The 57,671-nt window shown below is 44.7% G+C and carries 32 protein-coding genes and 2 tRNA genes (1 of these 34 running past the window's edge); 4 read left to right on the top strand and 30 right to left on the bottom strand.

Features of this window, described 5'->3' with window-relative positions:
• The 26 genes from ABZD21_RS03310 to htpG all read right to left on the bottom strand — a co-directional run.
• Positions 1 to 2,402 carry the 5' portion of a TIM-barrel domain-containing protein gene (locus ABZD21_RS03310; protein WP_372772894.1) on the bottom strand. The gene continues 232 nt to the left of window position 1, outside the view, so the window shows 2,402 of its 2,634 coding nt (coding positions 1-2,402); its start codon is at positions 2,400 to 2,402; its stop codon lies beyond the left edge, outside the window.
• Positions 2,403 to 2,505: 103 nt separating this feature from the next.
• Positions 2,506 to 3,462 (bottom strand): family 43 glycosylhydrolase, encoded by a 957-nt coding sequence (locus tag ABZD21_RS03305; RefSeq protein ID WP_372772892.1) that lies wholly within the window; start codon positions 3,460 to 3,462, stop codon positions 2,506 to 2,508.
• A 256-nt stretch (positions 3,463 to 3,718) separates the two neighbouring features.
• Complete coding sequence (locus ABZD21_RS03300) at positions 3,719 to 4,816, bottom strand: glycoside hydrolase family protein (protein ID WP_372772891.1); 1,098 nt, start codon at positions 4,814 to 4,816, stop codon at positions 3,719 to 3,721.
• 42 nt (positions 4,817 to 4,858) lie between these two features.
• Positions 4,859 to 4,990 carry a hypothetical protein gene (locus ABZD21_RS03295; protein ID WP_372772889.1) on the bottom strand — a complete coding sequence of 44 codons (132 nt, stop codon included), beginning with the start codon at positions 4,988 to 4,990 and terminating at the stop codon, positions 4,859 to 4,861.
• 51 nt (positions 4,991 to 5,041) lie between these two features.
• Positions 5,042 to 8,533 (bottom strand): hypothetical protein, encoded by a 3,492-nt coding sequence (locus ABZD21_RS03290; RefSeq protein ID WP_372772887.1) that lies wholly within the window; start codon positions 8,531 to 8,533, stop codon positions 5,042 to 5,044.
• An 18-nt stretch (positions 8,534 to 8,551) separates the two neighbouring features.
• Positions 8,552 to 11,191, bottom strand: a complete 2,640-nt coding sequence (locus ABZD21_RS03285) for a TIM-barrel domain-containing protein (protein WP_372772885.1) — start codon at positions 11,189 to 11,191, stop codon at positions 8,552 to 8,554.
• Positions 11,192 to 11,243: 52 nt separating this feature from the next.
• Positions 11,244 to 12,956 (bottom strand): arylsulfatase, encoded by a 1,713-nt coding sequence (locus ABZD21_RS03280; RefSeq protein WP_372772883.1) that lies wholly within the window; start codon positions 12,954 to 12,956, stop codon positions 11,244 to 11,246.
• Between the two features lie 17 nt (positions 12,957 to 12,973).
• On the bottom strand, positions 12,974 to 15,466 hold the full coding sequence (locus ABZD21_RS03275; RefSeq protein WP_372772882.1) for a glycoside hydrolase N-terminal domain-containing protein: 2,493 nt from the start codon (positions 15,464 to 15,466) through the stop codon (positions 12,974 to 12,976).
• 12 nt (positions 15,467 to 15,478) lie between these two features.
• Entirely contained in the window at positions 15,479 to 17,710 is a 2,232-nt protein-coding gene (locus ABZD21_RS03270) for a sialate O-acetylesterase (RefSeq protein WP_372772880.1), read from the bottom strand.
• Between the two features lie 125 nt (positions 17,711 to 17,835).
• The gene (locus ABZD21_RS03265; protein WP_372772879.1) at positions 17,836 to 18,630 is read right to left on the bottom strand and encodes a DUF1961 family protein; all 795 of its coding nucleotides are present in this window, start codon (positions 18,628 to 18,630) and stop codon (positions 17,836 to 17,838) included.
• 138 nt (positions 18,631 to 18,768) lie between these two features.
• The gene (locus ABZD21_RS03260; protein WP_372772878.1) at positions 18,769 to 21,078 is read right to left on the bottom strand and encodes a glycoside hydrolase family 95-like protein; all 2,310 of its coding nucleotides are present in this window, start codon (positions 21,076 to 21,078) and stop codon (positions 18,769 to 18,771) included.
• A 95-nt stretch (positions 21,079 to 21,173) separates the two neighbouring features.
• On the bottom strand, positions 21,174 to 22,832 hold the full coding sequence (locus tag ABZD21_RS03255; RefSeq protein ID WP_372772877.1) for an FAD-dependent oxidoreductase: 1,659 nt from the start codon (positions 22,830 to 22,832) through the stop codon (positions 21,174 to 21,176).
• 6 nt (positions 22,833 to 22,838) lie between these two features.
• A complete protein-coding gene (locus ABZD21_RS03250) occupies positions 22,839 to 24,572 on the bottom strand; it encodes an alpha-L-fucosidase (RefSeq protein ID WP_372772876.1) in 1,734 nt (577 codons plus the stop codon).
• Positions 24,573 to 24,651: 79 nt separating this feature from the next.
• Positions 24,652 to 27,366, bottom strand: a complete 2,715-nt coding sequence (locus tag ABZD21_RS03245; protein WP_372772874.1) for a glycoside hydrolase family 3 C-terminal domain-containing protein — start codon at positions 27,364 to 27,366, stop codon at positions 24,652 to 24,654.
• 49 nt (positions 27,367 to 27,415) lie between these two features.
• Positions 27,416 to 29,059 (bottom strand): hypothetical protein, encoded by a 1,644-nt coding sequence (locus ABZD21_RS03240; RefSeq protein ID WP_372772873.1) that lies wholly within the window; start codon positions 29,057 to 29,059, stop codon positions 27,416 to 27,418.
• Between the two features lie 147 nt (positions 29,060 to 29,206).
• Positions 29,207 to 30,610 (bottom strand): alpha-L-fucosidase, encoded by a 1,404-nt coding sequence (locus tag ABZD21_RS03235; protein WP_372772871.1) that lies wholly within the window; start codon positions 30,608 to 30,610, stop codon positions 29,207 to 29,209.
• A gap of 2 nt (positions 30,611 to 30,612) precedes the next feature.
• Positions 30,613 to 32,334, bottom strand: coding sequence for an FAD-dependent oxidoreductase (locus tag ABZD21_RS03230; protein ID WP_372772869.1), 1,722 nt, complete (start codon positions 32,332 to 32,334; stop codon positions 30,613 to 30,615).
• A gap of 106 nt (positions 32,335 to 32,440) precedes the next feature.
• Entirely contained in the window at positions 32,441 to 34,795 is a 2,355-nt protein-coding gene (locus ABZD21_RS03225; RefSeq protein WP_372772867.1) for a right-handed parallel beta-helix repeat-containing protein, read from the bottom strand.
• 41 nt (positions 34,796 to 34,836) lie between these two features.
• Positions 34,837 to 36,009: a sugar MFS transporter gene (locus ABZD21_RS03220; protein ID WP_372772866.1), complete on the bottom strand. Its 1,173-nt coding sequence runs from the start codon at positions 36,007 to 36,009 to the stop codon at positions 34,837 to 34,839.
• A 49-nt stretch (positions 36,010 to 36,058) separates the two neighbouring features.
• Entirely contained in the window at positions 36,059 to 37,273 is a 1,215-nt protein-coding gene (locus ABZD21_RS03215; protein ID WP_372772865.1) for a glycoside hydrolase family 88 protein, read from the bottom strand.
• Positions 37,274 to 37,721: 448 nt separating this feature from the next.
• On the bottom strand, positions 37,722 to 39,662 hold the full coding sequence (locus ABZD21_RS03210) for a RagB/SusD family nutrient uptake outer membrane protein (RefSeq protein ID WP_372772864.1): 1,941 nt from the start codon (positions 39,660 to 39,662) through the stop codon (positions 37,722 to 37,724).
• Positions 39,663 to 39,687: 25 nt separating this feature from the next.
• Positions 39,688 to 43,197 carry a SusC/RagA family TonB-linked outer membrane protein gene (locus ABZD21_RS03205; RefSeq protein WP_372772863.1) on the bottom strand — a complete coding sequence of 1,170 codons (3,510 nt, stop codon included), beginning with the start codon at positions 43,195 to 43,197 and terminating at the stop codon, positions 39,688 to 39,690.
• Positions 43,198 to 43,302: 105 nt separating this feature from the next.
• Complete coding sequence (locus ABZD21_RS03200; RefSeq protein WP_372772862.1) at positions 43,303 to 44,274, bottom strand: FecR family protein; 972 nt, start codon at positions 44,272 to 44,274, stop codon at positions 43,303 to 43,305.
• 66 nt (positions 44,275 to 44,340) lie between these two features.
• Positions 44,341 to 44,892 carry an RNA polymerase sigma-70 factor gene (locus tag ABZD21_RS03195; RefSeq protein WP_372772861.1) on the bottom strand — a complete coding sequence of 184 codons (552 nt, stop codon included), beginning with the start codon at positions 44,890 to 44,892 and terminating at the stop codon, positions 44,341 to 44,343.
• Between the two features lie 306 nt (positions 44,893 to 45,198).
• The gene (locus ABZD21_RS03190; protein WP_372772860.1) at positions 45,199 to 46,095 is read right to left on the bottom strand and encodes a tetratricopeptide repeat protein; all 897 of its coding nucleotides are present in this window, start codon (positions 46,093 to 46,095) and stop codon (positions 45,199 to 45,201) included.
• Between the two features lie 425 nt (positions 46,096 to 46,520).
• Entirely contained in the window at positions 46,521 to 48,578 is a 2,058-nt protein-coding gene (htpG, locus tag ABZD21_RS03185; RefSeq protein ID WP_372772859.1) for a molecular chaperone HtpG, read from the bottom strand.
• 207 nt (positions 48,579 to 48,785) lie between these two features.
• Between htpG and ABZD21_RS03180 the strand changes: the two genes are divergently transcribed.
• The gene (locus tag ABZD21_RS03180; RefSeq protein WP_372772857.1) at positions 48,786 to 50,297 is read left to right on the top strand and encodes an aminotransferase class V-fold PLP-dependent enzyme; all 1,512 of its coding nucleotides are present in this window, start codon (positions 48,786 to 48,788) and stop codon (positions 50,295 to 50,297) included.
• A gap of 1 nt (position 50,298) precedes the next feature.
• Here ABZD21_RS03180 and ABZD21_RS03175 read toward each other — a convergent pair whose 3' ends face one another.
• Positions 50,299 to 50,913, bottom strand: coding sequence for a hypothetical protein (locus ABZD21_RS03175; RefSeq protein ID WP_372772856.1), 615 nt, complete (start codon positions 50,911 to 50,913; stop codon positions 50,299 to 50,301).
• A 619-nt stretch (positions 50,914 to 51,532) separates the two neighbouring features.
• On the opposite strand from ABZD21_RS03175, the gene ABZD21_RS03170 reads away from it, so the two are divergent.
• Entirely contained in the window at positions 51,533 to 53,629 is a 2,097-nt protein-coding gene (locus tag ABZD21_RS03170; protein WP_372772854.1) for an ATP-binding protein, read from the top strand.
• A 207-nt stretch (positions 53,630 to 53,836) separates the two neighbouring features.
• On the opposite strand, the gene ABZD21_RS03165 is transcribed toward ABZD21_RS03170, so the two are convergent.
• The 3 genes from ABZD21_RS03165 to ABZD21_RS03155 all read right to left on the bottom strand — a co-directional run bounded on the left by ABZD21_RS03165 (position 53,837) and on the right by ABZD21_RS03155 (position 56,907).
• Positions 53,837 to 55,780, bottom strand: a complete 1,944-nt coding sequence (locus tag ABZD21_RS03165; protein ID WP_372772853.1) for a dihydrofolate reductase — start codon at positions 55,778 to 55,780, stop codon at positions 53,837 to 53,839.
• 77 nt (positions 55,781 to 55,857) lie between these two features.
• Positions 55,858 to 56,550: a TrmH family RNA methyltransferase gene (locus tag ABZD21_RS03160; protein ID WP_372772852.1), complete on the bottom strand. Its 693-nt coding sequence runs from the start codon at positions 56,548 to 56,550 to the stop codon at positions 55,858 to 55,860.
• A gap of 87 nt (positions 56,551 to 56,637) precedes the next feature.
• Positions 56,638 to 56,907 (bottom strand): HU family DNA-binding protein, encoded by a 270-nt coding sequence (locus ABZD21_RS03155; protein ID WP_372772850.1) that lies wholly within the window; start codon positions 56,905 to 56,907, stop codon positions 56,638 to 56,640.
• A 274-nt stretch (positions 56,908 to 57,181) separates the two neighbouring features.
• Between ABZD21_RS03155 and ABZD21_RS03150 the strand changes: the two genes are divergently transcribed.
• A tRNA-Ser gene (locus ABZD21_RS03150) sits at positions 57,182 to 57,266 on the top strand.
• Between the two features lie 320 nt (positions 57,267 to 57,586).
• Positions 57,587 to 57,659, top strand: a tRNA-Trp gene (locus tag ABZD21_RS03145).
• The last annotated feature ends 12 nt before the right edge of the window (positions 57,660 to 57,671 follow it).

Below are 57,671 nucleotides of genomic sequence, written 5' to 3'. Positions count from 1 at the left end.
GCATCTTTTCCCGGATATATTTTAATATGAACTGGCTCGTCGGTTGTTTGCGTGGCGTACTGAACCTTAGGCCCCATCGGAATGATTGCCCCTGCTTTCACAAAAATTGGCGTGCTATCGAACGATGCCTCTACGGTCGTTTTTTTATTTCCCGACACTTTTTCATTCGTCCAGAAATTGAACCAGTCACCCTCGGGAAGATAAACCTCTTTGTTGCGTTGCTGGTACTCAGTCACAAAAGCCACCATCATCGACTCGCCAAAGAAAAGCTGGTCTTTGATCGCCCAGGTATTTTTGTCGTTAGGAAAATAGTAGGCCAGCGGGCTCATCAACAAGTGGCTGTCGTTGGTTACTTTCCAGGCTTCGGAGTAAATGTATGGCATTAGCTGGTAACGCAGGTCGATGAATTTGCGCGCCATATCTTCGAACTCCTGACCGTAGCGCCAGATTTCGGTTTCGGACACATAGCCGTGAATACGGAAAATGGGGCTGAACGTACCAAACTGAAACCAGCGTGTAAGCAGTTCAATAAATTCGGGGTTGGTGTACTGGCTGTCGAACTGCGGATTTATTGATTTAGAATCGCGGAAGAAACCGCCAATATCGTGCGTCCAGTAAGGAACTCCGGCCATTGTAAAATTCAGACCTGCAGCAATTTGCTCCGAAAATTGCTCCCAGGAAGCCTCCACATCGCCCGACCACGAAGTAGCTCCGTAGCGTTGCTGTCCGGCATAGGCCGAACGTGTCAGGTTAAATACGCGCTCATTCGGAAATTCGGCTCTTCGTCCCTCGTAAACAGCTCTTGTTACTTCCAGTGAATATGGGAGTTGCACCTCCTCATAAGGCCCTACCGCGGTGGTTACTTTTGTGTTGTTGACCCCTTCCGGCTCTGTTCCATCGAGCCAAATGGAGGCGACTCCCAATTGGAACATCGAATCGCTCAACATGCGGTAAAAACTCGCTCTGATTTCGGGATCGTAAATATCGATATAGTTGCTGCTTTCAATTTTTCGAAGACCATACTGCTGCTCCAAAGCTTCGTTTTTCACTTCGGGCCAAACCGACACCATCAATTTCAGGTTGAGCTCTTTCAACTCATCAGCCATGGCTTTCGCGTTCGGATATTTCGCGCGGTCCCACTCCGGCCCCTTGGTTCCTTCGGGCCAGTAAAACCAATCCTGCACAATATTGTCGAACGGAATTTCGCGTTTTCTCATTTCGCGCGCGTTCTCCAACAATTCATCCTGGTTGTGGTAACGCTCGCGACATTGCCAAAAGCCATAGGCGCTTTTTGGGAACATGGGCGCTTTTCCAGTGAGGTTTTGATAGTTTGCTACAACCTCTGCTGGATTCCCCCCCTGCACGAAATAATAGTCCACCGAATTTCCTTTTTTACTGCTGAAAACCGTTTTATTGAAATCCGGTTCGTTGTAAAACAACCTTCCGGGAATTTTAGCACCGGTATTCTGAAATACCACTTTGTAAGCTTTTCCGGCTTCCAGATGTTTTTTACCCGAATAGCGTCGGGGCATCCAGATGGTTGAGTAATTGATGATTTCATCGCCGTCGATCGACACGATGATTTCACCCCGCATACGGCCATTAGTGTCGCTGAGTGCCATAAACGCGTACTCGCCTGTTTTTTCCGGAGTGAAGGTTGTTTCGCGAAGGTTTTTCTCCATCGCCTCTTTTGAAGCGTAGGCTGCTACGTTTTCTTTTTCGCCGGCAACCGGAACATGATTTTCGTTCTTCTTGGTATCAACGGCAACAGTCTGCTCAAACTCAATCTCGTATTGCGCCTTGTTAATATCCGTGAGGCTGTAGTTGTGCCAGTATATTCCATAACCGTTGGTCGACACCAAAAACGGAATAGCAATTTCCTGATTGTATTGCTGAAGGCGGATCGGCACATTTTTCCAGTTCATAATACCACTTTGAAACTGCCCCAAACCATACAAAGCCTCATCGCCCGCCACAAAGGCTTGCGAAATAATATTTTCATCAACGAGTTCCGACTTAATATAGCTTTGCTCTTTGGTTTCGGCCAGCAGATGCTTTCCGTTTGCATCTTCATATGCGATTGCACCGTCGCTTTTAACCAAAACATGAACCATAGCAGTGCTGATGATTAACTGGTCAGTGCTCTCTTCAATCTCCCAGGCTACTTCCTGCGGCTCCAAAACAGTAACATAGTCCGGCAGTTCACGGGGCTCTGTCCCCACTAAATGTTTCTGAACGTGGATAATGGATTCATCGATGATTTCGATATTCACCACCACACTATCCAGTTGAATGTTGACGCCATGCGCTGTTTTTTCAACCTGGTACGTAAACTTCGATTGGCAGGCGCCCAGCATAAACACCAGCCCCAGTAGCCCCAGTAACGATTTTCTTAATTTCATTGTTGATATAGGTTTGTTCATTCTACTTTATTTTTCATTAATTGATCAGTTCACTGGCTGCAACACATTCCATGTTCGAACGCCGGTTTAATTATCCAGGCGCTCATTTGATAGGTGTTACCGGCTTATTCACCACAACTCCTTCACCTAGTGTATATTCAATTGGCTTGATCGTGCCATCGTCATTAAATTCCATTTTTTCGAAACAGGACGAACGACGGTGAAATGTTCCATCGTTCACATCGCCACGCTGGTAGAAAAAGTACCACTGCTTGTTAAACTCAATGGCCGACATGTGTGCAGGCGCGTCTTTTTGTTCTTTGGTGATGTAGCCTTTAAACTCGGCATATTTTTCGGCAGGTAGCGGCGAGTCGGCCATCCAGTAACCGGTACGCCAACCCTTTCGGCCCATGAAATAGTATTTGCCATCGCGTTTGAAGCAATGCACCGCTTCGGCGACTTCTTCCTCGCTCAACCGAAGCCAGGGGCCATCCAGTTCAATCATGTTATCCTTCAATTTCGCCCCCATCACATGGCGGCCTTTGTCGCCAATATCAAACTTGGTGTCGTTTCCGTAAATGTATGCCTGCCCATCGTCGTCGATAAATACAGTCGGGTCGAAAATAGTCGTGATTTTATCGGTCACCGCTTCCTCCCATGGTCCCTCCGGATTTCGGCTTTTCGCTACACCAATATGAGTTTTGTCGAAGGGAAAATAAAAGTAGTACCAGCCATCTTTGTAAGCTACATCCGGCGCATTCATTTGTCCGTGCGCCCATGAATATTCGCGGGGCTTCAATACAACTCCATGATTCGTCCAGGTTTTCAAATCTGACGATTCAAGCACTACATAGTCCTGCATAGGGCTATAGTTAAGAGCGGTATCCTGATCGTGCGAGCAGTACACATACACTTTTCCGTTGTACACCTCTGCCGCCGGGTCGGCCACATACAAAAAGCCGGGTTCACCTTTCTTCAGAATCGGGTTATCCTGAGCATTCAATTCCAGCACTGAAAATAAGACCAATAACAAGGTTAGTCGACCAGTAATTCTTATCATTTTCATCATTTTTCGTTTAACATCATTCATTCAAATCCACAAAAAGCGACTTCAGAACTTGGCTTAATTCCCTCAATCTGTTGTTTGAAAAAGTTCCCGTCAGGATCGTCGGGCTTTTTTATGGCACGTTTAATAATCGCAAATAATCAGTCCCGAAAAAATGGCCAATACCATTGCGTTTGTGTCTGTTTTAAACATGAACTATTTTTCAAACTCACTCTTGAATGCGGAAAACATTCGGACTTAGCCATCCATATCACTCCATTTCAGTCAGTTTTATTACCATATTCCAGGTTTTTGTTCCATTACCAAATCCTCCCGGACCATCCATTGTAGCGAAGAAAATATGCGTAGGTTTCCCGTTTTCGATCAATACAAAAGGTCGTTCCAGTTGACCCTGTTTGATGGTTTGTCCGTTGTCCCATTTTACGTTGCGGGTATAGGCCAGCGGATTTTTGTCCAGTTCCCAGTGAATGCCATCGTTCGAGTGCGCCAATACCCCACCGTGATGGCTTCCGTTTATCTTCCCGGTCATGTCCTTAGCAATCATGTGATAACCATTATCATCGCTCCACAAATGCGGGTCTTCCACCTCGCCAAACTTAGCTGCAGAAAACAGCGGCTCATCGCCCATGACCGTGTAAGGTCCAACGTACGACGGCGCAGTTGCCACACCAATAAACTGGTCGGTTTGTTTGATCCCGTCATCGCGATAACTGCGGCCTTTGAACAAGAGCACCACCGAGCCATCTTCCTTTATTAAAGGTGATGGATTGGACGTGAGAAAACTATAAAAGCTGTTCGGCTTCACATCCAGAATCGGTGCATCTAGCCTTTTCCATGGGCCATCGGGACTTTTTGAAGTCGCAATACCAACCCGTTTGCTCCAACGACCGGCAATGCACCATTTGCTGGATAAAGTCAATTCACCGACATTATCTTTGGTAATGTCCTCAAACGGGTGAGTAGAACCCATGTAGTACAGAATGTATTCATCGTTATACTTTACAATTTTCGGGTTGTGGCACGAACGTCCGTCCCAAAACTGAGCACCACGGGCACCCAACGCTACGTCCTTAAATTTGTACGGGCCTTCGGGAGTATCGGAAACCGCGTGAACGATTTCGGAAGCAATCATCCAGCCCGGATGAAAAGGCAGGTACTTTGGCCAGCGAGAGGCAAACATATGATAGTTACCGTCGTCGCCCTTAACAACCGAGCTGCCCCAAACCCAGTAGTCGTCCATTTCGAGTCCGCCACCGATGGGAGCTTCACCCAGCCGGCTGTATATTTCATTTTGAGCACTTACGGATAATGCGAGAACGACAAAAAGAATGCTGATTACTAATTTCATATTTTTTTCAATTTAACTCTTCATCTGCGATTTACACTATAATTACATCACGCACAACACGTTGCCGCCAACTAAATCCAATTCCAATACGTTATTCCGATACCTGATTTTCACTTTTTGGCTATTTAAAGCAACAAGTTTTAGTTGCACGAATTCTCCCTCTTTCCACTCCATTCCGACTGTAATTGTTCTTGACGAATTAATTTCTTCAGGACATGCAAACCACTAATTATTTGCCTGTTCTTCTCTTATAATTTCCCCGTTCAACAACTCTTTAACCGAGACTTCAATACGATTCCCATCTCCTTCCAGGCCATTAAATGATATCACCTGCACCCTTCCGTCGAGCAGCTCAACGATCAGGTGGTTAGCACTTTTTGCTGTTACCGATTTAATCACCGATTCACTTTCGTAGGGTTCAATAACCGACAAGTAGCGGGTTTCCTTCCCTTTTGTTCTGGCAGCCAGTGTTTTTCTCCTCGAGGCTTCATCACCCAGCGGAAAATCGCCCCCGATTTTGGCTTTGAATAAGAGGGCGTCGATCCCGGACAAATCGATTGTAGCGGTGGCCTTTACGTTCCTGTTTTCAGGCATTCCCGGGGTGGAGTAGTCCATTCGTTCTCCCTGAATCTTAACCGGACCGCCATAGTAATCCAGTCCGACAGCAGCTGGTTGCAACATATTGTTGTATCTGACAGGCAGTGACGACAAAAACACCTCTGATCCATCTTTCAACACCACTTTGGCATTTCCCCAGAAAATGGTGTTGTTTTCAGAATTTCCGACTTCGGTGGTCAGCACCAATTCGTTTTTGCCAGCTACATCCACCTCAACATCTTTAGCGCCCAACACCCAGGCTCCGGTGCTGTCGTTCACCAGAATCTGCTGATCGGCAGCCACACTGTACCAAACTCGTTTATTGACGCCAAAAGCTTCGGGTGTAGTCCCCAGCATAATTTCATTTTGTCGGGGCCAGGCATTAAACACATCGATTTTGAGCGGGCCGTCTTCACAATTTCGCATGCGGGCACCTTCGTTGTCGCACCCCGGGCCGAAACACATTTCAAATTTGGAGCGAGCTGTTCCGTCGGTTTTGTACCAGTCGCAATCGGTCGTAAACTGAGCAGCTCCCAACGGATCGGTATTCCACTGGTTATCGTGACGCAGATTCTCTTTTTTATCGGCACTAAGCTCTTTGAATCCTTTAATCTGCATCAACCAGTCGTAGGTTCGAACCGAGTCAGATTGAAGGTAATCGGCCAGCACAATATAATCGTCCATCATCACCATTAATCGGCGTTGGGTAATTGAGTCGGTGTATCCGGTGACCTCGCCATATCCAGGATGTTCCTCTGGAATAAACAGGCTTCGGTTTTCTGACCACGCTTTCTCCTGAACGGTAACCGGTTTGCCTCCGTAAACCATCCCCATATAGGGAGGATTCATCCAACGTGCTTTCGACTCAACAGCAGTAGCTTGCATTAGGTCGCCGGTATAAAACAACTTTCGGAAACTCTCCGAAGGCTCCTGCATTTTTTGATCGACCACCACCATATTTTTGTTGATTGAAGCCTGAACCAAAAACTTGTACAAGTACGACGAATAGCCATACCAATACATCTCCGGATTGTAGAAACTGCGTCCATAGCGCATCATGCTAATCAATTGGGTACGGTCGTAATGTCCGTGTCCTCCTCCGTGAGTTCCATAGTGCAGTACCGCTTGAATTTGTTCGCGCTGCTCCCTATTTTGCTTTTGCGAGCGTAATTGCACAATGCCCATATTGTCGGCATAGGCCGATTTACCGGTTTTTTCTGAGGATGCTTCGGGCAACTCCGGCACACCATAAAGCAAATCTCGTTTTTGGCCTCGACGAACAATGGCGGCATATTCCGGATCGCGATACAGGTAATAAGCCAATTCGTAATCAGCGCCGGTAACCAAAGCCTCGGTGGCGTCATTCACGGCAAACATCACACCTCGATAGTCGAGAAAGTCAAGCGGTGCATCCCACATGTCTTTTATGCTGATTGCGTTGTTATTAAGCGTACCCCATTTCATAAAATTCATGCCCCACAAGCCCGGTCGGTTTCTGCGTGGCAACAGCGAATGATTGGGAGTGGTTCCCAGGGGCAGTAATTTATCGGTGAAGTTGATTCCCCAAGGTTTAAGCGCAATGGCAATCTGTGAAAACATTCTGGAACACCAGAGATTGTAGCCAACAGCACATTCGTGCCACCAACCATCGTTCAGCACACCCTGGGCCAACTGCTGATAAATACCGGTGGGCATATTTAAGATGTATTCTGCCAGATGTAAATCCTGAATGGAAAGCGCACAGTAAAAGGCGCCTGACAATTCGCTTAAATCCCAGTTTCCAATAGCTCCGGCGCTATTCTGTGTAATGGCCACATCAATATACAAACGGAAGGTATTTTCGATTAGCTGTTCATCTTCAGCTGTTAACAAACCGGCGTCTACAATCATATCATATCCCCGTGCTACATTTTGAAAAAATCCTCCCTCTTTTACAAAGTTCGCTCCACCTGCACGCAAGGTTGTCGGATAGCCATTTTCGGCATTTGACAGCCGCTGCAAAAACAGTACACATTTTTGGGCATACTCTTTATTACCCGTTAGCTGCCAGGCAATCGCGCAATGGAACATCTCTTCGGCATCTTGCTCACGATACAGATGTTGACCAAACTGATGGTCGCGCGTTGGAGGAGAGGCGGACACCTGGGGCACCAGCCAACGCTGAGCTCTTTGGTCGTATTCCAACGCCTGTTCTTTTGCCCACTTATATTTCTCGATTTTATCCCTTACTTTTTGCCATTCATCGGGTGTAAAAAAGATATTCGGGAAAGGGACTTTTACTGCTGTTGTAAATTGAAGTGTTGCTGCAGCCGAACCTTTTCCGTTAGGAATAGCCTTTAAAACCTGTTTTTCGCGAACCCCCTCGGGCAACTTTGCAGGCACGTCGACTATAACTTTGCATTTTTTGATCTGATTGGGCATCAGTTCAACACCTACCGGCTCAACCACTGCCTCCATCGATTCCCATCCATACTTTGAAAACGAGAATTGTACGTATTGTTCTTCCGAGCTGGTATTCCCAACCTCAACTTCATACTCCACTTTTCCGCCACCACCAACTGATTTCCCTTTGATCGGGGCATCCACATAAATTAACTCACCTTTTGTAACCTGAACGTTTCGGATCGGGATCGTTGGGTTTTGTGGTGAATCGACCGTTATAACCAGCTTTTTTACAGCTTGCAGGGTTTCCCCTTTCTGCCCTTCGGTTAAATCAAACAAGTCCCAGGGAATATAGACCGATTGCCATCCGGATCCTGCGATCTGAACTTTTGCGGTGCTCACCGGATTCAACACATCCGCATCCTGTTCGGCTACTTCAAATGCAAGATCAATAGCCGCATTCCCTTCGTTCACCAGGTACACTTCAAAAGCTACTCCGGCATATTTGCTCCAGTCTGAGGCATGTCCGTAAACGGCCTTGAATCCCCGATATTGGTGTTCCCCATCAGGATAGCTGAAGCTTATTGGAGCTCCTGATTCAATTAATGCAGCATCATTCTCTCCTTTTGAAATTCCGGTCCAGTCAGAAAAATCGGGTTGCCCCACAAAAGCTACCGGTTGCGCCTGAACCAAGCTTACAAAGCTTATCGCTATTAATATCAGTCGTAGTCTCATCATTCTAATTCCTTCGCCATGTTAAAAGTTAAATACAGATTCATCTCCGTTAAAGGATAAGTCACTGGTTTTTCCGGTTCCTACCAGCTCGAATGTAAAGTCCATTGGGGCTTCGGTAAAGTTTAGATAGGTCCCGTTTCCTTTGGTCACCGTTACTTTTTGATCGGTCTCGGTATACTTGAACCGTACTTCCGAGAATTCACCCTTTTCATAATCACGGGTTTCATTATCGTCGAAATAAAGGGTGTACTCGGCATCTTTTCCAGGGTAAATTTTTATGCGTAACGGCTCGGCGGATGCTTGAGTCGCATACTGAATTTTAGGTCCCGTTGGAATAATTGATCCCGCTTTCACGAAAACTGGGGTGCTATCGAAAGGAGCTTCAACCGTAACGGTCGTGCCGCCACTTGCTTTCTGTTCGGTCCAGAAATTGAACCACTCACCCTGGGGTAAATAAATTTCTTTTTCCCGTTGTTGGTATTCGGTCACCAACCCGACCATTATGGACTCGCCAAAGAAGAGCTGGTCTTTAATTTCCCAGGTATTTTTATCGGTGGGATAATAGTAGGCCAGAGGACTCATTAAGACATGCCCCTGTTGATTAATTTTCCAGGCTTCGGAATAGATGTAGGGCATCAGTTTGTAGCGTAAATCGATAAACTTGCGAGCCATATCTTCGAACGCCTGGCCATAGCGCCAAATTTCTGTTTCTGACACATAACCATGAATACGGAAAACAGGACTAAACGCGCCAAACTGGAACCAACGTGCCAACAATTCAACAAATTCGTTATTGGTGTATTGATTGTCGAAAACCGGATTCATGGAGTTTGAGTCGCGGAAGAAACCGCCAATATCATGCGACCAGTATGGCAAACCAGCCATGGTGAAGTTTAATCCGGCAGAAATTTGCTCGGCAAACTGCTCCCAGGTTGAAGCCACATCGCCCGACCAGGTAACGGAACCATAACGTTGTTGTCCGGTAAAAGCCGACCGGTTTAGGTTTAATATGCGCTCGTTAGGGTACTCTTTTTCTTTTCCCTCGTACATGGCTTTGGTTACCACCAGCGAGTAAATATTGTTTACTGCCCTGAATGAGCCAACTGCAGTAGCCTGGTCCAGATTTGGCCGACCTGCCGGCTCAGTTCCGTCTAACCAAATTGAATTGACGCCAAACTGAAACATGCTATCGCTTAGCATTTTGTAGTAGCGCTCGCGAACACCTTCGTTAAAGAAGTCGAGATTATGGTTTTTCTCGCCAAGTTTATATTGAAGCAGGTCGTATTTTTTCAGCAGCGGATCGTTGTTTACCTGTGGCCACACCGACACCATCAGCAACATGTTCAGGTCGTGCAGTTCGTCAGCCATCGCTTTCGGATCGGGGTATTTTGCCCGGTCCCATTCGGGCCCTTTGGTTCCTTCGGGCCAGTAAAACCAATCCTGTATGATGTAGTCAACCGGGATGTTTCGTTTTCGCATCTCCCGGGCATTTTCCAACAACTCAGCCTGGGTATGGTAGCGTTCGCGACACTGCCAAAAGCCATAAGCTTTCTTATTAAACAGAGGCGTTTGTCCGGTTAATTTGTGGTTTAGCGCAAGCACTTCGGCCGGCGTACTGCCGTGCATAAAATAATAATCGATGACACTACCGACCTCGCTGCTAAATACGGTTTTATTAAAATCGGGCTCATTGTAATGCAAACTGCCGGCCATGGCTGCGCCTGTATTTTGAAATACCACCTTGTATTCTTTCCCTGCCTCAAGCTCTTTGCGACCCGAAAAACAGGTTGGCACCCAAATGGTCGAGTAATCGATAATGGTATCTCGATCAATGGTCACACGAATTTCGCCCTTCATCCGGTTCAACTTATCACTTTCTACAAAAAAGGTGTACATGCCCGTTTTTTCGGGGATGAAAGTGGTTTCGCGGATGTTCTTTTCCTGGTTCGCTGTGGTTTTGTGCTTAATCACATTTTCCACATCCATGTCCACTTTTTCAACCACACCACTTTGGGTTTCAGTGGTCGATTCGGGAAAAGCGATTTCATGTTGTGCGGGGTTAAAGTCGGTGATACTGTAATTATTCCAGTAAATTCCATAATTTTTGGTGGATACCAAAAAAGGAATCGCCACTTCCTGGTTAAATTGCTCCAGGCGAACGGGCACATTCTTCCAGTTCATGATACCACTTTGATATTGCCCCAATCCATACAACGCCTCATCTTGGGCGACAAACGCCTGCGACACCATATTCCTTCCTTCCGGTTTCGAAGTAATGTAGGTAAGTTCGTTGGTTTCGGAAAGCAGACTCTCTCCGTCGATGTTCTTGTATTCAATGGTTCCATCGCTATTCACAACTACATTCAACTTAGCGGTACTAATGACAAGCTGCTCGTTGCTCTGTTTCAACTCCCAGGCTACATTCTGCGGTTCCAAAACAGTTACATAGTTGGGCAGCCCCTCGGCACGATCACCCTTCAGGCTTTTTTGAACATGGATGATGGACTCGTCAATAATTTCGAGTTTTATCGTTACGCTGTCACCAAGGATCGTTACTGAGTTGTCGTTTTTTTGAATTTCATGAATAAATTTTGATTGACATCCTGTTATCATTGAGTGTAACAGAACCAATCCGATGATTATTCGCATAGTAGTTGGCATGCTATAAAGTTTTGTATTTCGTTTTTTTGGTTCGTTTAAAATTTGTGCCTGATTATTCAATCGGCTGAAAAGATTTCCACGTTAATACGCCAGTGTCTCTGGCCCATTCTTTCCACCGTTTTTCCATCTCGCTCGCCTTCTCCGGCATATTCTCGATTAGGTTGTGCATTTCGCTTCTGTCTGTTTCCATATCATACAATTCCCAGTTATATTCCGAGCCTTTTTCCCATCTCGACACCAGCTTATAATTTCCAACACGTATGGCTTTATTACCTTCGTGCTCCCAGCAAATAATCCGTGGTTCCAACTCCTTGTTATCAAATGCAGGAGTAAGGCTCACACCGGCCATTGGGACAATCGGATTTCCATTCAACCACTCCGGGTAAACTGCACCTGATACATCGACACAGGTTGCCATAATGTCGATGATATGGGAAGGTTGATTCCGAAACTCGTTTTTCGCCTTAATTCCAGCCGGCCAGTAAACAATCAGCGGGGTTGATATTCCCCCTTCGTGAACGTAGTGTTTATACATTCGGAATGGCGTATTGCTGGCATTAGCCCATGGCCTGTCGTAAGCCACGTAGGTGTCATCAGCTCCGGGGGTTAAGCCTTTTCCGCCCATTACCGGTCGACCGTCACGTGTATATCTGGGCACCATTTCTTTCTGCCGTTCATCTTTACCCATTGGTTTTATATCGTCGGCGTTAACATCTTTGTAGTAAGGCCTGATTTCATTAAAAAGTCCAAACTGCTCGGCACAGCCACCATTGTCCTGCAAAAAGAACACAAGCGTATTGTCTTTCATTCCGTTCTTGTCGAGCGAGCTCATTACCTTTCCAATGCCCTGATCCATGCAGTCAACCATGGCTGCATATACCTCCATCAACGAACTGTACCAGGCTTTCCGGTCTTCAGTCTCCCAGTCTTTAATGTTGTCTTTTTCAGACAGTTCCCACTCCGGGTTTATTAAGCCCATCTCCTTCATGCGCTCATATTTCTTTTGGCGAAGTGCATCCCATCCATCGTCGAACCTACCTTTGTATTTGGCAATATCCTCCGGTTTTGCATGCATTGGCCAATGAGCTGCGGTGTACGCCAGATACATAAAGAAGGGCTGGTCGCCGTTATGATTATTAATGAAATCGACCGCATTTTCAGTGATCGCATCGGTGTAGTAAAAACCGTCCGAAGGAACAATGTATTCATTCGCGCGGGCAAGCGATGGCGGGTCGTAAAAACTTCCGGCTCCGAGAATAGAACCAAAAAATTTATCGAAGCCGCGTTGTAGTGGCCAATTATGCTTTGTAGGATTCTCATCTTCCGGATCGTATGGAGTTACATGCCATTTACCAGACATATAAGTAGCGTAGCCGGCCTGCTTTAAGACCTGAGCAATGGTAACAGCGTTTTCACTTAAGTCGCCCCGGTAACTATCATGCCCTTTGTTCTCCATCATGTGGCCTACCCCCGACTGGTGCGGATAGAGACCGGTTATAAGCGATGCCCTTGTGGGGCAACAACGCGCCCCGTTGTAAAATTGAGTAAAACGCAATCCATTTTGTGCCAGTCCGTCGAGTATGGGTGTATTTATTTCGCCTCCGTAGCAGCCAATATCCGAATACCCCATATCATCCGACATGATCAGAATAATGTTAGGCCTGGAGTTTTGTGGTTTTTCCGTATCGCATGCCGACACGAAAAGCATGAACGCGACACCGCAAAGTGCCGTCTTTAAAATTATTAGTAGTTTGATTCGTTTCATCGCCTGCTATATTTCATTTACATCTGTACCAAAACAAGTTGCTGTCCCGGATTTGTGGCAATATCATACAAATGGGTGGCAGGCAAATTCAATCCTTTCAATTTTGCTTCGTCCGAAATAATTGGTTTCTGAATAGCTGGTGATCGATAAAAAGGATTTTGATTCTCGCCTGCCGCGTCAATTAGTTCGCCCGTATTTTCCAATTTCAGTCGGGTGTAGGAACGAATTCGACAATTACCACCGAGCGTTGATTTAATAATCACTTTTTCAATTCCGCCGTTTTTCCATTCCATCGATTCAATTTCGAAGCCTCCCCTGGCACGCAAACCGGTTACACGACCTGCAGCCCACACATTGGGCAATGCCGGCAAAAGCTGAATCGCACCATCATGACTTTGCACCAACATTTCTGAAAGGCCGGAGGTGAAGCCAAAATTCCCATCAATTTGAAAAGGCGGATGCGCATCGAACATATTGGCGTAGGTTCCTCCTCTTTTCATCGGGTCGTTGCTATCCACCAACTTAATTTGGTCGCCCATCAGCTTATAGGCGTGGTTTCCATCGAGCAGACGCGCCCAAAGGTTTATTTTCCAGTTCATGGACCAGCCGGTTGACGGATCACCGCGCTGAACAAGCGTATTTCGTGCCGCTTCAAAAAGCTCCGGATATTGTTTGGGTGAAATTTGATTGGAAGGATACAAGCCATACAAATGAGACACATGACGGTGCTTGTCGTCCGGATCATCCCAATCTTGCAGCCATTCCTGCAACTGACTGTACTGCCCCACCTGCATGGGTGGCAGCTGAGAAATTGTTTCTTCAATTTTATGAATCAGTTCAGCATCGGTGTTCAGCAATCGCGCAGCCTCCGCGGTTTTACTCAACAAGTCGAAAACCAGCTGATTATCCAAAGTTGTGCCAGCCGACAAGGTCACTTTATTATGATTTTGCGGCGCATTCTCGGGCGACATGGAAGGCGACATAACCAACCAGCCATGCTCGGGTTCAGGAGATAGAAAACTCAGGCAGAATTCGGTCGCCCCTTTCATTGCCGGATAAACTGAACGCAAATAATCGACATCCCCGCTGAAAGCATATTTTTCCCATAAGTGCTGACTCAACCATACTCCGCCGGTGGGCCACACCCCCCACGAACCGTCAACCGGCCCACAAATTCGCCAAATGTCAGTATTGTGATGAGCCACCCAACCATCGGCACCATACATGTCGGCAGCTGTTTTACGCCCGGTAACCGATAAATCTTTCACCATGTCGATAAGCGGCTGGTGCATTTCGGCGAGGTTTGTCACCTCGGCAGGCCAATAGTTCATTTCGGTGTTTATGTTGATGGTATAGGCACTTTTCCAGGGCGGATCGAGTTGATTGCACCAAATACCCTGCAAATTACCAGGCTGTCCGCCGGGTTGCGAAGAGGAAATCAACAAATACCGGCCAAACTGAAAATATAAAGCCGCCAGCGCCGGATCGTTCCCGTTACTAAATTGTTCAATCCGTACATCGGTTGGGTTTTTAATTGAATCGGTTTGCCCCAAATCTAAAGCAACCCGGTTGAAATAACTTTGATAGAACGCTGAATGGTCGTTTACTAACTGCTCGTAGCTTTTTCGCTCTGCTTTTGCAATATATTCGCTCGCCAGTTGATGTGGATCGGCACTGATATCGTGATAGTTCACAAAATTAGTCGCGATAGAAACAAATAGCGTTGCGCTGTTCGCATTGGTCACCATCAATGTGCTGTCGTTCGAAGTCAGGCTTCCACCATCGGTCACAATCTTCAGGCGCGACTGAAACTCGACCTGCCCCTTTATGCCAGGCCCATTTTTAATTCGTTTGCCTTTTCGGTCGTTACTAAACCCGGTCATTTTTAGCACATCATTTCCTTCGGTTGACACACTGACAACGGCAGGCGCCGGACGATCCATATTGGCTGAGAACGAGATTTTGTCGTTTTCGCTGGCCGTTAGCCGAACAACAATCACCTGGTCGGTAAATGACGTAAAGACTTCGCGTTTGAATTCAACCCCGTCGACGGTATACTTGGTTGTGTTTACCGCGTTTTCCAGATTCAATTCGCGATAATAATTGGTGAACTTTTCATGATCAGGAAAATTGAGCCGCAAGTTTCCAACCGTTTCGTAAGGCATGCCGTGCGAAATTTGCGACACAAATTTCTCGTTGGCCAAATTTCTGGCCTCATCGTATTTTTCGTTAAAAAGAAGTTTCCGAATCCCGGATAAAGCAGCTTTGGCATCGGGGTTGTCGTTTTGGTGAGGGCCACCAGACCATAACGTTGCTTCGTTCAACTGAATATTTTCATTGGAAGGTATTCCGAACACCATGGCTCCCAATCGCCCGTTGCCCAAAGGCAAGGCCTCATTCCAGCCGGCTGCCGGAGCATTGTACCAAAGTAGCAGGTTCGATTGCTTGGTTTGCGTGCAGGCGCCCATAATCAAAGCAATCAATATAACGAGATTTAAAACATTCTTCATTTCAGTCTCTTTTTAGATTCCTTCTGTATTTTTTAGGATAAAATCGACAATCGGTTTTGGGTCTTTTAGCGAATGCGGATGATGCCCAACGCCAGGTTTGTGGATGATATTGAGCTCCCAGCCCAGCGCATTCAATCTGTTTTCGAGCAAAGCGGTATTCTCAGAAAAGGGAACAACCGTGTCAGCATCGCCAATAACACATAAGATCGGAACTTTCAAACCTGCAACATGTTCCATGTGATCAATCGGGTTGCCATGGTAGAGCAAAGCCACCTGTTCGGTAAAACCATACTGAGTCAGGCAGGATTGCCAGGCCTGCGAATTACCATCACCGGAACCTTTTCCGCCCGGCCAGCTCTTGAAATCGCACACCGGAGCATCGGCATAAATACAGGCAACTTTTTCGGCATTGCGGTTGGCCCAGTTGAAAACAATCAACCCGCCACGGCTCATTCCTTCCAGCACAACTTTCGGGTTCAACTGGTAGTTGGCGACCATCATATCGTAAAATTCATCCCAGATTTTCACCGCTTTTTCGCAGCCAAACAAACCTGCAACATCAATATAGGCCACATGAAAACCTGCTTCGAGAAGAGCCAAATCTGTTTGAGGTTCAGTTCCCCAAAAGCGGGCACGCCAAATCCAATTTCGCTGCTGATTAGCTTTGTGGGGAAACACGACTTTAAACGGAATTCCGTTCAACGTTGAATCAAGCATTTTATAGCCGTGCCAGTCGGGCCGTATTTTGTCCGATGAAGTTGAAGGCTGCACGATTGGCTTTTGGGTGAAACTTAGAGCCCCCAGATTATTTTCAGCCCCTCTAATCCACGGACCATTGTAGACATCGTTGGTGTTCAAATAGCATCGGCCGGGCAGGTACGTAACCGACTGGTAAGTTGCCTGATCTTTTAGATGAAGTGTTAGATATTGGCCGTCGACTTCAAGCTGAGCCACCACATCCGACAGCAGCGTGTCGCTTGTTCCGTTATAAAAGAAGAACTGGTCTTTCAGCTCATGAACAAGTCCGTTCACCTCGTTGGGTTCGTCCAAACGAATGGGTTGATCAAACTCCAGAGTAATTTCGTTCGCGCCTGTGAACCTTGCTTCGAGCAGTGCAGGTGGAGTAATGGTTCGGTCGGTTTTTTCGCCGTAAAAGTCACGGGCAAGCAGCGGAAAAATACGCTGTGCAAACTCGCAATATCCTTCGTAGGAAAAATGGCATCCATCGTGCCCGTCCACACCGGTTGTCGACATAATTTCTATCCGATCCGACTGAAGAGCCAGCTGATGCTGAGTTTCCCTCAACTCAGATTGGTAGTCGCCACCACAGCCCGGATGAAGCTGAAAAAGATAAATTTTCTCAACGCCAGTGTAAACCCGATCCCAATCGGCCAATAGCTGCTGAAAGTTTTGCGGATACGACCGCCAAGCATCTGCCGTTTTAGTATTCGCTTCGCCCTGATGCCATAAAATTGCCTTAATATGGTCTTTCAATCCGGACTGGGCAACCCGGTAAGCCAACCGTCCAAAACTGGTTTCCAACGAAGGCTGCTCGGGATACAGCATGTTTTGTTCAATCGATGAAGAACCGCTACCTCCGTTGATAATGCACACCGGAATCTGGTATTCTTCAACAATCAATTTCATCAGTTGCATGCCCCATACGCCAACACCAAACTTGTTTTTCCGGAACCAACCTCCAACACCCTTCAGGTCCGGACAGTTGCCCGTTGCCCTTCCCCAGCGAACAAGTTTATCGTCTTCGTCGTAGGGTTCATAGCCGGTTTTAACACCAAAGCTCCGGCAGTACGGACTGCTATAGGTTGACTTGCTGCTACTGGCGTGAGAATTTGATTGACCTGAAATGATGTAGGCATCGCCACACACAACGCTGTCGGCTGCAAAACAAAGGTTCTCGCGACCATCTACGCTGCTGTATAACTCAAATTTAAATTGATGCAAACCCGCATGAATTGTTTCGGAGCAGTAAAAACGCTTATTTTTTACGCCCACATTCTGCTGGTTGTATAGAACGCCATCTTTAAACACTTTTAGCGAAAACCCGTCAACATTTTGTTCCCCTTTAAACTCACCTGCGATAACCACCTCTGCACTATCAACCTGATTACGTGCATACAACTGATAATCTTCGGGAGCTGCAGAAAATTTTATCGATTGCGAGAAACTGGCAAGCTGAACAAAACTAAAAATGAAAAATGTAAGCAGAATTTTATACTGATTCATTGGTTAGGGTTTTCAAATTGACTATTGTACCGGTTTTCAAATTCGTATCTCATCATCCGTTTGTGCCCGAAGTTTCTCCGGTTTCCTTCCCGAAAAAAGAAAGGAATTGATGCCTGTTCTGCGACTTATTTTGTCCAAACTTTAAAGTCGCTGTATTGCGCCGACCGGGTAAACATGTGCCGCAGGCCAATTCGACCTTCTTCCGGTGATTGTCCTTCTTTCAGATCCCAGGAGAAAAGCTTCTTCCCGTTTTCGCCTTCGACCTGAAAAAAGAGTTTCGATTTTGATTTAATTACTGTTACCCGATAGGTTACTCCGGGTAGGAACAAGCCTGTCCGCTCGTATGCGGGAGGCACTTCCGTTTCACCAAAACGGCCTTCTTCGGCCGGATATTTGCGTACGCGGATGTAGTCGTTATCAGGATCTTCATTCACCATTGGAAACGCTGCGTACGAAATATGAAGCGGATTCATATTGTAATAATATTTGCTCATGGTAGGTACATCACGATACTCGTTCCACTCGGTAATATCCTTTCCTCTGCCCTCTTTGCCAATCCCTTCGGCCTGAATATACAGGATATTAACATTGACGATTTGGCTATCAGTTCGAGTGAAGTTGTACTCCATTTTCAAATCGCCCGTAAACGATTGTTTGGTCCAAAGCACGGTGTGATGGGCATCGTTTCGATTTTCGGGGCCGGCAATTAGGTTCATACCGTTTTCACTTTGTTCAACCACCGAAATCAGGCCGTCTTTAAACCAGTTTTCCTGCCAATTGGCTGTACAGGGATCGGATAATTCGAGTTTCCATTTGGAAGATGAATTCAAGCTTTCAAAGTCGGTTGGTTCTGTGGCTTTACAAGCCCCTACCGACAGTAGTACAATAACTAATCCTAACAACAAATCTGATCTTACCATAACTTCAAATTCTACGAATAAATTAAATTTCTTACAAAACGGGCACTTGCTGCCCCTCACCGACCACCACAAGATTGATTGAAACTATCTAAGTAACGACATTGACGGGCATTATCTTCTTCTTCCGTTATAAATCGGTTAATACTCAAACTCAGGAACCGTATAGACCATTTCTTCTTTAAAATTCATTCCCTTCTTCACCCCGTATAAGTTAAGCTCAGTTGGCTTATGTCCGGCGGCGTTCAATTCAGGTTGAATTTCTTCATTTAAAGAAGAAAGAATGACCTCCTGCCCTTTTTTTAGGGCAAGTTCAAATTCGCCCTCAGCTATTTTGGTAATTTTCACTTTTTCGCTCCCGCCAATTTGTTTGGCTTTCGACCATCCCGGAACTTTTAAGACACAAGGTTCGCCGACTTCGCTTTTTATGGCCACCCAATCTGTTTGGTTTTCGCGATACGATGCACTAACCAAAAATCCACCTTGTGCGCGAAGCTGATCAAACGAAGCCTCGTTCCACTCGCCAGGCATAGCCGGGAAAACCCTGATTTTATTGCCCCAGCTTTGAAGCAAAAATTCCATAATTGATGAAGCGGCACTTAGTGGTGTTTCAATAACAGGATTCTTTCCATGAGCCTCGCAATAAAAGGTATTGGGGAGCAATATGGCACCACCACCGCCAATTTGTTTGGTCAGGAAATGCTGCAAAATGTCGTTGGCATCGTTGCCGCGCCCCAGCGCATTGTACAACGAGGCAGCACCTGTATAGGAATAGCCGGCCAAACCTTTGCCATCATCAATTTTATGCCAGTGCACCACCGATTTATCCACCAAGGCCATATCCTCGGGCGAGTCGGGGTCGAGTTGAAACAAAGGATACAAAGCCAACAAATGCGAATAATGCCGGTGCGACATATCAACAGCCTGGTCACTGCCAATCATTAATCCATTTTCATCAACCGGATAGGGAATTAAGTTATCGAGCGTTTGTTTCCACATTTCAACTTCGGCAAGATTGGCTCCGGCTTTTTCGTTCGATTCAATTAAAGCATTCAACAACCAACGTAAAATCGCCAGATTATAATTTGTGTTTTTAAACTTCTCAAAGCCTTTGTATTCGGGCGACCCCATGGCAACTAGCTCAATCTGCCCCTTTTCATTGGTTACTTGTTTGCCTTCGTAAATTTTGGCTATGTCCATAGCTTTGGGCACCCATTTTTGTTGAATGGCTTCCCAGTCGCCTTTGTAACTGTAGATTAGCCAGTAGTTGTGCAAAGCCCAGGCATAGTCGCCAAGGCTTGAGCCACTAAACCGGTTCTTCAGCATGGCATCGCCGTAATCATCAATTAGCTTGATGTAGTTTTCGGCAATCTCGAGGTGATTGCTGGTATTAAACGGCCAGTAGGTAAGCTGAACGTTTAGGTTCCACCACAGTCCGGGCCATGATGTTACTTTCAGGTACGGGCCGTTTAAGTCGAGTGCCGGGCCATCAGCACGCGAGCAGGCTGCCATTTTATAAAGTTGAATCCAGTAAAAGGATTCCATTCTTCCATCGGGGATTGATAAGAACGATTTTTGGAAATAATTGTGCCACCATTGGCGGTGAGATTCTTCAACTTCAGAAACAGAAAGCAAAGCCGCTTCTTTAACCGCCTGGCTCGCCACTTTTACCGACTCATTCGCGGCAGGTATTTCGTTGGCTGTTGACAAATACAAAGTTGACGCCGTATCGTTGTTTTTCTTTTCCAACCAGGCTGTGGCATAATCGCCACCTGCCAACAAGCTTTGCACACAGGTTTTAATTTCACCTTCACCCGAAACAACCGGGTTTGGATTTGGGATGTAATCCGTGTATCGGTCGGGCATGGCCAAAGTTCGTGGCGACACCGGATTTCCGGCTTTCCACTCCCACTTGTAATCCACCGGACCACCGTCGTTTTTTTCGGTTGAACGAACCTCAATTACATTCAACATACGGTCGTAAGGTGTGAAAGCCCTAAAAGTTAGCTCGCCCAAATCGGTAAAAATAGTTCCGCGAACCTCGGCATTCCATAAATGCTGACGAACTTTTATGGACTGGATTTTTCCGGCCGGACGAAGGACCATTCGACCAATATCTAGTCTGGAGTAATCCAGCAAGCTGGCATCCTTCACATCCATTGATGTTTTTTTGCCGGGCGCCAGCCGGTGATCCGTAACATCCTGCCGTCCCATGTGGAAATCCAGACGATTATCACTCATCGTTGCAAAAATCATCATGCCCACCTGACCGTTTCCGGTGAATGCACCTTCGTTCCATTGCAACGGGGTCTCGTCCCAGATCAAATCGTGCTGCGCCAAAAATTCGGGCCAGTTGATGTTGTTTTGGATGGTTTTGGGTTTTGGGTTGCAAGAAGCCAACACCATAAATGCCAAAACAATCCAATATGTTATCCGATTTCTAGTCTTCATTTGCGAAATATTTAGTGATCGATTTTTGCAAACAGGCAGGATATGTTTCCCCCTCAGCAGCTCCGCTTCCTTTTACTTTCTCGTTTCATCTGACTCTATTTATCCGTAACGGCCAAAATTTGTCCCAGCGCGTGCAGTTCATCTGCCAGCTCAACATAGGCTATATCATGCATATCAACACCTTCCTCAACAGCCATTCCGGCCAAAACCCCGGCACTTTGCCCCAGAATCATAAACACCGGTTCCATACGGATGGAGCCAAAAGCAATGTGTGAGCTGGAAACGGCAGTTAGAACCAACAGGTTTTTACATTCTTCTTTTTTAGGAAGAATTGTTCCCAGGTGAATTTGGTACGGTTGATCCGCATCAACCCCCAGATCGCCCTCGTTTTGCACATACCCTTCAGAGGTAATGTAGCGCTGCGTATTGTGCGAATCCATAGTGTACGAGCCCATACCGATTGGCTTATCAACTTTCTGACGGCCCAAAATTTCATTTTCGGTCATCACATATTCGCCAATCATACGACGTGCTTCGCGCACATAAATTTGGTAAGGCCAGTGGCCGTTATCGACAAACTCATCTTTGGCCAGACCCCAGGTTTTCATTTTATCCCTCAGGTTCTCAGGAACACTTTCATCTGTACACCAGAAATAAAGCAAGCCTTTGTGGTAGTCGATGTGTTCCTGAAGAATTGCCTTTCGTTCTTCGTACGATGCTTCGGGGTAATCGTAGTTCATGCCAATATTGTCGGAGCTAAAAGGGCCAACATTGTTGACATCCCTTTTGTGATTCGGAATTTTACCTCCTCCAAACATCGAATATCGTCCGCCTCTGAACACTCGTCTCAGCAACTCGTATTGAGCAGGATCGTAATTCCCGGGCTTTTCAAAAGGCACCACATTTCCTTCGGCATTGGTGGTACATAAACGGTAATTATAGGCCTGTACACGTTTATCGCCCGAACCGTTTTCGCCCGGAGGCTCGGTTGAGATACGAGGTAAAACGCCACTTGTAGAGTCCCCTGGGATGACATACGGGCTAATATTGAGTTGCTGAAAATTGTGACTGTGGTGATATACGCCTTTCTGCACACCATTCCATGTTTCGTTGTATACGCTGTTGGCCTCGCGTCCAACGTGGTAGTTCACTCCGGCAGCAGCCATCAGGTCGCCCTCGTAGGTGGCATCCATGAAAATTTCGGCTTCGAATTTTTTGCCACTTAACATGGTGATGGATTTGATTTTGCCATCAACTACTTCAACGCCATTTTCACGGTCGAGCCATTCGTCGCGAAGGATGGTGATGCTATTTTGAGCCACAAATTCCTCAAAAATCTGTTCAGCCACATGCGGTTCAAACGTCCACATAGTTTGCATACTATCATCGATCGCTGTGGTTCCCTGCCCCTGATTGTCGTACTCGCCACGTGGTTGCCAGTTCCAGGCGTTCTTGTTTTGGTAGTGCAGGTATACGCGGTGATAAAATTCGCGCGAAAGTCCGCCGATGACACTCTTATCACCCACATCAGTAAATCCCAGACCACTGGCCGACAAGCCACCAATGTGCTTTTCGGGACACACAACCAACACGTTTTTGTTCATTTGAGCCAACTGAACAGCAGCAGTTATCGCAGCCGATGTACCTCCATAAATTACCACATCAGGGTTTGATGATTTGGTCGATTTGAAATTACTGCACCCGCAGAAAACGAGCAATGCCAGAAAAAACAGGACTATGGTATTTGTTCTCATATTGAATTACTTTATTGGTGTCATCACCACCTCTTTTAAATTAATTGGCTGCCATGCGCCCAACACCGGTTTAAAAGTGATTTTATAATTGCCCGCTTCTTTAATCTCAAATGTTCCGATCTCCAAAGGTTTGAAATCATCGTAACTTGCAGTTGCCGGAATTTTCACCGTTTGGCGTTGTCCGTTAAGCTCAACCATAAATTCAGAAGCTTCGGAACCTGCAGTTGACGCGGTAATATGAAACTTACCTGGCTTTTCAATGGCAAATGTCCAATACACCCGTTCCTGTTCGTTGGTCCAACTGCCCACACAGTCTTTCGAGCTGTTGTATCTAACGCCAATTCCCTGTAAGTTTTCAAACTCAGCGCTTTCGGTCATGAATGCGACCACGCCATTTTTATCTTGTCCGAATGCCTTTGGTGCAATCGCATCGGGAGTATCATTCAGTTCAACAACCACAACCGAGTTAATGGAATCGGGTGCTGAACCTGATAGCTGCACGGTCAGTCCGTTATCTCCGGTTTTGGTTTTAAATGACTTTCTGTTGTTGGTCAGCAAATAGGCATTGGCCGCATTATTTCGGATCGGCAGCTGAATCGTTCCGGCCTCCCAATCGAAAACATGTAAATAAAGCTTGGTTTTGTTGCCAGCTTTCTTCATGGTAATGTAGCCCCAATCGACTTTACTGCAAGGACTTGCTTCGGTTCCGTAAATGGCTTCGCTGTTTTTGTCCATCCAGTCGCCAATGGTTTTCAGTCGTTCAACGGCTTTTGGAGACAAGGTTCCCAAACAAGTAGGGCTAACATTTAACAAGTAGTTTCCGCCCATACTGCTGGCGTTTGCCAATTCGCCCAGTAAAGTTTTCATCGATTTAAAGCTCTGGTCGTCGCTGCGGTAGCCCCAACTTCCGCTGATAGGCTGGCAAAGTTCCCAGTATTTCTCTTCGGGCTTCTGCTTTGGCATGTGCCTTTCGTAGGTTTTGTGATCGCCCGGATAATCGTCGCCCAACCGGTCGTTGGTAATGATAGCCGGTTGCAAGGCAGTGGTAACATGGTATAGACTGTCGATCACTTCTTTGCTCATTTCGCGCGGAGTATCCCACCAGAAGATGGCAATATCGCCATAATCAGTCAACAGTTGATTGACTTCGGGAAGCGCTTTTTCTTTCACATACGAGTCGCTGCTAACACGCTGCATGGTTTTGTCCCAATTGTTTCCCATGCCACCGGGATGGCTCCAGTCTTGCGCCTGCGAGTAATAAAAACCGAACTTAATGCCCTGAATGGCACACTCATCAGCAAGTTCTTTCATTACATCGCGTTTGAATGGCGTTGCATCAACCACATTAAACGGGTTACATTTTGAATGAAACATTGAAAAGCCGTCGTGATGCTTCGATGTGATTACAATGTATTTCATTCCGGCTTCTTTAGCCAAGCCAACAAAGGTTTTGGCATCGAACAAAGTCGGATTAAAAAGCTCGGCAAATTTTGCATATTCCGCCACGGGAATATTTCCACGATTCATAATCCATTCGGCAGAGTTTTTCTGCGGTTCACCTTTATAGAATCCGGCCGGAATGGAATAAATTCCCCAGTGAATAAACATTCCGAAACGAGACTCGGTCCACCACTCCATGCGTTCTTCGTCAGAAATCTGTTTCGATTTTGATGGATTTTGCGCAACTCCCAAATTGATGAATAGCGTAAATAACAATAGTGTAGTTCGTATTTTTTTCATTATCTGTTTTTTATATTTTATCTTCTTAGGATTGTTGTCAAAAGTTGATTGTCGCTACAATTATGATTTGCGCAACCAATTATTCAACGACAATCATCCCTTTCAGTCTGATATCACTACTTGAAGCGCCGATTTGAATTTCGAAACTACCCGGTTCGACCATATAGTCTCGCTTCATGGAATCGTAATAACGCAAATCGTCCATTGCTTTTAGCTTAAACGAAACTGTTTTGGATTCCCCTTTTTTCAGTGCAATTCGCTCGAATTTGCGAAGTTGTTTTAGAGCCATCCATTTGTCCGACTCCACATCCTTAATGTATAGTTGCACAACTTCTTCACCATCCACTTTACCGGTGTTTTTGACTTGCAGCGAAACTGAAAATTCACCGTCGCGGCCAATTGAATTCTTATCGATTTTCAGATTTGAATACTCGAAGTTGGTATAGCTCAGGCCATGCCCAAATGAGTACAGTGCATCGCCCTGATAATACCGGTAAGTAAAACCTTTGCCGGCATGCATGTTGTAGTCCGTAAAATCTGCCAATTCACTGGTCGACGAATAGAAGGTAACGGGTAGTCTGCCGGCAGGGTTATACTCTCCAAACAGCACATCGGCAACGGCATCGCCACCACGTTGCCCAGGATACCAGGCCATTAAAATGGCATTTAATTCATCTTCCAAACCACCATAAGCCATCGCACTTCCCGACATTTGAACAAAGATTACCGGGGTTCCGGTTTCACTCATGGCTTTTAGGGCATTCATTTGGAGTTTGGGCATTTCAATTTTAGTGCGATCGCCGCTATTAAAGCCATCAATATTGGAACGCCCCTTCATTTCTTCACCTTCCCACGAGGCGTCTAAACCGCCTACAAATATGGCTACATCGGCTTTTTTTACGTCGGCTAAAGTGGCTTCTGAAAGGATTGTTGGATCGATGTTTTGTTTATTCGCCCTATACTCGGGCGTTTCCCAAATCAGGTTGACCTCGGCTACAGCAAAATTTTCGAAGTATTCTAACTTGATATCATAGGTTTTCCCTCCCTCTAAAGTAACATCACTTAAAAAGACTTCCTTCCGATTGTGATTCGACCAACCGTCGACAATTATTTCACCGTCAATCCAGAGGCGACATCCGTCGTCTGCGGATACTCCAAGTTTATAGGTACCAGTCATCGGGGCGAGCAATTTCCCCGTCCACCGGATCGAAAAATTCTCATCAGCTATGGCTTTATCCGCAGTTAGAATCCCCTGTGCCACATCGGTCGATGTTGGTGATTCGCCCCTGTTCCATTTGAATTTTATTTCGGGATTTACTTTAACTAACGTTGCTTCTCCTTCTAAATTGGTGTTGTTGTAATAGTGTCCGGTTAAGCCTTGAGTTTTTTCACCATTCTCATCAACGGTAAAAAGGTACTTGCTATCAATAACCGGATAATCTTTCGCGTTCACATCATAAATCACCATTGGTACTCCTGTGGAATAGGTGACTTGAACATCTTTACCAACCGCATTTCTTATTCCATTAATTACCGTAACAGGGCGAGAAGGTGTTCCGGCATAATTCCCGAGTAAGGATGCCAGATTATCGGCATTGGGGCCAACAACAGCGATTCGTTTTATTTTACTTTTGTTCAATGGGAGTATCCCATCGTTTTTCAACAGCGTCATTGATTTTTGAGCCACTTTCAAAGCCATTTCATCATGCGCTTCGCTATCATTCATTTCAATTGGAATCTGAGCATAAGGAACCAGCTCTTCCGGATCAAACATTCCAAGTTTCATTCTGGCTAACATCAACCTGTAAACAGCCAGGTCAATTTCGCCTTCATCAATGTATCCCAATTCAACGGCTTTTTTCAACGCAGTTTGATAAACATTGCCACAATTTAAATCGCAGCCTTTACGAACACCAATGGCTGCAGCTTCTTCGGGGCTGTCAACAATTTTATGAAACGCGTAAATATCCCTGATCGCGCCACAATCGGAAACCACATAGCCTTCAAAGCCCCACTTATTTCGGAGAATATCTTCCAGTAGCAACCAACTGGCGCATGACGATTCGCCATCAACACGATTATAAGCCCCCATGATCGAATAGGCTTTCGCATCAACCATCAGATCTTTAAATGCCGGCAGATAAGTCTCCCATAAATCGCGTGTATTGGGCACTACATTAAACACATGTCTGTCAGGCTCGGGGCCATTGTGTACAGCATAATGCTTTGCGGTAGCAACTAGTTTTAAATATTTAGGGTCGTCGCCTTGCAGCCCTTTCACAAATTGCATCCCCATTTGTCCGGTCAGGTATGGATCTTCACCATAGGTTTCGTGCCCCCGGCCCCACCGCGGATCCCTGAAAATATTGATATTAGGCGACCAGAATGTCAGACCTCTGTATCTGCGGTAGTCATTATTTCTAAGCGCCTCATGGTGCTTTGCCCTGGCTTCATCGCTGATAATATCGGCGACCTGCTTCATCATATCAGTATCGAATGTTGCTGCCAGACCAATAGCCTGAGGAAATACCGTTGCATTTCCTGCACGGGCAACACCATGCAAGGCTTCGTTCCACCAGTCGTATTCTAAAATTCCCAGCCGAGGAATTGCAGGCGCTTTATTTCCTAGCTGTGCTATTTTTTCATCTAAGGTCATGTGCTGAACTAAATCAGCGGCACGTGTCTCAAAATCAAGCGACAAATCGAAATACTTGCGTGTTTCGTCTTGTTTTGGCTGACCAAAAAGAGAGCCAATTGACAAAACAGAAATAAGAAGTAGTAGGCTAGTTTTCATGGTAATATAGGTATAGATTATAATATTGTGAGCTTACAAGGAACTCATTTTAATTAATTTGGGTGATTAACACGACACTCCATGGCGTTAGCGTATGGTCAATTTCGAGTGTGCCATCTTCTCCAACCGTTACAATATCAGTTTTCAGATTTTCGGCAAAGTCTTTCATCACGTTCACTTGCTCGCGTGTTGGCGGCTCGGGTTTTCCCATCGCCTCCCAGTAATTATGAATGTTCCCGTGATCTTTATCTAAGGTTTCAATTTTGAATTGAGTTCCGGCGTTTAAACCGTCAAGCGAAAAGCGGAGTGTTTTAGATGTTCCTTGTTCCCTTTTGTTACTTCCCGAAGGAACAGCATCGACATACTCGTCCGGATAATTGTAAGCCAGAGCAGTGATTTTCCCGTTGCCCGAATGACGGCTTACAAACAGATAATCGTCTTTGTATAATTTTTCGTCGCCCAGTTGGTTTAACATGCGGTAAGCGTGGTACGACGGTTTTACAATGCCCTGAAAGTTGATCATTCCGAAGCCCCCGTGAAAAATACTTGAGGCGCCGCCTTTTTCTTCAAAAATATCGGTAAACGTCCAAAATGCCAGCGAGTTGGTCAATCCAATACAATCGAGGTTCGTTTTTACGATATAGGCCGCTGCCGGAAGTAAATCGTGCATGGCATCGCGACTGCTCGGGCTGGTGTTCCACTCGGTTAAATGTAATTCGGCATTTGGGAAGGCACTGTTCTTTACCGTTTTATTAAGCCACTCGATGTCGAGTTTAGTAGAGCCCACAAAACGGGTCAAGCCCCTGCCCTTTCCGGTTTCAGGATTAAACGCATAATCAGTAGGATACGGGTGGCAGCTTACAAAATCAACCGGCAAGTTTTCCTTTTCACAGTATTTCAGGAAGTCTTCAATCCATACGCCATGCCATTTCAACTTATTAATATCGTCGATGGTAAACACTTCGTTCGAAGCTTCGCGGTCTTCAATTTCGCCATCGAAACGGGTGTCGGGAACAAAGTTACTGGTTGCCGGCCCTCCGATTTTGAGTCGTTCATCGACCGACTTCAAAGCCAGCGCCGACTGCTTATAAAGTTCGAAATACTGCGATTTGGTACCGTCAAGGAAAGCCGGATACAGGTTTGGTTCGTTCCAAACCTCGAAATACCAGGTCAGCAGCTCATCAATTCCGTAACGATCGACCAAGTGCTGGGTTAGCGCTTTCACCAAGTCGTGCCACTGAGCGGCATAATTTTCGCCTGGCGTAACTTTAGCTTTCCACCAGAATACTGTTTTGGAATCTTCGGCGGCAAACTGATTTGGGAAGAAGGCCAACTCTACAAAAGGTTTAACATTGAGGTCGAGCATCCGGTCGAACAAATCGTCGACATACTGCCAGTTGTACACAATTTTTCCTTTTTCTTCCAGAACAACAAACATGTCTTCGTGAAACAGTCCGTGAAACCGACAATACTGAAAACCACAGTTTTCCTGTACTTTTTCCAGTTGCTCGAGCCAGCCGGCACGCAGCCCTTCGTTGGCACGGCCGGCGCCAACACATTTGCTCCAGAAATGCTCGAATTGTTCGCCCTTGGCATTTCCATCAATGGCTATTTTTTCTTGTGCTGAAATGGTTCCTGAAAACAGGAACAGGGCACAAATTAGAATAGTTGTTGTTCTTAGTAGTTGGTTCATATCTATTAATTATTATTTCAGACTTTCAGTCTGTTAATTCACTTCACTTATTTTTTGTATGTGGCGATGTGCCGGGTTTGTTATTTCAGGTCTTCAGCCTGTTTACTGTTGACATTTTCTCAGTCTGCCATTAAGCTAGCAGTCGTTTCATTTAACTAATCCTTTCACCTCAACCTTTATGACACTTGCCATCTCATCCGGTGCAATTTCAGGTAAGCTAATTTTCAATCCCTGATTGGTTGTTTCTGTTTTTACCGGTTCTCCGGTTTTCAAAATCGAAGCTTTTTGAACTTTATATTTTATCTGCGGAATGACTAATTCGCCACTTTCGGGCCAGTTGAAAACTGCGAAATAGAGTGTTGTATTCCTTTTCCCGACTTTCTTTGTGCAGCGTCCCCAATCAAATTCTCCCATCGGGCTTGAGGTGGTTCCGTAAACCGCTTCACCATTTACGATTAACCACTCTCCCACTTCGTTTAAACGGCTAACCGATTTTGCAGGAATTACACCTTCGCCGGTTGGACCTACATTCAGCAAAAAGTTTCCACCTTTGCTGGCAATGTCAACCAAGCTATGAACTAACGAATCTGCAGTCTTCCAATTATCATCGGTTTTGTGGTATCCCCAGGCGCCATTCAGGGTCATGCAGGTTTCCCAAGGTTGCGGTTCGCCTCCTTCGGGAATTTTCTGCTCGCGAACGGCGTAGTCGCCCAATTTGTTTCCAACGCGCTGATTTACGATGCAATCCGGGTCGAGTTTATGAATTAAAGCCAACAACTCAATACTTTGCTCTTTTGTAATTAACTCGGGCGTATCGAACCAAATAATGGCCGGTTTGTACTGCGTTATCAGCTCGCTAATCTGAGGTTTCACCTTTTCGTTGAAGTAGATGGAATAATCCTTTTTCTCTTCCTCAGGGAAATCCCACACATTGCTTCGCGATCCGCCTTTTGAGTTACATTGTGGGTGGTGCCAGTCTCTTCCGAGCGAATAATAAACGCCAAATTTAATTCCCTGCTTTTCGCAAGCCTGCTTCAACTCCAGCACTGCATCGCGTTTCCAAGGTGTTTGTTTTACGATGTTGTAATCGTCCGAAGGGCTATTGAACATGGCAAAGCCATCGTGGTGTTTCGAGGTAATCACCATGTATTTCATACCGGCATCTTTGGCAATTTTTGCCCATTCGTCGGCATTAAATTTTTGGGGATTAAATTCATCGGCTATTTTCTCATATTCGGAGATTGGAATTTGCAGGTTGCGCATCATGTGCTCGGAACGCCCGTCTTGCCCATTCCAAAAACAGCCATCGTGCGCATAAAGCCCCCAATGAATAAACATACCAAAGCGGGCATCGTTCCACCAGGCAAGTCGTTCAGCGACCAGTTCGGGCGACTCGAGGTATTCCAGTTTGGCATTTTCAAATTTGTCGCCTGTATCGATGGAACCGTCCGCATTTACCTGGGCTGAAACACCTGAAATACGAGTCAAAATAGTGACTACAGTGAGTATTGCGATTAAATATGCGCTGCTTTGTTTCATTTCAATAGTCATTCTTAATCTTTTGAATACTCAAGAATCTGCTTGTCGGCCAACAATCTGACCTTTAGCTCATCGTAGTTTAACTGGTGAATACTAACTTCTTTATCAATCGCCAAAGCAGCAGCGGTTGCCGCACTTTGTCCAAGCATCATATAAACCGGCTCCATTCGTATTGACCCATAAGCACTGTGCGAAGCAGAAACACAGCAGGTAACCAGCAAATTAGAACACTCTTCTTCTTTTGGTGTGATTGACTGATAACTGATACCGTATGGAGGAACTCCAGTCCATTTTGGTGTGTCGGCATGAAGTGCTCCATCCTTATCGACCCAAATCTGAGTTGGATGCGAGTCCATTCCGTACGAACCGAGGGCAACCGGGTCGGTCACTTTCGGGTTGCTCCTAAGATGATGTTCAGTCATGACCAAGTTACCAATCATTCTGCGCCCTTCACGAACGTAAAGTTGAAACGGGAAATGTCCGTTGTCTACAAACTCATCTTTTGCCAAACCAAGTTTCGAGGCTCTTGCCCGAACAACCTCCGGGACTCTTGGATGATTGGCCAGAGTCCACAGGAACCCTTTGGTGTATCGAAGATGATCGTTTAGAATTTTCTCGCGAGCTTCGTAATCGGCATCCGGATAATCATCGGCATGGCCCATATAATCGGTCGAAACCCATCCGCCTTTGTTGGTGTCGGTCTTCTTATTTGGAACAGGATTAGAGCCAAGGGGAAGCCCTCGGGTATTGCCGGCCTCTAACCAACGGAACAACAGCTCAAATTCTGATTCGTCATATCCTTCGGGTTTGTTGAAAGGGAAACGGTTCTCAGGCTCGCCGGTGAGACAAAGACGGTAGTTGTAAGCTTGTACCATTTTATCGCCATCGCCTTCTGCCCCAACCACATCCGGAACAAGCCCTTCTATTACTCCACTGGTCGAATCTCCGGGAATAATAAAAGGATCAAGTGGCCGATCTCCTATTCTTGCCGGTTCTTTGGTTTGTACGCCATTAATCTTTTCGTCATACCTGGCGTTGCCTTCCCGGCCAACAGTGTACGAAACTCCTGCCTTTGCCAAGAGGTCGCCCTCATAACTACAATCGATAAACACTTTAGCGACAAAAGTACGCCCCGACTCCATTCGTATTGAAACGATCTGATTGTTCTCCTTCTTCACGCCGTTCTTCAGATCGAGCCTTTCGCCAAAAACCACGGAAACCGATTCATTGGCAATCATTTCGTTCAACTTTAGTTCGGCTACATGCGGTTCGAATACAAATAAAGCATCCGGAGCAATCCGCTTAGGCTGAGTACTGGCAATAAACTCTTCTTTTGTTTGATATTTCCAATGCGCAGGATCTTGATACCATTGATGTACTAGTTGATAAAATTCCCGGGCGATTCCTCCGATCGTTTCAGGTCTACCAACATCAGTATTTCCAAGTCCGCTGGATGTCATTCCACCAATGTGCTTCCCAGGTTCTATTATCACAACACTTTTCCCCATGCGACTGGCTTGTACTGCAGCCACAACTCCCGAAGCGGTTCCGCCATAAACACAAATATCAGTTTCAGTCACACTTGGTTTTGCAGGCTCCTGTGTATCGGCAACATTCATGTTTCCGGAGTTTGTACTACCGGTAGTTACCCGCGCGTGTAATCCGTGGTGCATAAAAATTCCGCAGATTACAAATGCGATTATCTTTAGTTGTTGGGTCATATTCGTTTGGGTCATTTATTTATGTGGTTTATTGATGCTTATCCCTCCCATCAGTCTTTACAACACACCTCGTGTCATTCTGAGCGAAATGCGATGAAGGAGGAAACGCTTCAAAATATCATCAATTTACCTTTATCGTTAATTCCTTTTCTGTTTGATCTCTCATGACCACCATTTTTACAGTTTCGGTGAAATTGTATTTCTTTAATGCTCCGAAGAACTCCTTCACATTTTTAACTTTTTCGCCTTGAACGGAAAGAACGACATCCTTACTTTTAAGTCCATCGCCTTCAAAAGCCAGGCTGCCACTCCACATCTTCAGTATGATCACCCCTTCAGCCGTATTTAGCCCATAAGCCGATTGCTCTTCCTGCGAGTCGACGCTTTTAATTTCGTTGCGCAACCACGATACAACAGGGCTCTGATTTCCCTTTCGTTCTTCTGCACTTTTCAGGATAGGAACGTCCGGTGTTTTCGCCATTTGCTTTAGTTCGTGACTAACAACCCCAAACTCGTCCATCGGGAAATTTTTAAATCCGACTTTCAAGGCAGGTGAGTTTTCTTTTACACTGAAATCAAGTGTTTCAGGCTTATTAAACATAGGATCGCCAAACGAACTGTTGGCATCAATATTATAAATCTGCGCTTTCATCAACGACTCTTCATCGGGAAACAGATTGTAATCCATTTCTTTTCCCCAACTCAACACATTTACATCTTTGTAGGAATCGCTCACTATGTTGTAACGGAAAATATCGTCGCAGTTGGCGAACCAAACGTGCGGATGCAGGGTGTTATTCACCGTGATGTTGTTCTCAACAAGCCGGTAAAAACCTTCGCGCAGCTTAATCCCGCCATTCAGACACAAATTATTATAGATGTGATAGTTCGTCGAACCGTCGTCGAGGTCGATGTCCCACCCATGGTCGCAACGAAAGCGATTGTTTCTAATTGTTGTGGTATGAATGGCATCCCAAAGTGGCATTTGCGGATTGGCCATGGTCATTTCATCCATTTGGTTACGCTTTGGATGCCAGAAACGATCGCGTCCCCATGAGTTGAACGAGCCGTGATCGCCGGTTTCCAAGACGGTGTTGAACACATCGTTGAATTCCAGGGTGTGCCCGCCCCAGGTTCCGTCGCCGATGTTAATTCCGGCACGAGGGACATCGTAAATACTGTTATGGCTAACGGTAATATCCATTGCCATCGAGATTTGCACTCCGGCCGATTGTTTTTCTATTCTTCCAATTCGGTAAATCAGATTATCGTCGGCAATACAATTTTTTGGGTAAAGATTATTTTGAGGGCCGGCAACCGTGTCCATCTCGTTCAACGGAACGAACTGTCCATAATTAAACGATGGAGAACGGACAGCCGAAGCGTCGCCCACAAAAGAAATGGCACTGGCTCCACAATCGTGAATGTGGTTTCCGGCAATTTGAATAGTACGATTGTAACGACTGAGGAAAATTACATTCCCGCCAAGGTTGGTAAACTCGCAATTGGTTACCGCACAGTTTTCGGCACCTTCAATATAAAGCGCGGCCCCGCGGTAAATTGTCCAGTCGCTTCGCAGCAAAGGCTCGTAGGTTTCGAACAATGTACGCCGGGTGTGCTCAAATTTTATTCCTTCGATGGTGATATCTTGCACCGGCGACTGTTCAGTTCCTTTCAGTTCAATCAAACTTTTCAAAACTACGAGTTCGCACTTCGCGTTGGCAATATCAGTAACGGCAGCAGGCCAAAAATAAAGTTTGCTTTCCGCGGCATCGAAATACCACTCGCCCGGACTATCCAGCTCCTCAAATACGTTTTCAACCATTCGGTATTCGGGATGAGGACGCGAACCTCGGTTGTTTTGTGTTCCACCTTCAAGAATGGCGTCTCCTGCTTCGTCGATGCCGGTTATCTTAAAATGAAAGCCACCCCATTTGCCGCTATGCATGGCATGAAAGATAGCCCCTTCGGGTTTTGCCCAGCCGGCTATTCGTTCTTTTGAGATGGCATCGGCAGCGTATCCCTGCCAAAATCCACCATCTTCGTTATAATTAGGGTAACGGGCCAATAGTTGGGCTTGCCCGTCAACAATCAGTTGGTCGAACCGAAGCCCTTCAGTCACTTCGGCTACAAAAATATTTTCACCCTGTTTTTCCCAACTCAAGTCTAAAGGAACCGAACCTTTTAAGTTTACGGTTGATCTACCGGCTCCAACAATCTCCAATCCATTCAGTTGTGGTGTAATAATCAGCGGAGACGACAAATAATACGTTCCGGGAAGAATGTTGACTCGAATTTCGGCCTCGCCGTTTTCAGCTCGTATTTCATAGGCCTTTTCAATGGCCTCGTTTATGGATTTGAACGTCAACTCTTCTCCGCTTTCTCCGGATTCATTCACCGTAATTTCAACTGGTTTGTGGCAGCTTTGACAGGCAACAAAGGCGACTATGATTAGTAGATTTGCAATGATTTTCATTTCGGTTTAATTGGTTTTATTGGTTCGTTAGGCCATATTATTTAGCTGGTCGGTTTAGGTGAAAAGGCTAAAAATGTGAGATAGATTGCTCCGGCCAATATGACGAGAACGGAGCCAACCTGCGAGCCCATCAAATCGGAGAGAATTCCCATAAAGAACGGAATGACTGCACCACCGAATACACCGGTAATCATTAAGCCGGAGATTTCGTTGGCTTTATCCGGCCGCGATTGGATCGCCATTCCGAAAATAATCGGGAACACATTGGCAATGGTAAAACCAATAATGCCGTAAATAGCGAATACCGCTATTTTATCGCCAACAAAAATTAGGGCTACCAAAGCCAAAACCGCTACAACAATATTTAGTTTGAAAAAATTGGAAGAAGCAAATTTCGCCAGGAAGAAAGCACCTAAAAAGGCTCCGAGTGTCCGGAACGCGAAATAAACACTTGGCCCGTAACCGGCATCAATTGAGGACAATCCGCAACGCTCCATTAATATTTTTGAAGCAGCCGTATTGACGCCAACGTCAACGCCGACCACAAACAAAATACCGAGAAACATCAGGAAAATTGTTTTGTCCTTTAAAATTGCCAGCACACTTCCAAACGAACTGGCTTTGCCCTCAACCGGAGCTTCCTCGATTGGTGTAAACATCAACCAAACGGTTGACAGCAGTGTAATAACCGCATAAATCGGGAAAATGTACTGCCAATTATCCAGCTGACTTGCCGCAAAAGCAGCAATAAACGGAGCCGAGAATGACGAAATCGCCTTTACAAATTGCCCGGCAGTTAAACTACTGGTTAACCGGTCGCCACGCACCACATTCTGCAACAAAGGGTTAAGCGAAACCTGGAGGATGGTATTGGCCACGCCGAGCAATGCGAAAGCCATGAGCGACATAAAAAAAGTATACTCAATAAGCGGAATAAACATCGCCACAATTGTAATGGCATTGCTTAAAAGCACGGTTTTTTTACGCCCGATGCGGTTCATTAAAATCCCGGTTGGGATGGAAAAAATAAGAAACATTGAAAACAGCGCTACCGGAATCATGTTCGAGAGCGTATCCCTGAATCCGGGGCTATACGCGCCAAGTAAATCCTCCTTCACATGTGCAGAGGTAATTCCGACAACATCGCAAAATCCCATGACAAAAAATCCGAACAGGACGGGGAGAATTTTTGAAATGGTATTGTTATTTTTCATCTCACTCATTCGTTTAGGGTTGTTAGTTTAATTGGTCTAGTTGGTTGGTTTAGTATAACTTAATGCCTCTCTCAATTTTCGACAATCGCAACAAAGCTTCCAGATAATAGTAATCGGCATAAATAATTGAAGCGTCGATCTCTGAACCTTTTGGTTTATGTCCGGTTGAGTGCAACAGGAACGCCTGATTGGTATCTCCACTTAAATATTCGGGGCTTGAAAGTTTTGCCAGAAGCGAAACGGCCGCGTTTCTATACTTCAACTTAACCGTTTCATCGGTCATAAATTCGGAAAGCTCCAACATAGCCGATGCGGCCACGCAAGCAGCAGAAGCGTCCTTGGGGGCATCCGGAATGGAAGGATCATCGAAATCCCAATACGGAATACCGTCTTCCGGAAGACGTTCAAGAAAAACGTCCGCCAGTTTTTGAGCGGTTTCCAAAAATTCAAGTTTGCCGGTTTCCCGGTAGCACATGGTGTAGCCATAAATTCCCCAACCTTGTCCGCGTGCCCACATTGAATCGTCGGCATATCCCTGATGGGTAACTCCTTTTATAAACTGTCCGTCAACGGTATCGAATACCGCCACATGGTAAATGGTGTAGTCCGGACGAATCAACGTATGCATTGATGTTTCGGCATGCTTTACAGCGATATCGTACAAATGCTGATCACCTCCGTTTTTGGCTGCATAAAACAACAGTTCCAGGTTGATCATATTATCAATAATCGTGTTGTGAGGCCAGTTCATTTTCTTAACCTGCGATGGCCACGAAAGCGTTGTTCCAACTTTGGGGTTATACAGCGTAGCCAACGAATCGGCAGCGGTGAGTACAGCGTAATGATAGGTTGAGTCATCGACCAACCGGAATCCATTACCGAAGCTATTGTACAGCTGGAAACCTAAATCGTGATCGGAAACAGCAACATCAAGCACTCCCTTTAGCGGGGCCGTAAAATTTTGAGCTGCCTCAAGAATGGCAGAATCGCCGGAGGCTTCGTATGCATACCACAATATGCCCGGCCAGAATCCGCTAGTCCAGTCATGAATTCCTACTTTGTTCCATTGTGTTTGTCCCGGGTAAATGTTGCGAGGCAAACTATCATTAGGTGATAAATTGACGACCGTTTTTTGCACTTTTTCGACACAGTAACCCAACATTTTCTCCGTCTCAACTTGTTCCGGTTCATCCATTCGTTGTGTGCAAGAAAAAGCAAGAGCACTAAATAACAGTACGATTGCGAATGGGTTTAAAATCTTCATCTTGGTTAATTTTTTTTGATTTTTTTGCGTTCGTTTATTGGGTGCAGAACACCACCATTAGCCATACGACAAATCTGCACTTCCGTCGTCTTTCAAATTACTGTAAACTTAAGGCTATCCGGCCAGAATTCGACAGCAACACACGCACCGAAAAGTTCCATATTGCAATTTGGCACTACTTACCGCGATATGGCTAGATAACTGACAAACAACTACCTAATCCATTTTAAACGGAAATATGTTGCCAAAACATTAGTCCCATAATTATTTGGCACTTCAAAACGACTATTCCAACGGGAACATTAAAATACAGTTGAAATTGAACAGAATTCGGTGAATTCGTGAACAGGCATAGCGGGTAGCGACAAAGATGTGCTAAAGCAAACAGCCGACAGCAACAATTGAGTTGACTGTCGGCTGAATGTTGTCGATAGCTATGTATATGGTTTTACCAACCCGGGTTTTGGAGTAATTCCGGGTTTAGGTTAATTTCATCCGTTGGAATTGCATCCAAATAATGCTTGGTTTTAAACATTCGATCGGAAGCAGGACAAATGATTAAAGCACCAGGCTTAGTACTCGCAATACCTGCATAAGTTGAAGGCACTTCTTCTTCGGTTGTTAGACCATAAGTCCAAACACTTTCGTCATAAATCAGTGCACCGCTGGTCGATTTTGGATCGACAGCTGTTTCAAATTCGCAGCTTGTACCGTTGTACTGAATATAAGTTACACAAATATTGAAACCCAATTCTTCTACGGCAATCCCCCAACGTTTAAGGTCATCGAATCGGAAGTCTTCACCGAATAATTCGATGGCACGTTCGCGACGGATTTCACCTAACATCGTTAGATCGTTATAAGATGTAACGATGCTGTTTGTTAAATCAGCAACACCGGAACGCTTCCGAATGAGGTTGATCGATTTTGCTAAATCAGCATCAGAGATAGAACCATTGCCCAATTCGCAGGTCGCTTCAGCATAAATTAATAAGACCTCTGCGTAGCGAATTAGTGGGTAGTTATACGATTCTTCTTTTGTTTCACGGGAAATATGCTCGGTTGTGAACTTTCGCCCTTGGTACCCCAGGTTACGACTGTTCGACGGAGAAGTCAGGTTTGGCACATACCGGTAATCATATCCGGTACCGGCATCGTCGAAGGCAATGCCATATTGAGCACCACCACCATTTGTACTGCCACCCCAGCCCCAGTATTCTTTCAACGGCTCGGTAACCAAACCTTCCAAACGGAGGTCGCGGTTTTCAAACTCATCAACCATCAGGCTATAGCCCTGAAACAAAGGAGAATGCTGCACTGGAAGACCATCGCTGCACAAATACATATCCATCAACTTACGTGAAGGACAATGTGGCTTGGAGTGAGTCAGGTTCTCGTTAATTTTGGCGTAAGTGTAATCGTAAATGGTTTGGAAAATAAACTCCTTGTTGCTGGCTTTGGTTAGTCCTGCCGGGTTCGACTGGGCATCTTCCAAATTGAAAAGATAAAACAAGTGGTCCTTATTGTAATCTTCGCTAAACTCATCGCCATAAGCGGCTCCCATATCATCTTGGTGATCCCACAGTTCAAAAATCCCTGCATTCATTACCGCTGATGCCTGCGATTTAGCCTCAGTCAACATTTCTGTTATACTTGGATAGTCATCTGGCTTGGCAGAGCCAGCACCGGTATTTGTACCATCACCATCCAAATAGCTCAAGTCGGCATATTTTTCGTAAGTAGCTTCGAAAAGACACACACGTGCTTTAAATGCCCGGGCCGCTTCTATGGATACTTTCCCGTAATCGGCATCGGCAATTGCACTCTGCGATGGCAAATAACTGATTGCTACATCTAAGTCCTCGAGCATCTGGGAAACTACTTCGTAACGGCTGTTACGTGGCCCCCAAACTTCTTCAGAACTAACATCCAGCGAACGGGTCACAATCGGAACACCTCCAAATCGGCGTAAAAGTTTCCAGTGATGCCACGCTCTGAAAAAGTAAGCGGCTCCTACATATTCTTCAATTTCCGAATATTCGCCTGGGTACTCATCTGCCTTTTCAATCAATTGGTTAACATAGCGCAAATAAGTATAATTATTGTCCCAAATGTCATCGGTTTCGGCCGTAGAAACGGTTCCTTGTCCGTAGCCCCAATCGTAGGTGAGGTTATTTGACAAATCAGATGTTTCATCTCCGTCTTCAAACGCAATACGTTTATAGAAATAGTTTGAGGCATATTCAAATTGTTCGGCAGTTTGAAAATAAACTGATTCTGTCACCTCATCCTGTGGTTCCTGATCCAAATAGTCTTCGCAACCCGTCAGGAAAAATCCCGATAGGAACAGCATAAAACCAAATCCTTTAATATATTTATTTATAGTCATTTTATATACTTTTTAGAGTTAACGATTAAAATGTAGCTTGTATACTAAATATTAATGCCGATTGGAAACTTAGCGCATCACCATTGTGGGCATCTTTGCCGTGTTCAGGATCCAAACCATCTTTTACGTTAGAAATACAGAATAAATCATTTCCGGTTACTGATAAACGAAGTTTGTCGACTCCTGCTTTATACATCCATGCTTTGGGGAAAGTATATCCGAATGTAATTACCTTAGCGCGAAGGTAAGAAGCATTCACTACGTTAATATCGTTGGTTTCAGCATAGTTCCAGGTTTTCCGTGAACCGTTATAACCTACAATAGGCAGCTCTGAGGAGGTATTTTCCGGTGTCCAGGTTTTATTCAACCAGGTTTCGTTCTGTCCCATCCACCAAGATCTGAAAGGATATGCTAATGTACCACCACGCACGATATGTTGCTGGCCTACACCCTGGAAGAATGCACTAAAATCGAAATTTTTCCAACGTGCTCCCAGGTTAATTCCGAAACTGTAATGCGGATTAGCATCGCCGTAGTATACCAAGTCATCGGTTGTAATTTTATCATCCCCGCTCACGTCAACTCTTCTCACACTTCCCGGAATCAAACGGTTAGCACTAACATATGAAGGCAGTTTCGTTCCGGATACCAAAGTGGTGATATCTGAAGGATCTGCAAATCCGACTTCATTATAATACGCTAACACTTCATCTTCATTTTGCAACAAACCATCAGTTTTGTAGGTGTAGATCGCATTTAAAGGTTTTCCTTCTATGGCACTACTATTGATACCGTAGGTGATACTTTCTGCTCCCTCCATCCGGGTTACTTCACCTTTGCTGTCCCACATTGATAAACCGACATTATAGTCTACTTCACCAATTTTGTCTCTCCATTTTAATTCAACTTCCCAACCCTTATTTACAAAGTCACCACTATTGGTTTTCGGGGCTGTAGCACCCAAAACCTCGGGGTATGTCACACTAATTAACATGTCTTTGTTCTGGTTGTAGAAATACTCCAAAGTACCGCTTAGTCGACTATCTAAAACAGCAAAGTCAACAGCGACATTGGTTTTTGCTACACGCTCCCAGGAACGGTCTGTCGAAGTCATCGACGAAACCCAGGCCGTGTTTTGTAACGCAGGAGTTGTTCCAAAGTATTCAGCGCCTGTGCTGATGGTTGAAATATAGTCATACGTACCAATACCAGTCGTTGATCCCATCTCACCATATGAGAAGCGGAGTTTTAAATTATCGAAGATTCGATCTTTTAAGAAATTCATTTCCGATAAACGTACACCGGCAGAAGCAGCATAGAAGTTTTTCCAGCGGTAGTCTGGATCCAAACGAGATGAACCGTCTCTACGTAACGACCCTTCAAGAAGATAAATTCCGTTATAATCGTAGTTTATCCTGGAAATATAAGATACCTGTCCAACTGCCGAACTTTCGCCTTCGTTGGTTTGTGTTGATGCATCACCCGTATTTAAAGCATCAAGGTTATTCGATGACATTCCACTACGGTACATGTTATAATTTTCAGTATCAGACAATTCAGAAACAGCACCAACCATCACGCCTAAGTTGTGAGCGCCAAACTTGCGTTGGTAGTTCGCTTGTACCACGTGATTTTGAAAGAAAACTTTATCCAAATCAACTTCCACAGAAGTAGCATCTGCCGAAGGGCTCACATTGTATACATTGCCATCCCAGTCGTAAAGTGTTACCTGAGTTTTACGGGCAGTTTTATCGCTTCGACGTTTGGTAATATTCGCCTGGTATTGTAATGAAAATCCTTTCAAATACTTGTCCAGATCCAGCTTAATTTTTCCACCCAAACGAATAGATTCCTGTTCTGTCACAGTACGGCCTCCTTCTGTAAGTTTGGCAGGAATGTTGTTCCCCCACAAGCCATAATATTGACCATATTGGTTATAAATAGGGAACATTGGTGGGTTCTGAAGCCCTTCACCAATCCCTTGTGTTGGTTCGTCGATATTTCTAACGTCATACCCGATATTAAACTCAGTGCTAATCATATCGCTCAGTTCATAAGTAACTTTTGTACTGAAGTTATATTTTTTAGCACCGTCGTAAGCCTCAGTCAGTGTAGAACGCTCATCAGAATATCCCAACGATGTACGGAAAGTCGCCTTATCGCTACCACCGGAAACTGAAACGTTATGGCGGTGAGAACCGGTTGTTCCGTAACAGTAGTCGTACATATCAATATCTGCAAAGCGATGGTCCAAGCCTGCAAAGTAATACGACTCAGGAGCTAAAGGGAAGGTACCATTGGCAATTGAATAAAACTCATCCTGAGTGAAGAACCGACCGGTAAAACCAGCCGTATTTGTAACTCCTTTTGAATCAACGTAATCAATCATGTCGTTGGTTCCGGCATTGTACCAAATCTGTGCCCAGTCAGAAAAATTCGCAATCGGAAGGTCGTATGCAAAGTTCATCTGATAATCGCTTTGATAGTCGACTTTCAGTTTTCCTTTCTGACCATTTTTGGTTGTAATAAGAATAACACCTCCAGCCGCTTTTGTTCCGTAAATTGCAGCAGCACCATCTTTTAGCACCGAATAGGTTTCAATATCGTTAGAGTTGATGGTAGAAAGTTGCCATTCCGGGATCTCCAACCCGTCGACAATTATGACTGGTGAGATATCGTTTACTGACATATCTCCGCGGATTTTGATGTCCATTTCCTCGTTACCTGGTCGGGCATTGCCCCTGGTAACCAAAACACCATTTACTTCACCCTGCATTGCCAGAATCGCATTAGAAGTACTCTTACCTTTCATGATATCATCACCCTTTACCTGAGTAACGGCTCCGGTAAGTGTCGCTTTCGACTGCGTTCCGTATCCTACCACCACAACCTCATCAACACCAATCGCATCCGCTTTCATTACCGCATTGATGCTGTTTTTTCCGGCAACAGGCATTTCCTGTGCTCCCATGCCTACGAACGAGAACACCAATGTAGCGGTTTCAGGCACATTTGCGATCGAATAATTTCCATCGAAATCGGAAATGGTCCCGGTGGTTGTCCCTTTGATAACGATCGTAACCCCCGGCAGTGGCTGACCATCCTCATCGGTGATTTTTCCTTTTACCACCTTTTGCTGTTGCTGATTATTCGTATTTGAATATTGGTTATTCGACGGACGTATGATAATCAGGTCTTTATCGGTAATGGTCACGTCAACCGAATTTTCGGCAAATATTTTGTCCAAAATCGCATCGATATTCGCCTGATCGACATTAATACTAATCTTCTGATCGATATTAATTCGCTCATCCTGAAGCAGAAACTTAAAATTACTCTGCGACTCAATGGCATTCAAAACCTCCCGGATCCTAACATTATTCAGATCCAACGAGAGTTGTTTCTGCTGAGAATAGACACTCGCCGATAGATGCAGTGTCATCACCAGAATAAAAAATGTAGTTAGTTTCATAAGTAGAAATAGTTTTCGAACATGGCGGGAATCGTACCTGGCCAGGTTTAGTTTTTTTTTCATAATTTTGTTGGACTTAAGTTAATAATCTTCTAATATTCTTATTAGAGGGTATTTATCTGACCGTCAGGAGGTAGGATTCCTGACGGTTTTTTTCTTTTTATTTTCCTATTTATTTGTCACATAATATTGGTCTCCTGATTTTGTATATTTCAGATCACTTGCTATTGATATAGCATCCAGAACTTCTTCTACATTCTCATCACTAAACACACCCGAATAGTGGACATCCTGTCCTAAACTTTCAGGCTTAAAATGAATTTTAACGTTAAACTTGCGTTCAATTTTAACCGCCAATTGGTTCAACGACTCGCCGTGTAAGTACACTTTATTGTTTTTCCAGGCCGAAATTTCATCTACGTTCCCGTTTCTAACCCTGAAAGCCGCAGCGTTTCTATTGTAAACCACCAGTTGCCCGGGCGTTAGAACAAACTCTTTTACGCCTGGCTTTTCAATGCTAATTTTTCCCGACTCCAGACTTGTAACTATCTCCTGATCCTGAGAATACGCGGAAATATTAAACGTAGTACCATGTACCTTCACCTTAAAATCGTTGACATTGACGACAAAGGGAGTTTCGCTATGCGAAACATCGAAGTAGCCTTCACCCGACAGAGCAACATCGCGATTTTGCGTTCCAAAACCGGCATTATATGAAATTTTAGATTGAGAATTAAGCCAAACTTTTGTGCTGTCCGGTAGAACAACGACCGATCTGTTACCAAATTCTGTTTGGAAAGTAACCGATGCAAGCGGATCTGAAGGTGCAGTGAGACCTGTTATTTTTAATAAGCCGAACATGATTAGGATACTGGCAGCCATACTGGCCACTGCTATTGACAAGTACCTCCTATTGTTGACTTTCTTCTGTTGAATTTTTTGGCGAACACCATGGAAGCCTAAAGCGCTATTGAATGCAGTGTAGTCTTTTACCTCTCTGGCTTGATTCCAGATCTTTTTGACCTGATCAAACAACAGTTGGTTTTCTTCGCTTTTAAGCAGGTCCTCAAAACGAGCCATCTCTTCGCTGGTGGCTGTATTGGATAAAACCGCATAAAATATTTCGTAAATCCTATTCATTTCCGGACCTCATTTATTACTATGACAGTTCCGATTACAAAAGGTCTTACGCGAATGAGAAATAAATTACAAATATTTTGGGACAGAGCCGTCCAAACACTCTCTGATCAACTGCAAAGCCTTGCCTATCTGTGCCTTAACAGTTTTTATTGAGATATTCATTTCTTCAGCAATTTTTTCCTGCTTCATATCATCGAACCGACTATGATTAAAAACTTCCTGGCAACGAGGAGGTAATTTGCCAATGCAAATGGCTAGAAAATGCCTAAATTCTTCTTGTTCAATCTCGTTGGGTTCAACAACCCGGTCGGTCGTATCGACAAATGATTTGGTATAATCCAATCGGACACTCTCGGATTTCAGTTTATTGAGGCTTCTGTTTCGAACGGCAGTATACAGATAGGATTTGAACGAACCTTCTATTTTTATCTTGCTTTTGTCTTCCCAGATTTTCAAAAATACTTCCTGAACAACATCTTCGGCGACATAGCTATCGCGAATAAATTTTAAAGTAAAACAACAAAGCGGCTTATAGTACCGATCAAACAGAACTTTAAAAGCGTCAAAGTCTCCGCTTTTAATTCTGTGAAAAAGGACGATATCATTCAATTCTGCCAATGGTCGCTGTTTTATATTTAACACAAGGTCGAATATAGTTATTCATCTCTTTTCAATTCGTTGTTTTTTTGCAAAAATTAGAAATGAAACTCGATTTTTCGCTCTGCAAGCTCGCTTCTATATCTTGCTAAACTTCGTACTATCAATTTACTTTTTGGCAAAGCTCGAATTCGGAAATGAACTAAATTTTTAGGCCAGAGAACATCATTCCTACATCACGATTTGGCAAATGCATCACGTTAAAACACAACACCCCCTTAAGGTTGCAAACAGAAGCGTAGGAACCGAATTCACCTAAACGCAGCGCTATTGCACAAATTTCCTGAAATAATCGGCCTTCTGCTTGTTATCAAATCGGGTGTAGATATTGCTTATATAGGCCGCATAAGCCGCTTTCTGTTCAATTTCCCACAACTTGGTAAAGTATTCCAACGATTCTTGAAAATTCGCGTTAATTACCTTCAACTCCTGGGTTAAATGGAGATACTGCAAATGCGTGTGTGTTTGTTTGTAAGCAGCCATCTCTGCCTGATAGCTATTTTCTGCCCTATTGTAATAAGTCTGCGCTAACCACTCCAGCGCGGCAACGTTATTCGAATCTGCTTTCACCAACTCTTTTGCCACGCTAATGGTCTCTACCATATCATTCCTTTTTGCAACTATTTTAAAATAGTCTTCGAGGAATTCCTTGTCCTGTCGCTGTTTATCAGTCAAATAAATCCAAATAACCTTCGCCTTTTGATCATCCTTCAACATGGAGTATATTTTGAACAACCGGCCATTCACTTCTTCAACACCCTGATTTTCGGGATACTTGCTTTTGAAAATCTCAAGCGTACTCAATTCTTTCGGAAGCTCATTTCTGCTCCGATAAATTCGGGCCAGCTCAAGTTCCATTTCCGGATCAGAATACCCGTCACGTCGCGCTTTGCTCATCCAGCTCTCTGCCAATTCGGTTCGACCGGCTTTCACTGCCGTTTTCCCGGCACGAGCATAACTTTCGGCCAATATTTCCCTGCCTTTTGTCAACTGCTCATCAAAATAACTGCTCCAGGCCTCAGTAGCACCATTATAGTTCCCTTCGGCCTCAGCTTGTGTTGCCAATTCTAATTTTGTTATCACGACTTTAGATGTTGAACACGCGGTAACTACAAGCACCATCAACAGCATGGCAATGCCACTATTTTTCTTCAAAAATTCCATATCACTCTTTCTTTTTTGGCCTGTTTTCCTGATACCGAACATTACCCGATCCAAAAAAAACAAGTCATTTTCCACTCTATTCCTGTTATTCCGATTTCCATAAAACGGAATCCAACGCTACAAAAAACTTAAACCAATTGGCCAAAAGTAATACAAATGTGATACCATCGCAAATTGCTGTCATTTAACACGCCAACACCGGTTTCAACCACATGGGCAAACAACAAACAAATCAAATCAAACCGAGCAAGCCACGGGCCAAGTAAAAATTAATTTTATGGAACGAGCCATCAGCCATACTCTCAGAATTCTAAATGATCTAAAATAGCTTTTTACCCTTAAAACCTGATCGGGTATCAGTATAAAAAAAGCCACCGGATCGTAACCCGATGGCCTAAAGCTATCTCACTTCAATTAAATGAAGACTAATTAATCAACTCAATGCTACGACGAACAAATTTATCAAGGTCAGCACCTTTCAGAAGGCCATTGGCCAACAAGGCCAGATCAACCATTTGTTTTGCCAACTTGTTATCCTTGCCGAAAGCTTCCAACTTACTACGTTTTTCACCTTCCAAGTCTGATATTTTTTTCTGAATATCATCCAACTTTTCTTTGTCTGCAGCTGGAATTTCTTCGTCTTTTTTGCCGTCTTTAGCTTTCTCCAGACTCTCCTTTTCGGTGTTAAGAGCAGTCAATTCTTCGTTCACTTTACTCAAATCAGCGTTCAGAGCAGCATCTTTTTCAGCCAATACTTTTTTCACCAGCTGGTGATCGGTATTCACAACCAGATTTAAACTTTCCGGTAAATCACCATAGAAATTCATTCCGCCGCCACCTTGTAGTTTACTCATGTCTTTCATCCGACGCATAAACTCATTGCGGGTAATCACCATTGGCTGACCGTTTTCACCCATCGATTTAAAATCAACCATGTAATTAACACCGTTGCTGGCCGGGCAAACAGCCTGGAAAACCGGGCTCAATTCGGCTTTTTCTTCGTAGCTCAGCTTTTCACTTTCTTCCTCTTTCCGAATCAGGTTGTCCACTACATCCGAGTCGATGCGAACAAAGCGTTTGCTGGTCTCTTTTTGTTCAAATTTGTTAATCAGGTGAGTCGACAGAGCATCATCCATTACCAACACATCGTACCCTTTATTTTTCGCATCCTGAATGAAGGTGAATTGCTCTTCTTCGCTGCTGGTGTAGAGATAAATCAGATTGTTATCCTTGTCTGTCTGACTGTCTTTGATCAGTTTTTCGTATTCTTCCAGCGTGAAGTATTTTCCATCGGTATTTTTAAACAGGAAGAAACTTTTCGCTTTTTCTTCGAATTTCTCTTCGGTCAGCATGCCATACTCAATGAAAATCTTCAGATCGTCCCACTTCTTCTCAAACTCTTCGCGGTTTTCTTTAAAGAGCTGAGCCAAGCGGTCGGCCACCTTTTTAGTGATGTGGCTGCTGATTTTCTTCACATTTGAGTCGCTCTGCAAGTACGAACGTGACACGTTCAGTGGAATATCCGGAGAGTCGATCACCCCGTGCAACAGGGTTAAAAAGTCGGGAACAATACCTTCAACTGAGTCGGTAACAAAAACCTGGTTACTATATAGTTGAATTTTATTCTTCTGAACCTCAATGGTGTTTTTCAATTTCGGGAAGTATAAAATACCTGTCAAATTGAACGGATAGTCTACATTCAAATGGATATTGAACAAAGGATCTTCGCCGAAAGGATAAAGCTGACGATAGAACGAACTGTAATCTTCGTCCTTCAGATCAACAGGTTTCTTTGTCCAAGCCGGTGCAACGTCATTAATTTGGTTATCCTCTTCCGTTTCAACTTCTTTCCCTTCTTTCCAGTCGGTTTTCTTTCCGAACACCACCGGAACAGGTAAAAACTTACAATACTTATTCAGGATTTCGCCCAACCGGGATTTGTCCAAAAATTCTTCCGACTCTTCATTCACATACATAATGATATCGGTTCCCACTTCAGCGCGGTCAGCGTCTTCCAATGTATATTCCGGGCTACCGTCGCATTCCCAACGCACAGCCTGTGCACCTTCCTTATACGATTTTGTAACCACTTCAACTTTATGCGAAACCATAAACGAAGAGTAGAATCCCAAGCCAAAATGCCCGATGATCGCATTCGCGTCGTTTTTATATTTGTCGAGGAACTCATTTGCTCCGGAAAAAGCAATTTGGTTGATGTATTTTTCAACTTCTTCGGCAGTCATACCAATACCATTGTCTGATACTGTTATGGTTTTCTTCTCGGCATCGAAAGATACACGTACTTTGGCATTTTCAACTGATACCGCTGTTTCGCCGCGAGCTGCCAGCGTTCTTAATTTTTGAGTCGCATCTACCGCATTCGATACAATCTCCCGCAGGAAAATATCGTGATCTGAATAGAGGAACTTTTTAATAATCGGAAATAAGTTGTCGCTTGATACGCCAATTTTACCTTTTTGCATCGTCGTCATATTTTTAAATTTTAAACTTCTGAATTTTTCATTTTACGCCCTCTCTTTTTCAAAGCCTGTGCCATTGGGAAAAGGTGACGAATTGTCACCTCCACTGGAATGCCTTTCCGCCACGCATTGAAAAACCTGATATTTTTCTGTTCTTATGTCAGTAGAATCTGCTTTCTTTGAGTTGAACCCGGAAAAGTGATTTAATCAATGAGTAATCTGGAAGACTATTTCGCACCCTACAGAGCCCAAATAGTTGGCATTGAGCAACGTTTTGAAAGCCCCTTTGGCGAGCAAAAGATCGTTTATGCCGACTGGATCGCAAGTGGCCGTCTGTATCGCCCTATTGAGCGAAAAATTCAGGAAACATTTGGTCCGTTCGTAGCGAACACCCACACGGAGACCAGCGAAACCGGGGCATTGATGACCCGCGCCTATCACCTGTCGCACAAACTAATAAAGCAGCATGTCAACGCAGGACCTAACGATGTCATTATTACAGCCGGAACCGGGATGACCGGTGTGATCAACAAATTTCAGCGCATGCTCGGCTTAAAAAACAAGGGTGAAAAAATCCCCGGCAACCAGAACGAGACTGAAAAGCCGGTCGTCTTTATTTCTCATATGGAGCACCACAGCAATCACACCAGTTGGTATGAAACCACTGCCGATGTGGTGATTATTGAACCAGATGACGACCTGTTGATCGCCCCCGAAAATCTACGTAAAAAGCTTGAAGAATACCAAAACCGAACGTTTAAAATCGGTGCTTTTACGGCTTGCTCAAATGTTACCGGAATACGAACGCCCTATTTTGAACTGGCTAAAATCATGCACGAACATGGCGGTGTGGCCTTCATCGACTTTGCTGCTTCGGCACCATATGACCCAATCGACATGCATCCGGAAGACCCAATGATGAAATTGGATGCCATCCTGTTTTCGCCTCATAAATTTCTGGGCGGTCCCGGCTCCTGCGGAGTACTCATTTTCGACAAATCGATGTATCACAACGCGGTTCCCGACCAACCGGGAGGAGGAACCGTTGACTGGACCAATCCCTGGGGCGAGTACAAATATGTGGATGATATTGAAGCGCGGGAAGATGGCGGCACACCGGGATTTCTGCAATCGATCCGAACAGCGCTATGCTGCCAGCTGAAAGAGCAAATGGGTGTTGAGAATATTCGAAAGCGAGAGGACGAATTACTGCAACAGGCTTTTGCAGGACTCGACAGCATCCCCGAAGTACAAATCCTGGCCAACAATCAGCGTGACCGGCTCGGCGTAATCTCGTTTTACATACCGGGTATTCATTACAACTTACTGGTTCGCTTGCTGAACGATTTGCACGGCATTCAGGTGCGTGGTGGCTGTGCCTGTGCCGGAACCTACGGCCACTTTTTACTGAAAGTGAGCTACGAGGAATCGTCCGAAATCACCGAAAAAATCAACCATGGCGACCTGTCCGACAAACCGGGTTGGGTGCGCTGGTCGCTGCATCCGACGATGACGGATGCGGAAGTCGAGCTTTTTGTTTGTGCTCTGCGAAACATTGTCGCGAACATTGAAAAATACCGGCAGGATTATGAACCAATTCCTCGCACCAACACATACCAACACAAGCACGAAAAAAATTACGCGCAAATTGTCGACCAGTGGTTTTTGCTAAACCCTGTAGAAATACCGGAAACAACAAGCGGGCAAAAGCTGAAATTCTGACCTACTCTGATCGCTTCAATATGGATGTCACTCCATCTTCGAAAGCAGCCTCTTCGCGGACGTATTTCACCACAAAATCCTGCAACTGATCGGTAGGAGCGGTAAGCAGGTAAGTGCCATCCTCAAGTTCGTAGTTAAGCTCCAACCGGTCGCTTTCGGCTAACTCCCTGAGCCAGTCGGGATCAAACCAGCGAATTGTGGCTCCGTCCGCATCCATATCGAGGCGGGCAAAACTATGCACCGGGAAAAGATGCAGATCGAACAGATCGGGTCCATCCTCAGAATCCGGTTCGTTTTCTTCGAGGAAAAAGTCAAGGAAATAAACGCCACCCAATTTTACAGGGTGTACTTTAAATTCGGAAGACGAGAAATCGGTTTTCCCTTTCTCCCGAAAACGTAGCACATAGGCCGTGCTATCTATATTTTCCGGAATTTCTTCTCCTTTGTAACTGTATTCAAACTGCCAAGTGGTCGTATCCTGATCGACCCAGTGCCCCAACAACAAATCATTGGCGAACAAATCCTGTTTCGTATACAGCGGATGAACGGAAATGACCAGACAGGATACTGCAAGAAAACACAGCGAAATGACTAAATACTCTGGAAGGTTTTTCATTGTATTTCAAGGTTTTCGTTCGGAAATTCGACAAATATCTGCAACCAACTCGCAATTGGATTATCGAACTGAATAGCTAAAACGATGGTTTCAATTCGACGACCGGAGTTCAGTCCGGATTGTTTAAAATTACAGATTTAAATTGAACCACTAGCCTTAAAAAATTGAAACAATTCATCGCCGCACTGCCATTTGAAAAACACCGGCGAGTCGCCGTTGAAATTTAATGAACAAAAATGTGCTTAAGTTTAATGAATTCACTTTACCTTTAATGAATTACAATGCTCTGGTAAACAGAAGGAACCGTTCTAACAGGGATGGATCGCTGCAAAAACCAAGGCGTAACAATTGATTTATTCACCTTTTAAAACGAACAACACATGATTCAATCGAGAAAATCCAACCGGGTAGCTCTGGCGCAAATCAAAACCATCGCTCCGTCGCCTGACGAGGACGATGCCGTTGATCCGGACACAGATACCGGTGACGGTAAAGATTAGAAAAACCAATCAACAAGAGGGAGTATGCGAACTCCTTCTTGTTTTAATCACCTTTCAGAAACGAACTTCGGAGTTTTTTGTATATTCACCTTCCAAAACAACTTCAGCCCACAGCTCCAATGTTCAGATTTTTTCAAGTGCCACTCATCTTACTTTGTCTACAATTGACTTTCGCTGCGGAAGCACAGAGCATCCGGGATACCGCCTATTACCAATCTAGGCTGGAGCAAGCCAAAATGGTATTCAAGGTCAAACTCGACAGTGCATTAGTGCTTTACAAACAAATTGCAGACGAAACATCTGAATCCGGTTTTCAAAACCTCTATTGGGACGCAAAGCTCAAGACAGGAAGCACTTACGCCGATTTAGGTCTAAAAGACAGTGCACTTTTAGTGCTTCAAAGCACCTACCTCGACATCACTCAAAACCGGGATACGCTCTACCAAATAAAAGCTTTAACAACAATTGGCTCAGTCTATTCCGACAATTACGAATTCGAACAAGCCATCAAACATTTACTCGAAGCCCAAAAGCTGCTGACTAACTCAACACCGTTCGATCTCCATTTCAATTTGCTGAATATTTTAGGGCAAGCGCACAAAAAAATGAAGGACTATTCTTCAGCTTTAAAATATTACGGTCAACTGGCAAACGAATACGGATCCCAACTCACTGATAAGGAAAAATTTCTGGTTTACATGAACACCGGGAATGTTTATCTAGAAATGAAAGAGTACGATAAATCGGAAGAACTATATTTAAAAGCCTACCAGGAGATTCAAAAAATTGACGACCCGGCAAATTTGGCTTTGATTACCTACAATATGGGGAACCTTTTCTACCTCCAAAAGAAATATAGTCTATCAATTGAGTACGTAGAAAAAGCATTAGCTTCTTATTCTGTCATCGGCAATAAATACTTCATCGAATTAAGCAACAGGCTGATGGGAGCAATCCAGTTTCGTCTTCGCAACTATTCTCTTGCAGAGAACTATTACTTTACGGCACTCGAAATAGCCAAGGAGATTGAAAACCCTAAATCGATTCTGGCAAACTATAAAAGCTTAGCCGGCAATTATTGGGTTTGGGCAAAAGCAACATCAGACACCGGCAAGTACGAAAAAGCATTGGATTACCTAAAAACATGGACGACATATAAAGACAGCCTATACCAGGAGAACCTCGCCACCCAATTACTGGAACTGGAGAAAAAATACGAGACGGAAAAGAAAAACGCCAAAATTGAGCTTCTCGGCAAGGAAAACTTGCTGAAAGCCGAAGAATTACTTCTCGAACGGCAACATAAAAAGTTCATGTTGGTTATCATCGGCTTGCTGGTTTTTATCGTAGGAGTTGTATCGTATTTCATGATTTATTTAAGCAAGGTGAATGTTCAGTTGAAACAGCAAAGCCAGCTCATTTTTAAACAAAAGGAACAGATCACGAGCCAGAATATCCAATTACAAAAGGCCGTGAACACCCAAAATAAATTGTTCGGCATCATTGCCCACGACCTGCGCAGTCCGCTGGTCTCGGTTTCCAACTTTGTTCGCCTGTTGAATTTCTACCTGAAGGACGGCCGCTACGATGCAATTACCCGGATGGCCAAGGAAATGGATCGCAAAAACGAACAGGTACTCGAACTGACGGACAATCTGTTGAACTGGGCCCGCAGCCAGTCGGGCGATCTGAAACCACGTATAGAACCGATCAGCCTGAACGAAATATTGAACCAGTGCTACCAGCTGTACTTGCCGGTTGCTGAACGTAAACAAATTAAGCTTAGCCTGCAGGACAAAAACGAATGCCTTCTTTGGGCCGACCGGGACATGGTACACACCATCTGCCGCAATCTGGTTAACAATGCGTTAAAATTCACGCCTAAAGAAGGTTCGGTTACCATCAGCTTTAGCTGCGAAGGCAAAGACACCCGGATTTCGATCAAGGATACCGGGATGGGAATCAGCCCCGACCGCCAAAGCCGCCTCTTTAACGTGAGCAAGGAAGATGTGCGTTACGGCACCGACGGCGAAAAAAGCAGCGGGCTGGGCTTGTCGGTTTGCAGGGAGTTTTGCGATACCCTGAACGGAACTATAGAAGTGGAAAGCACCGAAGGCCATGGGAGCACCTTCTGCTTCACGCTACCAACCTACTCGGCCGAATTAGAGGAATTAACAGCACCACAAGCAGCTGCTTCCATGAGCTCCCCGATGTAGCCCATTCCACAAAGAAACGGCATGGCTCGACTCAACAACAAGAGCGCCCCACCACTGGTGAAGAATTTGTGGAATCTACGAATGGTCAACGCCAGATTTGCGATCAATCAAATTGAGCCCTTCACATCGGACATAAAAAAACAGGTTGATTATCATTCATTGGAACAACAATCAACCTGCCCGAAATCTGAAACAGCTCGTTTCAAACTAACTTTCCAGCATGAATCCGTATTCTTCGCTGTATTTAAGCATTTGCTGCGTATAATCCGACTGGTACTCAACCGCCACATCAACCACCTTCCCCGAGTCATCGGTAACCAACTTGAGCTCTGGGTTCAGAAAGCCGGCATAAGGCGCGATGTTCAACTTTCTAAATCGCTCCAAAACTTCAGCATGCAAATCCTGATCAACCCTCACAGCGTAACGCTCTACCAAAGTTTTAGCCGATTCAAAATCGCCCTCCGATTTAATTCGCTGAACTTCCTTCAGCAACATCCCAAACAGCTGCCGGAGTTTCTCATAGTCATTAATTTGAACAAAAGTCTTTCCTTCCCTTCGAACAAATTCAACCACATTTTCGGCTTTCCCATGTTCAAACGCCCATTTCGCAATCAATTGCCGGTTTCGCATGTGCGATTCTTCGAGATCTTTACCAGCTTCAATCCGGGTAAGCTGAGTAATTAACCCGTTTCGAAGGTATGCATCGTATTCGGCCATACCTGTTTCGTGAGAAGGGACTATACCCAGTTGGAGTAATTTTTCATCGGTAATATAATAGAGCGCAAACAAATCAGCGCGCGTCTCTTCCATAGTCGAATAGTAATTCTTCAGATCTTCCGGCTTCACACCCGGTTTCATTTTTCCTGATCCGTGCCCCAAACACTCATGCAAGTCGGTATGCAAATTACCCGCCAGCCGGCCAAACTCACGAGCTCTTGCAATTTCAGCTTCAGACGCTGCAAACTCCTCGAGCATCCCGTTCCCGAGCGAATCGTTAAAATAAGCCTGGGTAATATTTTCAATAGTCACCGACTTGGATCCAAACTCTTCTCTGATCCATTCCGAATTTGGCAAATTGATGCCGATTGGAGTAGCCGGGTAGCAATCGCCTCCCAACATCGCCACGTGAATAACTTTGGCACTCACCCCTTTCACCTCCGCTTTTTTGTATTGAGAATCAACTGGCGAGTTCGCTTCAAACCAGCCGGCATTTTCGGATAAAATGAGCGCCCGCTTAGTTCCTTCCAGATCCTTGTAATTGACGATAGACTCCCAGCTGGCTTTTATCCCCAGCGGATCGCCGTAGATTTCTATAAAACCATTCACGAAATCAACCAACCCTTCATTTTCATTTGTCCAGGCAATACTATAGGCGTCAAAAAGTTTCAGGTCACCGGTTTCATAATAGGCTATCAGCTTCTGAATTACTTCTTTTTGCAACTCATTCTCAGCAAACTCAATCGCTTTACCAAGCCAATAAATAATTTGCCTGATCGCCTTTCCGTATTTTCCGCGACTACACCAAACCTCTTCTTTTAGTTCATTGTTTTGTTTCACTAAGGTTGAATTCAATCCAAACGAAGGCGCATGGGCTCCGTAGCTTTTGCGCATCGATTCGTAAAAAGCTTCAGCCTCGGCCTGCGTCACATTCTGATAATAATTCATTGCTGAGGCCTTTAAAAGATCCTTGCTGCTATCCAGGCTAATCGCCTTGGCTTCGAGCTCCGGGTCGAAAATAACATCTAAAATAGACTCCAATTCAGCCTGAAAAGCGAACTGTTCGCCATCAGACTGCTGCAACAACGTTACAAACTCCTGACGAGAGAGTTTCGGAATGAATTTCTCTGTTGAATAGTGATGATGAATGCCGTTGCCAAACCAAACCTGTTTCAGGTAGAGGTGAAACGCCTGAAAACTCTCGGCTCGCCGACTACCGCTGTAAGTCCGGTAGATTATCTCGAGCAGGCTCCTGATTTTGAGATTCCAGCGGTTATTTTGATCAAACAAAATATCGCGGCCACAGAGAGCAGCCTCGCTTAAGTAATAAATATACTGTTTCTGCTGTAAACTAAGCTTTTCGAAGCCAGGCAGCTCGTATCGTAATATTTTTATATCGGCGAACTTCTCAACAAACACATTTATTTTTTCCATCCTTCATGTTTTACAATTTCAGACTCATCCATTGCATTAAATCCATTCATCAAATGCCTGAAGAATTTTTTTCAAAGCTATGGCTTTTCCGAATTAGTATCCTTGCGCATATGGTATTTTTCTTCAATCAAATCAGACGATTTAATTGTTCGTCGTAACCAACACAATTTTATTTCAGCTCTTTCCTCTTTTGTCAACTGCCAATTTATACTGCTGTCGGACCGCATTTTTAACGTGAGATGATGCAGAATAACGGCAGCCGATACCGAAATGTTAAAGCTTTCCGTAAATCCATACATAGGAATTTTCAAAAACTCGTCCGCTTCTTCTTTCACCACCTCTGAGATCCCGGTCAGTTCAGTTCCAAAAAACAAGGCCACTTTTCCTTTCCTCAGATCAAAGTCTTCCAAATTAGTATCGCCTTCATGTGGCGTTGTTGCCACAATTCGATAGCCCTGCTTGCGCAAGTGTCGAATGGCATCTAAACTATTCTCCTCCTTCTGATTGTATTTTTTTACATTCAGCCATTTGGTTGCCCCCATTGCGACCTCCCGGTCGACCTCAAATATGTTTCCATTTTCGATCACATGAGCATCCTGTAAACCAAAGCAATCAACCGAACGCATAGCTGCACTCGCATTCTGAGGTTGAAAAATATTTTCCAGAACGATCGAGATGTAGCGGGTACGCTGGTCGAGTATGCGCTCAAATAGTTCGTTTCGTTCAGGAGTAATAAATTCAGAGAGATAATCAATCAATTGGTAATCCATGATTCAGAAATACTTGTTTAGGGCACAAAAATAAAAAAGGGAAGCAAAAAAGCCTCCCTTTCAAATTTCTTTCTATCTAATAAGATCTTAGATCGCGTCGTCTAATTCGGCACCTGGCTTGAATTTAACTACTTTCTTTTCAGGAATCTGGATAGGCGCACCTGATTGTGGATTTCTGCCAGTTCTGGCACTACGTGTTGATACTGAGAATGATCCGAAACCGATCAGAGCAACACGATCGCCATTTTTAAGTGCATCGGTAGTAGCAGCGACAAATGCGTCAAGCGCCTTTTTTGAGTCTGCCTTTGTCAAACCGGACTGTTCCGCAATGGCGTCAATTAATTGAGCTTTGTTCATAGGAAAACATGTTTAGGGTTTAAAAAATAAACTGATTATTATTACTTGCTTATTGACATAGTTTAAAACACCGGACTTAAAATACAACCCCATTTTCTAAAACCTCAGTAAAATCAACACTTTCAGTTGCTTTAATTTTAAGTTTCATAAAATTCTAAAATAAGATTTAAATATGCAAACCAATTGCAGTTTTTTTTTTTTTGAAAATGATTGATTTTTTATTGCTCAAATTTTTGCGGTTTGAAAATTTCCTCTACTTTTGCGCCACATCCACGGAGAGATGGCAGAGTGGTCGAATGCGGCGGTCTTGAAAACCGTTGATCTTCACGGATCCGGGGGTTCGAATCCCTCTCTCTCCGCCGATCAAGAGCCGAAGCAAATTGCTTCGGCTTTTTTGTTTTTGAATCAGTTCAACTACGAATGCTGTCATCAACCGACAGGTTGCGTCGATCCAAGTCCAAATAGCCAAATTGACGTTTAGGAAAGAATAAACTCAGCTCACTGACGATATCCCTCGACGCTCTGCTGAGACGGCAGAAAATTTTCAAAAAAAAAGTATCCCAAAAGATAGATTGACTTTCAAAAACTTATGTAATCAGGCATTCGAAAACTGATCCAATTCAAAAATATTTTTAGGTTGTTTAGAACTTATTATTATATTTGCACTCGCAATTAAGAAACGGGTGTAGCTCAGTTGGTAGAGCACTGGTCTCCAAAACCAGGTGTCGGGCGTTCGAGTCGCTCCTCCCGTGCAAAAGCTGTCC

The organism is Mangrovibacterium sp. (genome assembly GCF_041596335.1).
In the GTDB taxonomy this organism is placed as follows: Bacteria; Bacteroidota; Bacteroidia; order Bacteroidales; family Prolixibacteraceae; genus Mangrovibacterium.
This window is presented reverse-complemented; position numbering and strand designations above follow the sequence as displayed.

What these genes read in the sequence shown, in the direction of transcription:
- ABZD21_RS03305 (WP_372772892.1), bottom strand. Translation starts at nt 3,462, where the DNA reads ATGATAAGAATTACTGGTCGACTAACCTTGTTATTGGTCTTATTTTCA.
- ABZD21_RS03300 (WP_372772891.1), bottom strand. Translation starts at nt 4,816, where the DNA reads ATGAAATTAGTAATCAGCATTCTTTTTGTCGTTCTCGCATTATCCGTA.
- ABZD21_RS03295 (WP_372772889.1), bottom strand. Translation starts at nt 4,990, where the DNA reads ATGGAGTGGAAAGAGGGAGAATTCGTGCAACTAAAACTTGTTGCTTTA.
- ABZD21_RS03290 (WP_372772887.1), bottom strand. Translation starts at nt 8,533, where the DNA reads ATGATGAGACTACGACTGATATTAATAGCGATAAGCTTTGTAAGCTTG.
- ABZD21_RS03285 (WP_372772885.1), bottom strand. Translation starts at nt 11,191, where the DNA reads ATGCCAACTACTATGCGAATAATCATCGGATTGGTTCTGTTACACTCA.
- ABZD21_RS03280 (WP_372772883.1), bottom strand. Translation starts at nt 12,956, where the DNA reads ATGAAACGAATCAAACTACTAATAATTTTAAAGACGGCACTTTGCGGT.
- ABZD21_RS03275 (WP_372772882.1), bottom strand. Translation starts at nt 15,466, where the DNA reads ATGAAGAATGTTTTAAATCTCGTTATATTGATTGCTTTGATTATGGGC.
- ABZD21_RS03270 (WP_372772880.1), bottom strand. Translation starts at nt 17,710, where the DNA reads ATGAATCAGTATAAAATTCTGCTTACATTTTTCATTTTTAGTTTTGTT.
- ABZD21_RS03265 (WP_372772879.1), bottom strand. Translation starts at nt 18,630, where the DNA reads ATGGTAAGATCAGATTTGTTGTTAGGATTAGTTATTGTACTACTGTCG.
- ABZD21_RS03260 (WP_372772878.1), bottom strand. Translation starts at nt 21,078, where the DNA reads ATGAAGACTAGAAATCGGATAACATATTGGATTGTTTTGGCATTTATG.
- ABZD21_RS03255 (WP_372772877.1), bottom strand. Translation starts at nt 22,832, where the DNA reads ATGAGAACAAATACCATAGTCCTGTTTTTTCTGGCATTGCTCGTTTTC.
- ABZD21_RS03250 (WP_372772876.1), bottom strand. Translation starts at nt 24,572, where the DNA reads ATGAAAAAAATACGAACTACACTATTGTTATTTACGCTATTCATCAAT.
- ABZD21_RS03245 (WP_372772874.1), bottom strand. Translation starts at nt 27,366, where the DNA reads ATGAAAACTAGCCTACTACTTCTTATTTCTGTTTTGTCAATTGGCTCT.
- ABZD21_RS03240 (WP_372772873.1), bottom strand. Translation starts at nt 29,059, where the DNA reads ATGAACCAACTACTAAGAACAACAACTATTCTAATTTGTGCCCTGTTC.
- ABZD21_RS03235 (WP_372772871.1), bottom strand. Translation starts at nt 30,610, where the DNA reads ATGACTATTGAAATGAAACAAAGCAGCGCATATTTAATCGCAATACTC.
- ABZD21_RS03230 (WP_372772869.1), bottom strand. Translation starts at nt 32,334, where the DNA reads ATGACCCAAACGAATATGACCCAACAACTAAAGATAATCGCATTTGTA.
- ABZD21_RS03225 (WP_372772867.1), bottom strand. Translation starts at nt 34,795, where the DNA reads ATGAAAATCATTGCAAATCTACTAATCATAGTCGCCTTTGTTGCCTGT.
- ABZD21_RS03220 (WP_372772866.1), bottom strand. Translation starts at nt 36,009, where the DNA reads ATGAAAAATAACAATACCATTTCAAAAATTCTCCCCGTCCTGTTCGGA.
- ABZD21_RS03215 (WP_372772865.1), bottom strand. Translation starts at nt 37,273, where the DNA reads ATGAAGATTTTAAACCCATTCGCAATCGTACTGTTATTTAGTGCTCTT.
- ABZD21_RS03210 (WP_372772864.1), bottom strand. Translation starts at nt 39,662, where the DNA reads ATGACTATAAATAAATATATTAAAGGATTTGGTTTTATGCTGTTCCTA.
- ABZD21_RS03205 (WP_372772863.1), bottom strand. Translation starts at nt 43,197, where the DNA reads ATGAAAAAAAAACTAAACCTGGCCAGGTACGATTCCCGCCATGTTCGA.
- ABZD21_RS03200 (WP_372772862.1), bottom strand. Translation starts at nt 44,274, where the DNA reads ATGAATAGGATTTACGAAATATTTTATGCGGTTTTATCCAATACAGCC.
- ABZD21_RS03190 (WP_372772860.1), bottom strand. Translation starts at nt 46,095, where the DNA reads ATGGAATTTTTGAAGAAAAATAGTGGCATTGCCATGCTGTTGATGGTG.
- htpG (WP_372772859.1), bottom strand. Translation starts at nt 48,578, where the DNA reads ATGCAAAAAGGTAAAATTGGCGTATCAAGCGACAACTTATTTCCGATT.
- ABZD21_RS03180 (WP_372772857.1), top strand. Translation starts at nt 48,786, where the DNA reads ATGAGTAATCTGGAAGACTATTTCGCACCCTACAGAGCCCAAATAGTT.
- ABZD21_RS03175 (WP_372772856.1), bottom strand. Translation starts at nt 50,913, where the DNA reads ATGAAAAACCTTCCAGAGTATTTAGTCATTTCGCTGTGTTTTCTTGCA.
- ABZD21_RS03170 (WP_372772854.1), top strand. Translation starts at nt 51,533, where the DNA reads ATGTTCAGATTTTTTCAAGTGCCACTCATCTTACTTTGTCTACAATTG.
- ABZD21_RS03165 (WP_372772853.1), bottom strand. Translation starts at nt 55,780, where the DNA reads ATGGAAAAAATAAATGTGTTTGTTGAGAAGTTCGCCGATATAAAAATA.
- ABZD21_RS03160 (WP_372772852.1), bottom strand. Translation starts at nt 56,550, where the DNA reads ATGGATTACCAATTGATTGATTATCTCTCTGAATTTATTACTCCTGAA.
- ABZD21_RS03155 (WP_372772850.1), bottom strand. Translation starts at nt 56,907, where the DNA reads ATGAACAAAGCTCAATTAATTGACGCCATTGCGGAACAGTCCGGTTTG.